Raw genomic sequence first — 57,671 nt, forward strand, 5'->3', positions numbered from 1 at the left:
GTCAAAATATTTATAACATGAACTGCAGCCGAACCGGCCTATCTTACTAAATTGTGCGTACGTCATACCACACTCTTCACATTGAAGAGCTTTTGCAGGTGGTGTTCCTGCCGATCCACTTTTGCCGGCTGGATCAAAATCAAGCAATCCGGACAACAAGTTGTGAATGGAAAACCCACCTGCTGTTCCAGGGATCATTTCCCCTTTTTCACGGGCACATGACTCACAAATATGGAATTCCGTCTTCTCTCCATTTACGATCTTCGTAAAATGAAGTGTCGCCGGACGTTTATTGCATTCTTGGCACAGCATATTGATGTACCTCCTTTGACCCCGATAGTTTTCATTTACCGAGCAAAGATATTAACATCGCCTTCAACATTCTGGCACGAATTTGATCCCGGTAAGGAAGTTTGACCAATATAACCTCTCTAGATACAGCAGCTCGCATCAACCCGGCTTCCCGCTTGCTCAAGAAGCGCGCTTCTTCCAATTGATAGATCAGACCTTCGGCAGCTGTCTGCCCGATCTCTTCACCAATACTATGGTGCAAATGATTATGCAGAGCTGATTGGGCCGGTAATTCAATGCGCTGTATGCGAACATAACCACCACCGCCGCGTTTACTCTCTACCAGGTATCCCTTCTCGAGTGTAAAACGTGTGCTGATGACATAATTGATCTGGGAAGGTACACATGAGAATTGATCTGCCAGATCATTACGCTGAATTTCAACCATTCCTTCGGGACTTTCATGCAAAATACTCTTCAGATATCGTTCGATAATATCAGAGATATTACGCATCCAATCATCCTCCACTGTCTGAAACGTTAAGTCAATAAGGACCCACACGCCCCCACAGAGTACACCTTCTCTACCCATTTAACCAATCAGGGAAACAGCGAATCTTGCTTCCACAGGTGTCAATAGGAGAGCGAAGGAAGCACGAAGGTCCTTTAATATTCCCTTGATCCTCCGATGAAGTGAATCCCGTATATTGGCGATCATGCATCAGATTGTAGAAAGAAAGCTACTTAAGTATTAAACCTTTAGTTGACTTTGACTTTCTTTGACTTTATAACCATTATAGCATATTTTGTGGTTTTGCCAAGTGGGGTCACTATTCATTTTTTACGATTTTACACGAAATATTCCCCGGACACAAAAAAACCTCTCCAAAATTGCTGGAGAAGTCCATTTGTCTTTCAATCACGCCGTATTTCTATATAAGCTAATCAGGTTAAATGGAGCAGTGGGAATAGTCATCAGAAGAAATCGAGCAAATAGGTTTCCCGTTCAGGAATCGCTTGTTCCAAAGCCTTGATTGCTGTGTTCGGTCCGTGAATTCTTCCGATTCGCGCCATTTCCGTTGGTCTGCGATATCCCATCAGGACCGCGGTAAGGGATTGAATATCCACCTTAATGATCTGATCATCAGTAATTGGCTCCGATGTTTTCCATATGGACGCTGTCCCGTTCATTGCCACGTTTAATTGCCATACCCCTTCATTCCATGGAGCGTGGGCATCTTCTACCTGAAGAACAATCTGCACCGGTGAGTCCTGGCTTGCAAATGGATACTGGGATATAAACTGCTCTACACTAACGATACGCGCCATAAAATAAGGTACAATCTCCTGCTGAATCCGTGGGTTATCCAATTGGAAGGCAAGCGTATCACTGGCAGGCGCCTGCAACGTTACTTCCTGGATCATGGAATCATGGTTGGCAATGAAGGTCCACAGCCCTTGCCTCGCCTCTTCATTCAGATAGATGATCTCTTTAATGGTAAATTTATTTTCCTTAACCTCATATAAAAGATAACCTTGTGCTGCATCAGCTTCATCGTAATATACAGCCTTCTGGCTGGTCCCATTAACAAGAACTGAATTCTCCCACCTTGCATCATCCCGAACCAGAGTTCCGTTATAACGCTCAGCATAAGCACTGTATACTTCCTTTAATATGCTTAGGCCCGGATCCCCACGCCGAATTGTTCCAGGTGTCGCTTTTTTCGAAGGCAAATGAGCTGTAGGTACTTTATAACGTTTAAATTCAACATAAGTCTCCCATCCATACTTTCGATAGAAACCAAAGGAGAATGGATGCAAGAATGATATACTTTGTTTGTTACGATTCATTTCTTCCAACGCATGCTTCAGCAGACCCGCTACCCAGCCTTTACGTCTATACTCTGGCCAGGTGGCTACACCCGCAATACCGCCCATCTCGAACGATCTGCCATGAATATAGGTTTGAAAAGGAATGATGTGAAGTTTGGCTCCTAGCTGCCCGCCCTCATATACACCCCATATATCCTGTGACGAAAATTGACTCCGCCGTTTTTCTTTCTGTTCTTCACTCATTACTACTTGAAAAGCATATTCGGAGAGTGCCATCGCTGGTTCAAAATCATCTACCGTCAATTTCTGAATTTCCATGTTCTCCTACACCCCATTCGCTAGAGTTGTTATCAATCCCAATCATAGCCTGATATCTGATATATGTACCCCTTAGAGTGTGTCAGAGGATTCTTACAAAGTCAAATAAGAGATACTTTCGCATCCCCTTAAATAAACAAATAAAAACCACCACCGAATAACATCGGCAGTGGTTCTTCGCTTGGCGGCGTCCTACTCTCCCAGGACCCTGCGGTCCAAGTACCATCGGCGCTAGAGGGCTTAACGGTCGTGTTCGGGATGGGTACGTGTGGAACCCCTCCGCCATCGCCACCAAACGCGAGTTATCGAAGCATAGCTTCTTAAAATCAGATATGGAACTGAAAATTATACACACATTCTGTGATGTACCAATTTTCATTTCAGAGGTCATTCTCTGAAAACTAGATTCGAAACGAAACACGCGAATTATCACTTGCTATTGGATAAGCCCTCGACCGATTAGTACTGGTCAGCTCCATGCATTGCTGCACTTCCACCCCCAGCCTATCTACCTCGTCGTCTTCAAGGGGTCTTACATACTGGGAAATCTCATCTTGAGGGGGGCTTCACGCTTAGATGCTTTCAGCGTTTATCCCGTCCGTACATAGCTACCCAGCGGTGCTCCTGGCGGAACAACTGGTACACCAGCGGTACGTCCATCCCGGTCCTCTCGTACTAAGGACAGCTCCTCTCAAATTTCCTACGCCCACGACAGATAGGGACCGAACTGTCTCACGACGTTCTGAACCCAGCTCGCGTACCGCTTTAATGGGCGAACAGCCCAACCCTTGGGACCTACTTCAGCCCCAGGATGCGATGAGCCGACATCGAGGTGCCAAACCTCCCCGTCGATGTGGACTCTTGGGGGAGATAAGCCTGTTATCCCCAGGGTAGCTTTTATCCGTTGAGCGATGGCCCTTCCATGCGGTACCACCGGATCACTAAGCCCGACTTTCGTCCCTGCTCGACTTGTAGGTCTCGCAGTCAAGCTCCCTTATGCCTTTGCACTCTTCGAATGATTTCCAACCATTCTGAGGGAACCTTTGGGCGCCTCCGTTACTCTTTAGGAGGCGACCGCCCCAGTCAAACTGCCCACCTGACACTGTCCCCGCACCGGATTACGGTACCAGGTTAGAACCTAGATACGATCAGGGTGGTATCCCAACGTTGCCTCCACACAAGCTGGCGCTCATGCTTCAAAGGCTCCCACCTATCCTGTACAGATCGTACCCAAATTCAATATCAAGCTGCAGTAAAGCTCCATGGGGTCTTTCCGTCTTGTCGCGGGTAACCTGCATCTTCACAGGTATTAAAATTTCACCGGATCTCTCGTTGAGACAGCGCCCAAGTCGTTACGCCATTCGTGCGGGTCAGAATTTACCTGACAAGGAATTTCGCTACCTTAGGACCGTTATAGTTACGGCCGCCGTTTACTGGGGCTTCGGTTCACAGCTTCGGGATTACTCCCTAACCACTCCCCTTAACCTTCCAGCACCGGGCAGGCGTCAGCCCGTATACTTCGCCTTACGGCTTCGCACAGACCTGTGTTTTTGCTAAACAGTCGCTTGGGCCTTTTCACTGCGGCCCCCTCGTGCTATTCACACTACCGGGGCACCCCTTCTCCCGAAGTTACGGGGTCATTTTGCCGAGTTCCTTAACGAGAGTTCTTCCGCGCGCCTTAGAATACTCTTCTCGCCTACCTGTGTCGGTTTGCGGTACGGGCACCATCACCTGGCTAGAGGCTTTTCTTGGCAGTGTGAGATCATGACCTTCGCTACTATAATTTTCGCTCCCCATCACAGCTCAGCCTTACAATGTGCGGATTTGCCTACACATCAGCCTTACTGCTTAGACGGACATCCATCAGTCCGCGTCACTACCCTACTGCGTCCCCCCATTGCTCATAACGGCTTACGGTGGTACAGGAATTTCGACCTGTTGTCCTTCGACTACGCCTTTCGGCCTCGCCTTAGGTCCCGACTTACCCTGAGCGGACGAGCCTTCCTCAGGAACCCTTAGGCTTTCGGCGGATCAGATTCTCACTGATCTTTTCGTTACTCATACCGGCATTCTCACTTGTATAATGTCCAGCGCTCCTTACGGTACACCTTCAACCCTTATACAACGCTCCCCTACCCCTGATGCAAAGCATCAAGCCATAGCTTCGGTGGTGTGTTTAGCCCCGTTACATTTTCGGCGCAGAGTCACTCGACCAGTGAGCTATTACGCACTCTTTCAATGGTGGCTGCTTCTAAGCCAACATCCTGGTTGTCTGTGCAACTCCACATCCTTTCCCACTTAACACACACTTGGGGACCTTAGCTGATGGTCTGGGCTGTTTCCCTTTTGACAATGGATCTTAGCACTCACTGTCTGACTCCCGGAAGTAAGTCTATGGCATTCGGAGTTTGACTGAGCTTGGTAACCCTTGCGGGCCCCGCACCCAATCAGTGCTCTACCTCCACGACTCTGTTTTCCGAGGCTAGCCCTAAAGCTATTTCGGGGAGAACCAGCTATCTCCGAGTTCGATTGGAATTTCTCCGCTACCCCCACCTCATCCCCGCATTTTTCAACATGCGTGGGTTCGGGCCTCCAGTGCGTGTTACCGCACCTTCACCCTGGACAGGGGTAGATCACCCGGTTTCGGGTCTACGTCCACGTACTACATCGCCCTATTCAGACTCGCTTTCGCTGCGGCTCCGGCTCTTCACCTTAACCTTGCACGGGAACGTAACTCGCCGGTTCATTCTACAAAAGGCACGCCATCACCCCTAAAACGGGCTCTGACTTTTTGTAAGCACACGGTTTCAGGTTCTATTTCACTCCCCTTCCGGGGTGCTTTTCACCTTTCCCTCACGGTACTGCTTCACTATCGGTCGCTAGGAAGTATTTAGCCTTGGCAGATGGTCCTGCCGGATTCATACGGGGTTTCACGTGCCCCGCACTACTCGGGATCCGTCTCGGAGGGAACAGACTTTCAACTACAGGGCTTTTACCTTCTTTGGCGGGCCTTTCCAGACCTCTTCGCTTAACCGGTTCCTTTGTAACTCCATGTGAGACGTCCCACAACCCCAAAGAGCAAGCTCTCTGGTTTGGGCTTCTCCGCGTTCGCTCGCCGCTACTGACGGAATCACTATTGTTTTCTCTTCCTCAGGGTACTTAGATGTTTCAGTTCCCCTGGTATGCCTCTACATAACCTATGTATTCAGTTATGAGTAACTGGAAATTACCCCAGCTGGGTTTCCCCATTCGGACACCCCCGGATCAAAGCTTGCTTACAGCTCCCCGAGGCAGTTTCGTTGTTCGCCACGTCCTTCATCGGCTCCTAGCGCCTAGGCATCCTCCGTGTGCTCTTAGTAGCTTAACCATTTTGTTCCGGTTTCGACGCTCGCTTCCCTTGTTTTGCTTGCGCAAAGCCAAAAGTCGCTCTCACCCGATACCATCACAAAAGCAATTTAACTACCTTTATACACTTCACTTGTTTGCACAAGTTTAGCTTAAAGGAATGTTCTAATTCGCGTTTGTTTCGTTTCGATATCTAGTTTTCAAAGAACAAGCCAAATAGATGAAATTGTTTGGTGGAGCCAAGCGGGATCGAACCGCTGACCTCCTGCTTGCAAGGCAGGCGCTCTCCCAGCTGAGCTATGGCCCCTCAAATTCCATCAAAACTGAACAAATGGATAAGTAACTGTGTTGCTTTTGCAGGTTCTATGAACCTGCATATTTGAATGTTTCCGTTGCAGGAAACGATTCTCCATAGAAAGGAGGTGATCCAGCCGCACCTTCCGATACGGCTACCTTGTTACGACTTCACCCCAATCATCTATCCCACCTTCGGCGGCTGGCTCCTTGCGGTTACCCCACCGACTTCGGGTGTTATAAACTCTCGTGGTGTGACGGGCGGTGTGTACAAGACCCGGGAACGTATTCACCGCGGCATGCTGATCCGCGATTACTAGCAATTCCGACTTCATGCAGGCGAGTTGCAGCCTGCAATCCGAACTGAGACCGGCTTTGTTGGGATTGGCTCCATCTCGCGATTTCGCAGCCCGTTGTACCGGCCATTGTAGTACGTGTGTAGCCCAGGTCATAAGGGGCATGATGATTTGACGTCATCCCCACCTTCCTCCGGTTTGTCACCGGCAGTCTATCTAGAGTGCCCACCCGAAGTGCTGGCAACTAAATATAAGGGTTGCGCTCGTTGCGGGACTTAACCCAACATCTCACGACACGAGCTGACGACAACCATGCACCACCTGTCTCCTCTGTCCCGAAGGAAAGGTACATCTCTGTACCGGTCAGAGGGATGTCAAGACCTGGTAAGGTTCTTCGCGTTGCTTCGAATTAAACCACATACTCCACTGCTTGTGCGGGTCCCCGTCAATTCCTTTGAGTTTCAGTCTTGCGACCGTACTCCCCAGGCGGAGTGCTTAATGTGTTAACTTCGGCACCAAGGGTATCGAAACCCCTAACACCTAGCACTCATCGTTTACGGCGTGGACTACCAGGGTATCTAATCCTGTTTGCTCCCCACGCTTTCGCGCCTCAGCGTCAGTTACAGCCCAGAGAGTCGCCTTCGCCACTGGTGTTCCTCCACATATCTACGCATTTCACCGCTACACGTGGAATTCCACTCTCCTCTTCTGCACTCAAGTCACCCAGTTTCCAGTGCGATCCGGGGTTGAGCCCCGGGATTAAACACCAGACTTAAATGACCGCCTGCGCGCGCTTTACGCCCAATAATTCCGGACAACGCTTGCCCCCTACGTATTACCGCGGCTGCTGGCACGTAGTTAGCCGGGGCTTTCTTCTCAGGTACCGTCACCTTGAGAGCAGTTACTCTCCCAAGCGTTCTTCCCTGGCAACAGAGCTTTACGATCCGAAAACCTTCATCACTCACGCGGCATTGCTCCGTCAGGCTTTCGCCCATTGCGGAAGATTCCCTACTGCTGCCTCCCGTAGGAGTCTGGGCCGTGTCTCAGTCCCAGTGTGGCCGATCACCCTCTCAGGTCGGCTACGCATCGTCGCCTTGGTGAGCCGTTACCTCACCAACTAGCTAATGCGCCGCAGGCCCATCCCCAAGTGACAGATTGCTCCGTCTTTCCAGTTTCCTTCAGGCGAAGAAAACAACTATTCGGTATTAGCTACCGTTTCCGGTAGTTGTCCCAAACTTGAGGGCAGGTTGCCTACGTGTTACTCACCCGTCCGCCGCTAAGTATCAAGGAAGCAAGCTTCCTATCAACTCCGCTCGACTTGCATGTATTAGGCATGCCGCCAGCGTTCGTCCTGAGCCAGGATCAAACTCTCCAATAAAGTATTGAAAAGAGCGATAAGCTCATTTTGAATCTGACGATTCATTGTGAATCAAAAGTTACTATCCATTTGTTCAGTTTTCAAGGAACTTGTATGTCCGTTTATGTTGATGTTTGTCAACCGGACAGGAATCTTATCATATCATGTTAACTAACTTACTGTCAATACTTTGTTTTCGTCATCTTTCAAATGATTATGACAATCATTCGTTTGAAGCGACAAGAAATAATATATCACGTAGTGATTTAATTAGCAAGCTTTTTTAATCGACCTTTTGATATCATGATATCTTCATCTACGGTGTCTTGCATCCAACCTGTATTCGACAGATTAGCACATTCTCTGAACCCAAGATGGGATAACGATCCCTGCCCTTCTGTTCGTTTGAAGAAAGTGATCCAAAAACTCTATAATAAGGTATATAGATATAGATATAGAGATAAGGCTAAGCAGTCAAGTGTACTACTTTCATAAGTAGCCTATGAACAATCGTATATCCATCTTGCATTGCACCTTTACACAGATCACGCACTCCATTCACAGCTAGCTATTACATATCAAAGTTCTGAATAAACTCATTACTAACCTATATGGGGTGATCGCACTTGAAACAATGGTTGAAGAACAGACGCAAAGGTTACGGCAAAAAGTTAGTTTCCATCCATGCTTGGAATGCCTGGATTGTTGTGATCCTTGCTGTAACAGGTCTTATGCTGGTAGGCGGCTTTTGGCGCGAGATACTCGGAATTGGACGTGTCTGGTTAAAATGGCTACATATCATCGTTGGGCTAGCTATGCTGGCACCCGTAGTATACTACTTGATTTTGGCCGGAAAGCACTGGAAACAGCTTCGAAATAGGCCATGGCAAAGGGTGAACACCATCTTTGTTCTTGCGCTGCTGGTAGGCTGGCTACTCTCGGGTATTGTATTATGGCAGTTCAAGCTGGCTGGACCTCGATGGTCGAATGCTGCACTTTTGATCCATGACCTGCTGACTTGGGTGGGCTTACCTTATATTATCTATCACTCCATCACTCGGACCAAATGGTTAAAGGATCCTGCACGTCGTGCGGTTAAAACCACTACAACTTCAACACGAACTCAACATACAGCTGATCCATCTGATTCAATATCGGATGAAAAAGAAACTCCGGCTGCTATATCTTCTTCCCAGTTTGATCGCAGTTCCGAGAGAGATCCCCTCAAATCAGAGGAGCGACCTCAACCGTTGTATACACGACGAGCTTTCATCCGTTCTGCTGTGGGGGTTGGTCTCGCCGTGACTCTTGGTCCTACTTTTATATCCTGGGTAGGACGAAATCTCAAGATCGATAATAGTATTGATAGCATGCTGGAGAACGATCCTAACCGTATGGTTCCTCTGCCACAACCGCTATCTGCTTCTTCACCTCCCATTGGAGGCGGAGCTGAAGGTCATTTCCGCGTATATACCGTTACGCCTATACCATCCTTCTCCAATGCTAACTGGTCTTTCCGAATCGATGGACTGGTTGAGCGAGCACAGGTATGGAACTGGGAACAATTCGTGAAGATGGCGCGTACCGTACAGGTTAGTGATTTCCACTGTGTAACGGGCTGGTCTGTATATAAAAATACCTGGGAAGGCATTTCTCTTGCACAGCTTTTGAAACAAGCCGGGGTCAAACCGGAAGCTCATAGTGTAAAGTTTTATTCCGGTGATGGTGTGTATACAGATGCGATTACGATGGATCAAGCACAAATGGAAGATATTATGGTCGCTGTCATGCATGATGGCAAACCTATCCCTGCTGATCTTGGCGGTCCGGTACGACTCGTCATTCCTCAGATGTATGCCTATAAATCAGTAAAATGGTTAAATCGCATTGAACTCATCGACAGCGAACATATCGGTTACTGGGAAGAGCGAGGATATGACAAGGATGCATGGCTTACAGGCGCATCTCAACGCATTCCTAACAATTTAAGCGGTTCATGATCAGATAAGATTGGTGAGCGTTCATCATAGTAGCAAATAATTCAATAAACAGCAAAAGCCCCCGATCACATATTCGTGTCTTCGGGGGCTTTCTTATATGAACTCTTTTGTTAATTCATCCTTTAACCCTGTGGGTTCAAAAGACGTACAAGTTCGTCCTCATCCTCAATCGTTGGAATACCGAGATCATGAGCTTTGGTTAGTTTACTACCTGCCTTCTCTCCGGCAATAACCAAATCTGTCTTTTTCGACACACTGCCGGTTACCTTCGCTCCGAGCGCTTCCAGTCTTTGCGTTGCCTCTTCCCGCGTCAATTGGTGCAGCGTTCCGGTCAAGACGACCGTTTTACCACTGAAGAAGGAATCTTCCACAACAGCAACGGCTGGTGCCTCAGGTGCCTGAGCTTTTACACCCAAGTTGAGCATTTTCTCAATCGCAGCCTGTGTAAAAGGATCTGCAAAAAAGTTTACGATGCTCTCAGCCACGATACCACCCACGTCGGGTAGTTCAACCAGTTCTTCCACGGTTGCATTCATAATGGCGTGCAGATCTCGATAATGATCAGCGAGCATGCGCGTTGTCGATTTACCTGTATTCGGAATACCCAGTGAGTATAAGAAGGAAGCCAAGTCTCTATCTTTACTAAGCTCAAGCGCAGCGATAAGGTTGTTCGCTTTCTTTTCCCCAAACCGCTCCAGCTTCACCAGATCATCAAACTGTAACGTATACAGGTCGGCAGGCTCACGCACGTTCAAATCATCATACAGCTGAATCGCCGTTTTCTCACTGAACGTCTCGATGTCCATGGCATCACGGGAAGCAAAATGGGAAATACGTGCTACCGTTTGCGGTTTACATGCCAGTCTGTTGTTACAGAACAGATGCGCTCCGCGTTGCTCCAGTGGGAATCCACATGCAGGACACTGCTCAGGGAAGACGATCTCCTCACCATCACTCTCCTCCGTCACTTTACCCAGAATCTCAGGAATGACGTCGTTGGAGCGGCGAATAAAGACCCTTGCGCCCAGAGCAAACTTCAGATTTTTGCGCTCAATATCGCCGACATTGTTCAAAGTACAGTTCTGTACCGTTACCCCGGCAAGTTCAACCGGTTCTACGCGTGCCAACGGAGTTACTTTGCCAGTACGACCCACATTCCATACCACAGCGTTAAGAACTGTCGTGGTCTCTTCTGCTTCGAATTTATATGCTACCGCCCAGCGAGGGAACTTATCGGTATAACCCAGTACCTCGCGGGTGCGCATGTCCGTAATTTTGATAACAGCTCCATCGATCAGATAGTCTAGCTGCCCTCGGTTCTCCTGAATCGCGGCTAGTTGCTCCATTACATCATCAAACTCATGGAAATAAGTAATCGATGGATTCACTTTGAAGCGGTTCTCACGCAGGAAGTCCATCATCTGCTGATGATTGGCAAACTGAATATCATCCGAATAACCTACATTATAAAAATAAGCATTCAGCCTACGCTCAGCCGTCGCCTTCGGATTCAGGTTGCGGAGCGCTCCCGCTGCTGCATTACGCGCATTCTTGAGTGGTTCTGCCGCTGTCTCATTGTATCGGTCCAAGACAGACAGATTCATGATACCTTCACCCTGTACTTCAATCGTACCGCTTGTGTAAGGAATTTTGAGCGGAACGGATCGGATCGTTCTTACCTGTGCCAAAATACCTTCACCTACGGTACCGTTCCCTCGTGTAGAGGCTTGCACCAACTCACCGTTGGTGTATGTCAGGTTCAACGTCAATCCGTCAAATTTCAACTCAATGACATAACCTGGTTCCGGTAAAGGCGTATCGGGATTTTTACCGTTATAGTCATTAATCAGTTTCAGTACACGGGTATTCCAGCTCCGAAGCTGCTCAATATTCTGTGCTTTGTCCAGACTCCATAAGGAGGATAAGTGGCGATGCGGGGTAAACCCCTTTAGCAGTTCGCCACCCACACGCTGTGTTGGAGAATCAGGCAGAACCATGCCGCTTTCCTGTTCCAGCGTAACCAGTTCATCGTACAGAAGGTCATACTCCTTATCGCTGATCTGTGGCTGATCCATCGTGTAGTACTGATAATTATGCTGATTCAGCTCGGTAACGAGTTGCTCCATCCGGTGCATTGGGTCCATACAGGGCCATCCCTCCGTTAATTTGATCATATATGTAGAACGAACACTCCTATTGCACCTGGACTCCAATGACAGGAAAACTTTCCGTTCGCTGGTCACTACATAAATTCAATGAATGAATATCCACACTGACACTCCGATAACAGAATAACTTTCCGATCGCTGTTATCCCCAGATTTCTTTTAATTCATTTTAAAAGGTAGAAATCCGGGGATAAAGGCGAACGCTTTGCTTCTTCAAGTTATTTCTGTTCTCTCCGTTACCGTGCCGATATTACATTGAACTTATATAAATTTCTAGTCATATCAATCAAGGTTAGAAATCCCGTGACAAAAACGAGGAAGATGCTTAAGAAGCAGTTTTCCTTAGGAAAGTTATTTCTGTTCTCTCTGTTATCGTGCAAAAGGAAGTTTCGTTCAAAAATTATTCTACTTTGGTAATTGGGGCAAAACCGGCAAGCAGACGTTTCACACCCACCGGAGCCGGGAAGGCAATCTGCAGTTCGGTATCATTACCTGTCCCTTTGACCGCAACAATGGTGCCTGTCCCCCATTTACCATGCTGCACTTTATCTCCTGCCTTGAACCCTGCTTCACCATTAGAAGCTACCGGCTTGGAAGCAGATGATGGCGTAGAGTATGTTGGGCGGGAAGTACTTGTGGTCACACGCGAAGTTGGCGTGGAAGAGGTAGCAGATGAACCGCTCTTGCTTTGGTGATCAAAGAGCTTGGTGCCACCACCGAAGTTACTTCCTCCACTAGAACCTAGTCCACGTCCACCATATGAGCCGCCTCCGCTACTTCCACGACGGTAACGATCACGAGCCATGGAGGTGTCTTCCTTCAGCTCATCCGGAATTTCATCCAAGAAGCGGGAAGGTGGGTTCGCTGTGGTACGTCCAAACAACGTCCGCATCTGTGCACAGGACAGGAACAGTTGCTCTTCCGCACGGGTGATCCCTACATAAGCAAGTCGGCGTTCTTCTTCCAGTTCTTCATTGTCCATAAAGGCACGGCTATGCGGGAAAACTCCTTCCTCCATACCCACGATAAAGACAACCGGGAACTCCAGACCTTTGGCGCTGTGCATGGTCATCAGGGTAACCGCGTCGCTCTGATCCTCTTCATCATCGTTCATGCTGTCGATGTCAGCAATCAATGCAAGATCGGTGAGGAACGACACGAGCGTTTTGTCTTCATTATTTTTCTCAAATTCCATCGTTACCGACAGGAACTCTTCAATGTTCTCCAGCCGTGCACGGGATTCGAGTGTGTTTTCATTTTGCATCTCAAGACGGTATTGGCTCATCTCAAGAATCTTCTCGGTCAGTTCAGTTACAGACAGATACTCTACCATCTGATGCAACGCAGCGATCATGTCATAGAACTCCACCAGCGCATTCCGCGTACGACCAGCAAAACCAAGATCATCTACGACCTGAAGTACACGGAAAATAGAAATTCCACGCTCTCCTGCCGCAGCCGCAAGCTTCGCTACCGTTGTATCACCAATGCTACGTTTCGGTACATTAATGATCCGGGTAAGACTGATATCATCGTCGGGGTTGGATAACAGGCGCAGATACGCCAGAATGTCCTTGATCTCTTTACGATCATAGAACTTGATGCCGCCGACAATCTGATACGGAATATCAGACTTGATCAGAATTTCCTCTATAACCCGGGACTGGGCATTGGTACGGTACAAAATAGCATGGTTCTGATAGGATTTGCCGTTCTTCACATTTTTACTAATCTCGGAGGTAACAAAATACCCCTCATCATGTTCGGAATCCGCACGGTACACCTTGATTTTCGAACCACCCTCTTTGTCCGTCCACAGTTTCTTCGGTTTACGCCCTGTATTCAGGCCGATCACTTCATTCGCTGCATTCAGGATATTGGAAGTTGAACGATAGTTCTGCTCCAGCAAAATCGTACTTGCTTCAGGGTAATCTTTCTCAAAGTTCAGGATATTGCTGATATCCGCCCCACGCCAGCGATAGATCGACTGGTCACTATCCCCTACAACGCAGATGTGATGGTGACTGTCAGCGAGCATGCGGCACAGCATGTACTGTGCACGGTTCGTATCCTGATACTCGTCCACGTGAATGTATTGGAATTTCTTTTGGTAAAAGTCGAGGACTTCCGGCACTTCTTTGAACAGTTGAATGGTCTGCATAATGAGATCGTCGAAATCAAGTGAGTTGTTGGCTCTTAACTTTTTCTGATACATCTTATATATCTTCGCTACAATACCCTCGAAATAATCTCCTGCCTGCTTCTCATATTGCTCCGGACTAATCAGTTCATTCTTCGCCGTGCTCATCATGGATTGAACTGCTTTGGGCTCGAATTTCTTGGTATCGATATTCTGATCTTTCATACAGCTACGAATTACAGATAATTGGTCCGATGAGTCCAAAATACTGAAGTTGGAGGTAAAGCCAATACGTTCAATATCACGGCGCAGAATACGCACACACATGGAGTGGAATGTGGATACCCAAATGTCGCGGCCCTGGGAGCCACCAACGAGTTGGGATACACGGTCTTGCATCTCACGAGCGGCTTTGTTCGTAAATGTAATCGCTAAAATGCCCCACGGGGGTGCCTTCCGTGTTGCAATAAGGTAGGCAATCCGGTGTGTCAGCACCCGGGTCTTGCCCGAGCCCGCTCCGGCCATAATCAGCAGCGGGCCATCCGTCGCCTCGACGGCTTGCCGTTGAGGGGTGTTAAGTCGTGCAACGGCATCATGTATATTTACAGGTTGCATGCATGCATGCTCCTTTCGTTGGTTGGTCTATAAAGCAAAATTAATAGGTTACACTCACCACTCCGATGACAGAATAATCCTTCGATCGCTGTTATTCCCGGATTTTTTTATCTATTTTTTCAAAGGTGAAAATCCGGTAATAAAGGCGAACGCTCCGCTTCTCCAGCTTATTTCTGTCCTCTACGTTCTCGTGTAAAATTTAGTTCAGCTTATATTTAAGGGTAGTGAAATCACAAGAGAGAACACTTCATTTCTGTGTAAACCTAACTCTTGTATACGAATCGCTTAATTAGTAAGGGCAAAGTTCTATTTTAACAGATCATAAGGGGAAAATGGGGGAATGGTAAACTAAACCGATTAAATGGTTCCTTTTACAGCCAACACCGTCTCAAGTGCCTTATTCAAATCGCTGTACACAATGTTACCTACCACGACAGTATCTGCCACCTGAGCAGCTCGCGTGGCTTTCTCCGGATCATCAATTCCACCGCCGTAGATGAGGTGTGCCCGCTCCAATTGTCTGTGTGTTTCACTAACAAGCTCCATATCTCCGAACGTTCCGCTGTACTCCATGTATACAATTGGAAGATTGAGCAGACGCTCCGCAGCCTGGGCGTATGCCACCGCAGCTCCTGTCGTCAGATCCGTATCTGCACCAGTCAACCGAGCTACCGTGGAGTTTGCATTCAGGACGATATAACCTTCGGCAATCAGTAGATCCCAAGGGATAAGATAACCGTAACGCTCTATGGCTTGCTGGTGGTGCCCAATCATCCATTTGCTGTCCGTTGCATTTAGGACCATCGGGATCAGATATCCATCAAAGCCGGGAACAACAGCCTCCAGGTCGGATACTTCAAGCACACATGGCAACTCATAACGACGCACACGGGACATCAGGTCTACCGTGTTATCATAGGTAATTCCGGAAGATCCGCCGACGATAATTGCATCGGTCCCCGACATGCAGACCAGATCAAGTTCTTCGTCCGTAATCTCCCGGTCCGGGTCAAGCTTAAATACATGTCTCCACTGCTTAATCATGTCTATCAACGAACATTCCTCCAGAGGTTCTTCTGCATCCTAGAAAGCTTGTAAACTAAGTCTAAGTCAGCAGACAGTGAGTGTCAATGTTCGTATAAAAAGGGGAACAGAAAAACATGAATTTTTACGGTTTCCAGGCAAAACGTGTATTCATCTCATCCAGTTCCTGCTCCGTCAGCACGTCCGAGTAGACCCCATACACGCCCCATTTCTCATAGTTAGCCACCTGTTCAGTGTCATTGATGGTATGCACGTAGGTGACTGAGCCTGCACTATTCAGCTTGGCCACGAAATTCTGGTTTACTTTATATTCCGGCATAGTCACGGCATCAATATCATTCTTTTGCACAAAATCAACAACCTGAGCTTCTGTATCCTGTGTGGCATATAACGTATAGATAATGGAAGGGAATGCATAGACTTCTTTTACCGTTTCAAGCATCGGTTCGTTATAGATCTGTACAACCACCCGATCCAGCACGGATGGATCATGTTCTTTGGCTGCATCCACCAGGGACTGTAACACCTGCTGAATGTCCTCGTCCTTTTGTTCCTTGGTGTCGGTTACGATATACATATCCGGGTACTCAGCCAGTACATCTATAATGCAGTCGGCATCCATAGGCTGGTACATACCCAAAATAGGCGTATTCATGAACTCATCATGTGTCAGCGCCCCGGCCTGTTTATCCTCCGAAAGTTCTTCGTCTTGTCCTAGCATTTTGCTCATATTCGCGGTCCATTCATGTCTGGCTACGGCTTTGCGATCCGATGTTAACATAAAGTCGATCTCAAATACACGTGTGCCTTTCTCGTAATTGGCAATCATCGCTTCATAGGCGTTGGTATATGGTTGATCACGAATGCTGCCCATCGCATGGGCGATTAATCTATAAGCGGTAAATCCGTCCCGTTGTTCCTCACTCTCGCTTTCATAGGCGAAAAAGAGTGTGCCCACGGTAACGATCAGTAGTATTAACACGGCGGCAATGCGTTTCATATAGCATTCACATCCTCAGTACCTTTTTGTTAGCTAACTACCCGAATTGATGAGGTGTAAAACAAAACAGCCGCCCGGAGGCGGCTGTTAAATGGTGGGTGCAGTTTGGGAATAAAGCACGGACCTCCACATACTCAGTCCTTTTGCTGTACACTCAACTCTTTCAAAAACGCAATCAGCGCCTCACGCCAAGGTCTCAGAGGTTCCAGACCGTTCGTTCGAATCGCCAGATGATCCATCACCGAGTATGCAGGACGGGGGGCTGGACGCGGAAACTGATCGCTTGTGCATGGCATAAGTTCGGCTGTCGGCTCGAACCCACTCTGCTTACCGGCCTCCTCTCTTATTGCCTGTGCAAACTCGTACCATGTGCAAGTTCCTGAATTGGAAGCATGATAGATACCATATTTTTCACTCGTAGAAAGAGTATGAATGAATCGGGCAAGATCCACGGTATAGGTAGGTGAACCTTGTTGGTCATGAACAACCTGCAGTTGAGGACGCTTCTCCATAAGTGCCAGCATGGTTTTGACAAAATTACTGCCATATATGCCAAACACCCATGATGTTCGAATGATAAACCATTGCGCACACAAACTTTGAACCAGTCGTTCCCCCGCAAGCTTGGACTTACCATACACACTCTGGGGATTGGTTACATCGTACTCTCGGTAAGGTGTACTCCCGCTCCCATCAAATACATAATCGGTACTGATATATACCAGTTTTGCTTTCACTATCTCGGCGGCAACCGCGATATTTCTAGTACCTGATGCATTGATTGCGTATGCTGTATCTTCATCTACCTCGGCCCGATCGACTGCCGTGTAAGCGGCGCAGTGAATAATGATGTGAGGTCGGAACGTTGTAATCATATCTGTGCACTGCTGTTGATCGGTAATATCCATCTGGTTTTTGTCACAGGCCAGTACTTGATGCCCCTCTGCTTGGAAGGTCTTCACCACATCATAACCCAGCTGTCCCGCCGAGCCAGTCACCATAACTCTATAGTTCATTGGGACGAATCACCCATCCGCTTACCGTACTGAAGCTGGACATAATCCTGATACGCGCCTGATTGAATTCTCGTCCACCAGTCTTGATGCTTCAGATACCACTGGATTGTCTCTCTGATCCCTGTCTCAAAGTTATATGCAGGTTGCCAACCGAGCTCTGTACGTATTTTGGTTGGATCTATACCGTATCGTCGATCATGTCCCAAGCGGTCCTGTACATGTTTGATCAAACTCGCTGGTTTGCCCAGTTGCTCCAAAACAGTCTGCACAATATACATATTAGTACGTTCGTTATTACCGCCAATGTTATATACCTCCCCCGATTGTCCATTGTGAATCACAAGATCAATCGCGCTACAGTGATCCTCGACATAAAGCCAGTCACGAATATTGAGCCCGTCACCATATACTGGAATGGCCTCATCATTCAATGCACGGGATATAATCAGCGGAATCAGTTTCTCCGGGAATTGAAAAGGTCCATAGTTATTAGAGCAGCGTGTAATATTTACAGGAAGTCCAAAGGTTTCATGATAGGCTCTTACGAGCAAATCCCCGCCAGCTTTACTAGCAGAGTAAGGACTGTTTGGCATCAAAGGTGTATCTTCAGTAAATAAACCTGTTGCACCTAGTGACCCATACACCTCATCCGTCGATACCTGAACAAATTTGGTAACTTGATACTTCTTTGCCGCATCCAGCAGTACCTGAGTACCCATCACATTGGTACGCACAAAGATATCCGGGGAAAGAATACTGCGATCCACATGAGATTCAGCAGCGAAATTCACAACCACATCGATGCCTTGGGAAAAAATAGCTTCCATCTGCTGTACATCTGCAATATCTGCTTTGATGAATGTATATTGAGGATTCGACTCTACCGTATGCAAATTCTCCAAATTCCCTGCATACGTTAATGCATCCACATTGATAATTTCATAACTCGGATGTTCACGAAGCATATATAGTACAAAGTTGCTGCCGATAAATCCGGCCCCACCCGTAACCAGTAGTTTCATGCTGTCTCTCTCCCTCTGCCTCCAGATATAAAGTATCTGAAAAGTCTGTTTAATTAGTCGAAGTTCAGTTCGGCATCTTTCAGTAAAGGATGCTTCTGGTCCTTCTCCGATAATATAGGTTTCGTCACAGGCCAATCAATGGCGAGCGCCGGATCGTTCCATAGAATTCCACGGTCATGTTCAGGCGAATAATAGGCGTCTACCTTATAAGTTACCTGGGAATGAGGCACCAAGGTGCAGAATCCATGAGCAAATCCCTGAGGAACAAGCAGTTGCCGCTGGTTGTACTCACTTAGAATGACACTTTTCCATTGTCCAAAGGTTGGGGAAGATTTCCGCACATCCACAATCACATCATATATAGCCCCAGATATAACCCTCACCAGTTTAGTCTGTGCTTTGGGATGAAGCTGATAATGAAGCCCACGCAGAACTCCTGCTTCAGCTGACAAGGATTGATTGTCCTGAATAAAGACGTGTTGTATTCCCTGTTCATGCAGAACCTGCTCATTATAACTCTCCATAAAATATCCACGGTGATCACCATATACCTTGGGTTCCAATATGGCTGCGCCATCCATAAACAGCGGAATTACCTTCAATGATATCCCTCCGTTTTGCTGTTGACATCATTTCTTCATATTGACTATGTATATGTAAAGTGGCGGGTATGTGTTTGTTCATTGGCCTGTATAACCCTCATATTTACTCTTCCATAAAATAAATTAAAGCCCAGCCGCGATATCATTCTTCGGCTGGACTTCAAGGGTATGCGGTAAACCATTTATTGATCTTTTACGACCTGTTCCAAATACTTTAAGAGATCTTTCCGTAGATCCGGGCGCTGCAATGCGTAGTGAATCGATGTCTCAATAAAGCCCAACTTCTCGCCAACATCATGACGCAGTCCGTCAAAATGATATGCGAGAATCTGCCGCTGTTCATTCAATCGGGACAAGGCATCCGTAAGTTGAATTTCTCCCCCTACACCAGCAGATTGTTGACCTAGTATCTCAAAGATATCCGGTGTAAGAATATAACGTCCCATAATAGCCAGGTTGGAGGGAGAGTCTTCGGTCTTTGGTTTCTCAATTAAGCGGCGGGCGCGAAAGACACGATCATCGGTAGGGGTCAGCAACTCTCCGTCCACTATCCCATAGCGGGATACCTCGGACCAATCAACAGGCTGTACACCAACAACCGGAGATTGCAGTTCATCGTAGACATCGATCATCTGCCTCAGGCAGGGATGTTCCGCTTCCACAATATCGTCCCCTAACAGGACAGCAAAAGGCTCGTTGCCGATAAACTTGCGGGCGCACCAGATCGCGTGACCAAGTCCCTTCGGTTCCTTTTGACGGATATAATGGATATCTGCCATCTCGGAGGGTTTGCGTACTTCGTTAAGCAAGTCCCACTTCTGTTTTTCCGCCAGATTCTGCTCCAGCTCAAAAGAATAATCGAAGTGATCTTCAATGGCCCGCTTCCCTTTACCTGTCACAATAATGATATCTTCAATGCCTGAAGCTACGGCTTCTTCAATAATGTACTGGATCGTTGGCTTGTCCACGATGGGCAGCATTTCCTTAGGCATCGCCTTGGTGGCAGGCAGAAACCGGGTACCCAGCCCTGCGGCTGGAATAATCGCTTTGCGAATACGCACACGAACCCACTCCTTTTGCTAGATACATATTTTCATATATTTAATGCTTCTGAGTGCTACGATGTTTGGACTCCATTATACCATCAACAATTCTCGAATATCCTGTTCGGATAAAGTCGTCGATCCCCCGTCTCCCGGTTCGATTACTTCGGCAATCAAGTCCTTCTTCCGCTGCTGGAGTTCCAAAATCTTCTCTTCGATTGTACCTTCGGTAACCAGACGGATGACTTGCACCACTTGTTTCTGTCCCATGCGATGGGCACGGCCAATTGCCTGTTCTTCCACGGCGGGATTCCACCATAGATCATATAATATAACGGTATCTGCCCCTGTTAAGTTTAGTCCGGTACCTCCAGCTTTAAGGGAGATTAAGAACAGTTCAGCTTCACCCTCATTAAATCTGTGACACATCTCGACACGGCTCTGTGCAGGGGTCTGACCATCGAGGTAGAAAAGATTCCTTCCCTGTGCCGCGAGGGTCTGACGAATCAGGTTCAACATGCTCGCAAATTGGGAGAAGATGAGAATTCGTTTTCCTGCAGCCAAACAATCCTCGACCGTTTCAAGCAACTGTTCCATTTTCCCGGAATCGCCTTGATATCCTTCAACAAAGAGGGCCGGATGACAACACAACTGACGCAAACGGGTAATGCCTGCCAGAATTTTGATGCGATTCTTCTGGAATCCGTTATCCTCCATGTCCTTCGATGCTTCATCCTGAAGTTGGGAAAGGTATGCAGCGTACAGTTTTTTCTGTTCAACCGTAAGCTCTGACCGCTGTACCGTTTCAATTCGATCAGGCAATTCTTCCAACACATCCTTCTTCAGGCGGCGCAGAATAAACGGACGCACCATCCGCGAGATCCGTTCCGGAGGAAGGTCGCGGAATCTTCTGTAACTTGGAAATAACCCAGGGAATACCGCTTCAAAAATGGACCACAATTCATCCAGCGAGTTCTCTACAGGCGTTCCTGTGAGTGCAAAACGACGCGGGGCCTGAATTTGTTTCACTGCCTGCGCGGTCTGGGAAGAAGCATTTTTGATTGCCTGAGCTTCATCCAGAATAAGCGTATGGAAGGTTCGGCCCAGGTAGGTGTCCAAATCCCGTCGCAACAGAGGATACGACGTCACAATTACATCTGCCTCGTCCATGCCAGAAAGCATATTGGCTCGCTCTTCTTTCTGACCTGCGGCAATCAGGACATTCAGATGCGGGGCGAACCGCGCAAACTCATTAGCCCAGTTGTAAGTCAGCGAGGCAGGCGCCACGACAAGTACCGGAGGATGAATGACCCTCGTTCGGATCGTCAGTCCATCCTGCTGCATCGTGGACCATAGGCCATCCGTATTCACTGAAGCCATCTTATCCAATGGGAGCCCATTTTTGGGATCGATGTTGAAAGTCGCCAACGTTTCACCGCCCCGTAATGATCCGCTCTCCCGGTATTTATCACCGCCCGTATGGTCAATGTTGTACTCAGGCTTCTCCTGAAGCACTGCTGTGATATAGGCGATGCTTTGCAACGTTTTGCCAAGTCCCATATCATCCGCCAGAATGCCGCCAAAACGATAATAAGCGAGGGTACGCAGCCACTGGTATCCGCTGTTCTGATAATCCCGCAGGATGGGGCTCAGCGCTTTTGGCAATGCAAAATCCATCCGTTCGGGATCTCGCAGATCATCAAGGAAACGTTTCAGGGAGCCTCCCCACTTCACATGACCGGAAACCTCATCCCTGCCTGGCAATTGTAACGCCCGAACAGCTGGCAGCCGGATATGGCTGCCTTTGATGTCATCTGCACCCAGCCCAAGTGAATCGGCCATGTGAGCGAAACTGTCTGCACCTTCATTTTCAAGTGAGAGAAAGACACCACTCTTGAGACGGAAATATGGTTTCTTTTCCACAATACGGCGCATGAGTTCCTGAAGTTCCTGCTCGTCCACACCTTCCATCTCAAATGAAATCTCCAGCCAGTCCAATCCTCTTCCTAGATCTGCTCGTACTTTCGGCGGTGTTGGATAGGATTGCACCATCGCTTTCACGGCGTTTGGCATATAGATATCTACCTGTTTCTCAAGCTCAGGCAGCAGATGATACATGACATCATAGATGGCATCTTCCCGTTCACTCGCCCAGACGCTACCATCACGTTCCAGGAAAGACCGATCAAGCCGTTCAATCAGATTCCGCTCTTTGTATCGATCACGCACCAAAATAACCTTTTTCTCTTCTTCATCTATCAGGTACTCTGCAAGTGGATTAATAACCATGACCTCATAGTCGAATTCCAGACGCGCTGTAATACGTTCACGATAGAAGTCGATGTACAGCTTCGGTGAAAGTTCCGGTTCCGCGATCTGTTCACGCACCTGTGAATCAATGGACAGATGTCCAAGCGTACGCAGTTCTGGTACGACATGCTGTACGAATTCATCCACCTGCTGGGTCGAAATATCAATGCTTTCCTTGATCCCATATGAGGTAAGTGCCGCGCTCAAGTCCTCCAGACTTCGCATCTGCATCGGCTCCAACATGTGCAACTGCCCTTCCACCACAGCGGCATCATAAGCAGGGAGAAGAATCAGCTCACGCAGTCCAGAAATTTCAAGCTGATATCCTTCATTCGCTCCCTGGGCGATCCGGTAAAATAAAGGAAGTACCCCCTCACCCAGTGTGAGTGGTCCATTGGCAAATCCCGTGCCCTCCATCCGGCTGTCAGCCTGTAGCAACAATTCCAGCAATGGCTTCCATACGAGAGGAGCAATCAATATATCCCGTCCGTCCGAAGCTCCCAGATAACCGGAGATGGATTGGCGATAGGCCTCCTCACTCTGTCTCATTCGAATAAGCATCGAGAGAATGGCCTGATCCTGCGGAGTGAAAACATGCATCAATGGATCATAGTGGAACAGCTTGGTAAATGACATGGGCTCGCCCTTCTCGATACAGTTCAGGAATTGCTTCACTTTCTGCACCACATACAGACGTTTGTTACCCACTTTCAACTCAAGAGCAAGTTTCCCACCACCCTTGTGAACCTGTGTCAGCTTACATATAAACTGAACCTGCAATTCTTCCCGCAGGGAGGAACGGCTGACAGGGGCCGTGTATTTACGATCATTTCCATGCAGCGGTCTCCGATCCTTGGCAAACATGGACAGAATCTGATCCGCCGTACGGTAAGAAGGTTTATCTGCCGAGCGGCCCCACCCCGAAGCTGAGCTTGGGCGACCTGCCTGGGTGAATGGAGACGCCGTGGGTTTCGAAGCAGTATTAAGCTGCTGGGCGGAATTGGCAGACGAATCAGGACGCTCCCAATGACTCTCTTCGACCAGTGTACCCACTCTGGAAAGAGTGCCTGGACCAGAGGTAGTGTCCCGCCTGGAATCGAATTGAGATGATTCTTTCCTTATCCCGTCATCAGCCTTTCCGGCTTTCTTTCCCTCCTCATTGTTCGCTGAGTGGTCTCCCAGTTCTTCCGCACGTTCGTGGATCGCCATCAGAACTGCAGCGACATGTTTGCAATAGTCATAATAATTTCCATAAGCGGGACAGTTGCAATAAGCTTCAATCTCGCCCGTTTCATCCAGATCCACCGTTACTTTATATCTTTTGGTGCCTCGGACTACAGCATTGTAATGACACTCATCCTCACTGACCACCAGATTGGTCACCCTGCCAGACAGGTTGTAATCTTCTCCCCGCTTAAATGCCGTGACTCCGCACAGCAATTTGATATCCATCATGGTGAATGGCGCCACGTGTTCCGCCTCCTTATGCACACTGACTGGTCGCTGACCGCTACAGTTCAGGCTCGTTTGATGCTTTCAATATTTCACGTTCCCTTTATAGAAAAAACCCCAAGAGCTCCTTGAAGCAGAGTTTGGGGTTCCTTCATGCTTGTAACTGTTGTTGTACCATACAATCGTTATTTCACCAATTGACCACGTGTAACGCCCAGTTGGTTTGTTGCTTTGAGTGTTTTCCAAACTTGTGTACCACTGATCTCGCCGCGCAGTGCACGGTTGTACAGATCGATAACTTCGCGTACCTGCTCCGGTGTCTCTTCCAGGAATTCCACACGGTAACGGGATACACCCAGATCCATAAAGTTGGTCAGATACTCGGCACCAGACTGTTCCACTGCATTGTACACCGTATTACGGCAACCTTCGTCCACACGTACCGGGTGGGACATGCCGATCCGGTCTTGCAGGGATGCACGCTGTTCCTCACAAGGACGGCCGCAGTTCGTGAAGTCCGTTCCTTCACTCATGAACGTACAATACACACAGTGCTCGGTATGGAACATCGGCAGATGCTGATGGATAACCACTTCGGTCTGACTTGTACGGGAGTGGCCCAGCAAATCAACCATTTGTTGAATGTTCAGGTCATAGGATGGCGTGATCCAGTCACATCCTGCTTCCAGGAACAATTCAACTGTCTTGTGATTAGCGATGTTTAATGAGAAGTCGCCGATCAGTTCCGGGTGCTTCGCATCCGGGTTTTCCATCCGGTGGCGCAGGTAGAAGTACAGTGCGCCTGTATTACGAACCAATACCGCATCCGGCTTCAGACGCAGGATGTTGTTATGATATCCGTTCTCCCCAGGCATATGAATACGCGGTGTTGCCAACGCGATCTTGCGACCAGCGGCATGCACAGCTTCCACGGCTGCCGGGAACTGCTTGATGAACTCGAAGTCGGCATAGATCATACCGATTCCCGCTTCAATCGCTGCCTCCACTTGTGGCAAGCTGCGGCAGAGCGCGGTCAGTTCTGCTTGACCGCGAGCGACTGGCGATGCCGGTTTAACCGAATCGCCGTACACATCTACCGCTCGTTTCACGTAGACAGGCGGTTTAGGACGTTCACCCGCGAGTTGTTCTACCGCCTGACGGCGAATGTTGTTCAACTCGCGCATTGGGATGATAACGTCACCGTGTAGATTGACGTCCATTCCTTCCAACTGGAACACGGTGCCTCCCAGACGTCCGAACTGCTCCTCGAGCAATTCATGCGTCATTGGACGCTTCTGGGCGATATCCAATTCCATCTCGGAATCAATACGGACGGTCGTGCCTTTCTGCACGTCTGTCCACCAGGTGCTAAGCGGCTGCCCCGGGCTGCCGATGACCTTCACCTTCACCGGGAATACACGGAACGGTTTCTCGGTCTCAAAGCTTTGACGCAGACGTTTGTCCAGCGCCGGGTCATTCGTTTTCCACACTTTGTCGCCAACTTTCACGCGGCGCAGATCCACGTCACTGCGGCCTGGCACAACGTCAACGATCCAGCCCTCTTCGGCTTCGCCTTCGAGTTTTACACCTTTGCGACGTACATCGTATACCCGTCCGCCTTCTTCCTTCTTCGTTGGGTCTCCAGCGTCAAATACGATCCCGTCTCCACGTTTCACGGGTGCATCCAGCTTCAGGACCACACCATCGCGCAACACTTGATCTACACGACCAAGGTAGACACCACGGCTTTTCGGGAACGTTCCATCCACCAGTTCTTTGTTGTTTGTACCGCTCAGGAAACCATGCGTGAATCCACGGGAGAAGCTTTGCTGCAATTCGCGTACTTCTTCCTTGCTTGGCGGTGTGTTATCTCCATCAAAATAACGGTCAATCGCTTTACGATATTTGCTTACTACGTTGGCTACGTATTCTGGCGTTTTGAGACGTCCTTCAATTTTGAAAGAAGTTACTCCTGCTTCGATCAGTTCCGGCATCAGGTCAATCGCTGCCAGATCTTTCGGAGACAACAGATAAGCTACATCACCCATCGGTTTGTGCACCCCATCCACCATCAGGTCATATGGAAGACGACAAGCTTGTGCGCACTCTCCACGGTTCGCCGAACGTCCTCCCCACATTTCGGAAGTCAGACACTGCCCCGAGTAGGATACACACAGCGCACCATGCACAAATACTTCCATTGGAAGCTTCGCTTGCTCACCGATCTTCTGGATCTGCTTCAGGTTGTTCTCCCGTCCCAGAACGACACGTTCCATATCAAAAGGCTTCGTAAACTCGACCGCTTCCGGGGACGTAATCGTCATCTGTGTTGAACCGTGAATCGGGAAATCCGGCGAGATTTCGCGGATCATCTTCACCAAACCCAAATCCTGAACAATTACAGCGTCCACACCTGCATCGACACAAGCGTCAATCAGTTCTTTTGCATCCGTCAATTCATTTTCAAAAATCAATATATTAAAGGTCAAAAAACCTTTTACGCCATAACTGTGCAAAAACGCCATTATCTCCGGCAGCTCGTCCATACGGAAATTGTTCGCCCGTGCCCGTGCATTAAACTTTTCGACTCCGAAGAAAATTGCATCTGCGCCATTGGCTACCGCCGAACGCATACAATCCCAGTCACCAGCAGGTGCCAGAAGTTCAACGTCTTCTCTTCGTATTGTTGCTGTTTTCATGTATATCCTCCCCATAACCGGCTATCCGCCGGATTTCATCCCTATATCCTTAAACGCCTGAACATACCAAGCCTAAGACTGCACCTTATCGGGTACACCTGCATTGTCACGGTATTACAATATCTATCTATTATGTCTGTATTGCCTGAACTCCAAGCTTACAGTCATTCATAATCATCAGATCAGCAGTCATAACTCCTGAACTAGTATAGTGTACCACTTCTGCACCGACTCTTCTACGTTTTCCTGAAAAAACCGTTTACCATTTTCATTTCCATTAAGATTTACACTAGACACTCCGATTGCAGTACCAGTGTAAATATTAAATTTATCTTATACAGTAAACAAATAAGCCGGAAGGTCTTTTGACCCTCCGGCTCCACTAATATTATTTAATAAAAGTAAATGAGTTCACTGCTTTTTCCAAGGCTGCCGCCTGAACTTCTGTTTTGTTGGCATCATTCAGCCCACTTGTGATCGTATAGGTTGTTCCGTCCTTCTCAAACACGATCTGGCGACCTGCATACGGCACGCCTTTGTCCAGCTCATGATACGTAAAGGAAAATGCAGGCACACCCGCAAAGATCAGCTCTTCACTGCGAAGCAGCTGGAAGTTCTTACGGGTTTTGGTGGCTTCGGCATAAGCTTCTCTCAATTGGCTGACCGTCATCTCGATCGACTTGTCTTCGCTCGCCGCAATGGAGAATTCACCGCCCGTAAAGGTGTACACCACAGGTGAATATTCGAATCGATCACTGTACGGTGCCCAGTAACGCGGAATATCTACACTGTAATGATAACGTTTGGACGTACGTGTAAGTGTCTTCGTTTTGTCTGTCAAATACGGATCTTCATCCAGCTGACCAAAATTATCGGCAACCGTATCAAAATCAATCTCCACACTCTTCATAATCCGTTCAAACCATGCCCGATCTGCAAGCTGCTCCTCAGGGAACGTATACTCTGCATAATATCGATACCCATTCTTCTGCAAAAGAACATCGAACTCGGTCTGCCAGCCCCCGCCAAAGTTATAACGGAACTCATTCACCTCGGCAGTCTCTCCTGAGATGTCCATCGTATACGAGCCAATTGGCTCATAACTCTCTGGTGTAAATGTCTCGCGCATCCACTTATCCAGTTGGCCGCTCCAGTCTTTTACCGTTGTACCTGCCTTCGCCGAAGTGACACGCCATTGCAGATACGCACCATCCTTGGCTTCATAGATCATCTGATTGTTGTCAATCGACCAGCCGGCAGGAATCTTCAACTCAATACCATAGTCATCGTTCCACGCGGAGCGCATGCCATTATCTACGGTGGACAGATCCTTGATCGTTCGATCCGATTCCGCATAGGTTGGCTGGAATGAATTGAGTAGCGCTGCACGTTTGCCCAGATCTTTATAATTCAGGGCTTCGTAATCCGCGAGGTACACATCATATTGACGGCCTTCGCTCAGATACTGACGCATCTCCCATAACATGCCGTCTACATCTTTCACGATAATCCGTGCATAAGGCGTTTTGCCTTTCGACACCGCTTCACGATCCAACACCGTATCTCCCGATTGTTTGGCCTCCTGGACGAGTTGCTGCAACAAATCATCCGCATCCAGAGCCACATCCTGATCGCTGACATACACTTCAAGATAATAACTGTTGTCCGCAGCGCCAAAAGTCATCATGCGCTCCTGCTCACCGGTCTGAAAAACCATAAGGTCTGCCGGGTAGTTAATAGACCAACCGTAAAAACTGTTGCCGATTCTGGTTTTGCCTTCATCCGGATGAATGCCATCCTCGTCATCCACCGAATCATCGGTTTGCAACAGACGAATGACCATTTCTCCGGAGCTGGTTGGAGCTAGCGTCGCTCCGATACCGGCAGCAACCGGACGAAGTGGAACCATAAGTACGCCATTCACCATCTTGGGAGCGGCACCCATCTCATGTTTCGCACCATCCACCCAGGCAATTGAACTGCCAATCGTTAGGGTAACCGTGTGCGGACCTTCCTTGATTTTGACGACATCATTTTTCTCCAGCCGGATTTCACTGCCAAATGCTTTCTTGAACACACCAACAGGCACCATCGTAACACCCTTGAACTTGTAAGGTTTGGCTATGGCCTGCTTATCGCCGTTAATGTAGGCGCTCGTGCTCCCCGCTTTGACACGTAGTTCACTTGTCGTCAGATCAGATGCCCATACAGGCAATGCCGCGCCAATGGTCAGCATCCCGGTTAATACACCTGTGCTTAGCACACGTATCCATGACTTTTTCATTCCGTTCTTTCGTCCTCTCTCCATCCGGGCTGATCGCCGGGCTTTATTGTTCTTCATCTGCAAGGAACTCTTCATCTTCCTCGTCTACGATGTCTGCGCGATCAGCAAGCACCAACGTGCGGGTAACGATATCGCCATCCGTTTGCATCAACAGCTTTACCTTTTGCCCAGGCGGATACTTTTTGAGCAACTCATTGATATCCACTACTGAAGAGACACGTGTGCCCGCGACACTGTAAAGGACATCGCCCTCTTTGATTTTGGCTTTCTTGGCTTCAGGAGACAGTACGCCTGTAATCGTTAAGGGATCATCTGTAGGCAGGCCCACAATCGCAGACCAGCTTTCTTCCAGCTGCAGTCCCAGACTTGCACGTTTTATTTTGCCATATTTAAAAAACTGATCGATGATATATTGAACGGTATCCACTGGAATCGAAAACCCCAAACTTTCTACGCCGACCGCAGAAAATTTCATGGAGTTGATACCAACCACTTCACCCTTCAGGTTGACCAGCGGTCCTCCGCTATTTCCTGGGTTAATGGCCGTGTCGGTCTGAATCAGCCGGTAGGTCGCCTCAACACCACGATTCAAGCCGCTAATTACCCCTACCGTTGCCGAGTTGCGCAAAGAAAAGGAAATCGGCGTACCCAAGGCAATCACCGTTTCTCCAACAGTAGTTTGTGAAGCTTTGGCAAAGCTCGCCGGTTTGAGTGATTTGGCATTGATTTTGATTAGAGCCAGATCACTTAGTGCATCACTGTATGTTTTCGTAATTTTGTATGTATTGCCATCCGTCGTTACGACCACGGGGTTCGTTAATCCGTCGACCACGTGAGCATTCGTTACAATCCATCCGTTCGACCGGATAATGACACCTGTACCATGTGCAAGATTATAACGGTCGTCTGATGTTGCACCGTCCTGCGCTTCGGTAGATTTCCCAATAATGCCTACGACCGAAGGAGATACCTTTTCGATCACTTTGGGAATGGCTTCACTTCCCTTGTACGTGTACGTTCCGGATTTGGCATCATATTGTCCACTTCCACCAACTGCCTTGAGCAGATCCTTGGTGTTCACATAGACTTGACCGTCTACCACTTTCGCTTGCATCGCCGCTTTGGATTCAGCTGCACCGGCCGTTGCCGCTACACTAATCGAGAGTACAGCAGCCATCAGTATGGCTATCCCCTTTTTACCCAACACGCTCATATTCTCACCTGACCCTCTCTATACATCCTTCTTGCGCGACTCGACATCGGATTCATCGCTGAATCTATTCTCTTTTTCTCTCATCTGCAATTCCGGTATCCCTCAATGTATCATACAGAATCTGGATATACAATTGTTTTAAGTCCTATTTTAGTAGAGAAGATAGAATCTTGTTCAATCGTTTCAGTATAAATGAAAAAAACACCCTCCATGTCTCTCTGGAAAGTGTTCGTCTGTACCTCTTTTAGAGGTTGTTCAAAAAGTCCGCTTTTGATTACCAAGGATGCCTAGTGGCATCATCAGCATCGAATATGGAATTCAGCCGAAATAAGCGGGAGGCTTACGAAGTATGTTTCTTTTCGAAACATTGTAGTTGCTCACGTAGTTTTCCCTACGCTCCGCTACTCCATTTCTAGCTTCATCCCATCTTCTCGGTACTGAAAACCGATCTTTTTGAACTTGCACTATTGGCTTAAATTACATTTAAATTCTGCGGCATTCCTACTGAGCAAACCAACCCGTTATCATCGCATAGTCTGTCATCAGAAATACCAGTAGGCTGACTACTGCAAATCCGATCGCAAACAGATTCTTCTTCGGTGCCCGAAGAAGCCGAACCACTCCGATGAAAATCAGGATCGTAAATAAGATGACAAAAATATCAAATGCATTAAAATTCGATGTACTCGCCGTGGCAGCTTCTGCAAACAGCATGGATAGACAGACCTCCTTACCATAGTTGAACAGCTAACGCATACCCTAATATCTTCCTCTATGTTATCTGTACCCTGCTTGTAATGCAAGCCCTATCATCCATAAAAATGAAAAAAATCCAATTTGGCTGAATATTCCTGTAATGCTCGTCATCATGCATATGTAAACACTTTCACGAAATAACCTTAGTCCGAGAAAAATACTGTGCATAACTCAAAATGAAAAACCCTTCTTCTCGGAAGCAGAGCACATCAGATCATAATCCAACGTCTCAACCTTTTCGAAAAGAAGGGCCAATACTGCCACTTCATATTGATATAACTACTGGTAGAGGACCTTAGTCCACCAATTGCAGTGCCTTGCTCCGCTCGGTATCCCGCTCCAGAACCGGCTTCAAGTACTTGCCTGTATAGGAAGCTTCCACTTTGATGATATCCTCAGGTGTTCCAGTTGCAACAATGGTACCTCCACCGCTACCGCCTTCTGGACCCAGATCAACAACATAGTCTGCCGTTTTGATCACATCCAGGTTATGCTCGATCACCAACACCGATTCCCCGGAATCAACCAGACGGTGTAGTACGTTCAGCAAACGGTCGATATCATCGACATGCAAACCCGTAGTCGGCTCATCGAGGATGTAGATGGTTTTCCCCGTACTGCGACGATACAGCTCGGAAGCAAGCTTCACACGCTGGGCTTCACCACCAGACAATGTGGTTGCAGGTTGCCCCAGATTGATATAACCCAGACCCACATCCATCAGTGTCTGCATTTTGCGATGGATCTTCGGAATGTTCTCGAAGAATTGGGTTGCATCTTCAACCGTCATTTCCAGTACATCGGAAATATTTCTGTTTTTATATTTCACTTCAAGCGTTTCCCGATTGTATCGTTTGCCTTTGCAGACTTCACAAGGAACATAAACGTCCGGCAAGAAGTGCATCTCAATCTTGATAATACCGTCTCCACGGCAGGCTTCACAACGTCCACCTTTGATATTAAAACTGAATCGGCCTTTCTTGTATCCACGTACTTTGGCTTCGTTCGTCTGAGCAAACAGATCCCGGATATCATCAAAGACACCTGTATACGTAGCCGGGTTGGAACGTGGTGTCCGCCCGATTGGCGACTGGTCAATATCGATAACTTTATCGATATGCTCCAAACCACGAATTTCTTTATGCTGACCCGGACGTACCCGAGCACGGTTCAGATCACGTGCCAGCGTTTTGTAGAGGATCTCATTAATCAATGTGGATTTACCTGAGCCAGACACACCCGTTACCGCAGTAAATACACCCACTGGAATCTTCACGTTCAGATTCTTGAGGTTATTTTCTTTGGCTCCACGTACTTCCAACCAACGGTCTCCTACACTTCTACGTTCTGCACGAATAGGAATGAATTTGCGACCACTCAGATATTGACCGGTTAATGAGTTCTCATCATTCATGATCTCTTGCGGTGTACCCTGAGACATAATGGTACCTCCGTGGATACCTGCACCCGGGCCAATATCAATAATATAGTCGGCAGCCATCATCGTGTCCTCATCATGTTCAACCACGATCAATGTGTTACCAATATCCCGCATATGCGCAAGGGTTGAGATCAGGCGGTCATTATCCCGTTGATGCAGACCGATACTTGGCTCATCCAGAATATACAGCACACCCATCAGGCTGGAACCAATCTGTGTAGCCAGTCTGATCCGCTGGGCTTCCCCACCGGACAATGTTCCGGCAGCACGACTCAGTGTAAGGTAATCCAGACCGACATTCACGAGGAAGCCTAGACGGCTGTTGATTTCTTTCAGAATAAGTTTGGCAATTGTCTGCTCTTTCTCACTCAATTCCAATGAATCGAAGAATCGGCCAGCTTCACCAATGGACAAACTAGTCACATACGCCATGTTGTGATCATTGATCGTAACCGCAAGACTCTCGCGTTTCAGACGCTGACCTTTACAGGTACCACAAGGCTTCGCACTCATATAACCTTCGATGAATTCACGGATACCTTCAGATGCTGTATCACGATAACGACGCTCCAGATTATTCACGATACCTTCGAAGGTAACCAGTGCTTCCTTGCGTTGTCCAAAATCATTCTCATACCGGAAACGAATTTTCTCCGTACCTGTACCCTGCAACAACTTGTTCATCTGCTCAGCTGGCAGATCTTCGACAGGTACATTTTGCGGAATGTTGAAGTGCTCACATACTGACTTCAGGAACTGCGGATAATAGGTGGATGTACCACCTGTCCAAGCATCAAAAGCTCCATCTTCGATGGTCTTAGTCCGATCCGGTACGAGCAGATCAGGGTCAACGATCATTTTGACACCTAACCCATCACAATCTGGGCAAGCGCCGAAGGGACTGTTGAATGAGAACATCCGTGGTGCAAGCTCTTCAATACTGAATCCGCACACCGGGCAGGCAAAGTTGGAACTAAAGCGCAGCTCTTCTTCGCCCATAATGTCCACTAGTAGTTGTCCACCGGACAAATTAAGTGCTGTTTCAATAGAGTCGGCCAGCCGCGCCTGTACATCATCTTTAACAACGATCCGGTCAACAACCACTTCAATCGTATGCTTTTTGTTTTTCTCCAATTGAATATCTTCTGACAGGTCACGCAATTCCCCGTTCACTCGTACACGGACAAAGCCCTGCTTGGATACATCGGCAAATACACTTTTGTGCTCGCCCTTACGGCCTGAGATAATCGGTGCCAATATTTGTAGCCGTGTACGCTCTGGATATTGCATAATGCGGTCAACCATTTGTTCTACGGTCTGGGAACTGATCTCCACGCCATGGTCCGGACAATGTGGATGGCCCACACGCGCAAATAACAGACGCAGATAATCATAAATTTCGGTCACAGTTCCAACTGTGGAACGTGGGTTACGGCTTGTTGTTTTCTGATCTATTGAAATGGCAGGAGATAATCCTTCGATGGAATCCACATCCGGTTTCTCCATCTGTCCCAGAAACTGCCTTGCGTAAGCTGACAATGATTCGACATAACGCCGCTGTCCTTCGGCATAGATCGTGTCAAAAGCCAGCGAGGACTTGCCTGAGCCACTCAGACCGGTCAATACAACAAAGCGGTCACGCGGGATGGTAATGTCGATATTTTTCAGGTTATGCGCTCGTGCGCCTTTAATGACAATATTATCGCTCGCCAATAGTATTCATCCTCTCAGTGTGTTAATCCAAACCTTTAAAGGCTTTTCGATCCCTCCCAAACCCTCCCTTCCAAGGGAGGGCCCCAGAGGGCGCAGCCCTCTGGACACCCGAAACAAGCAGTGCAACGGTGAGGGGTCGGGTCTTGCTATGTGAAGGGTGGTCGTGTGCCCGCGGCTCCACATAAGGTTCCGGCTCATTGCCGGGACCTTATGTGGCCGCTCTACTGCGAGGTGACGCTCTCGGCTTCGCCACGTTCGTGACAAGTCGCCATTGCCTTCGGCTCGGCTCCAAGGTCAACACCGGGACGCTCTCGGCTTCGCCACGTTCGCGACAAGTCGCCATTGCCTTCGGCTCGGCTCCAAGGTCAACACCGGGACGCTCTCGGCTTCGCCACGTTCGTGACAGGTCGCCATTGCCTTCGGCTCGGCTCCAAGGTCAACACCGGGACGCTCTCGGCTTCGCCACGTTCGCGACAAGGTCGCCATTGCCTTTGGCTCGGCTCCAAGGTCAACACCGGGGCGCTCTCGGCTTCGCCTTGGTCGCGATAGGTCGCCATTGCCTTCGGCTCGGCTCCAAGGTCAATACCGTGACGCTCTCGGCTCTCAGGGGGGACACGACTCCCAATTGCTTTCCTATAAACCTTTTAACCAATTTCAACATTTCTATCAGTATAGACCCGAATTCAAGATTTCAACATCTCTTATTATCGGTAGATATCAATGATTTCCTTACTCAACAAGAGAACGGCCAATTGGCCGTTCTCTTGTTACAGATCCATCTTTACGGGAGCATATGAATGAGCTGTATCTTATTCAGCGCGAAGTTCCAGCAACGCATCGCGAAGCTCGGCAGCACGCTCAAACTGCAGGTTTTTGGCTGCATCTTTCATCTCTACCTCTAAGCGCTGAATAAGCGCCTGGCGATCTTTCTTCGACATCTTCTCGGCTGCGCCTGTGAGATAGTCTTTCTTGGATTCGGCAACTTTGGTTGCCTCAATCACGTCACGCACTTTTTTGCGAATCGTCTGTGGTGTAATGCCATGTTTCTCGTTGTACGCCATCTGAATTTCACGACGGCGTTCGGTTTCCTTTATCGCTTTATCCATCGAATCCGTCACTTTGTCACCGTATAGAATAACCCGACCCTCGCTGTTCCGTGCGGCACGACCAATCGTTTGGATCAGTGAGCGTTCGGAACGTAGGAATCCTTCCTTATCGGCATCCAAAATAGCGACGAGGGAAACTTCGGGCAGATCGAGACCTTCCCGGAGCAAGTTGATTCCGATTAGCACATGGAAAACGCCCAACCTTAAATCACGTAAAATCGCCATCCGTTCCAACGTTTTGATCTCGGAGTGCAGATAACGAACCTTGATTCCAACTTCCTTCAGATAATCTGTCAGGTCCTCGGACATCTTCTTCGTTAATGTTGTAATCAACACACGCTCGTCTTTGGCAATCCGGTCATTAATCTCACCAATCAAGTCATCAATCTGTCCCTTCGTTGGACGCAGTTCAATGATTGGATCGAGCAGTCCGGTTGGACGAATAATCTGTTGCACCATCGTATCGGTGTGCTCGATCTCATACGGACCCGGTGTGGCCGATACATAGATAATCTGATCCATCTTGCCCTCGAACTCATCGAATTTGAGTGGACGATTATCCAATGCTGACGGCAGTCGGAAACCATGTTCAACCAATACCGTCTTCCGCGCCTGGTCACCATTGTACATCGCACGGATCTGTGGCAGAGTCACGTGAGACTCATCGACCACAATCAACATGTCATCCGGGAAGTAATCCATCAATGTGTATGGGGTATCGCCGCGTTCTCGGAAAGTCAGTGGACCGGAATAGTTCTCAATCCCCGAACAGAATCCAACTTCCTTCATCATCTCGATATCATACCGTGTGCGCTGCTCCAGTCGCTGAGCCTCCAGCAGTTTCCCCTGTTCACGCAACACTTCAAGACGCTCCTCCAGTTCACGCTCAATGTTCACCAGCGCAACCTTCATCGTCTCTTCTTGCGTTACGAAGTGAGACGCCGGGAAGATGGCAATATGTTCACGTTCACCAATCAGTTCTCCGGTTAACACATCAATCTCCGTAATTTTCTCGATCTCATCACCAAACAATTCAACCCGAATTGCATGTTCGCCCTTGGAGGCAGGGAAAATCTCAACAACATCCCCACGAACACGGAACGTACCCCGTACAAAGTTAATATCGTTCCGCTGATACTGGATCTCTACCAGACGAGACAAAATCTGATTGCGTGGTTTCTCCATGCCTACCCGAAGTGACAGCAACATGCTTGAATACGAGTGCGGTGAACCCAAACCATAAATGCAGGAAACACTCGCTACAATGATGACGTCCCTGCGCTCAAACAACGAACTTGTCGCTGCGTGCCGCAGTTTGTCGATCTCTTCATTAATACTTGAATCCTTCTCGATATACGTATCGGAGGACGGGATATATGCTTCTGGCTGAAAATAATCGTAATAACTAACGAAATACTCAACCATGTTATTAGGAAAAAAATCTTTAAACTCACTTGCAAGCTGCGCTGCCAACGTTTTGTTGTGTGCAATAATCAGCGTCGGACGTTGCAGTTGGGCTATCGTCTGGGCTATCGTAAACGTCTTACCCGTACCCGTTGCACCCAGCAGTGTCTGGTACCTCTTCCCCTCCTGAACACCCTTCACCAATTCTTTAATGGCTGCCGGCTGATCACCTTGGGGAGAAAACTCTGACTCGATTTCGAACGTTTTGTCGCTCATTATAATATCGCTCATTGCCGTATCTCACCCTATCGTCTAAAATAATAGTCACTATATATTGTCGAAGTTCCCCGAATTTTCATATGGGAAAACTTATAGTAATAGGAATATTTGTTCCCGTTTAATTATACCTCGTTCGTTTTAGTGATGCAAACGTGAAATGAAGATAGGAGTGGGTTAATTTATGGATATTGCGACACTTATCGGTATTATTGCCGGAATTGCCGCAGTCATTAGCGGTTTTTTGTGGGAAGGCGGCCAATTGTCTGGTCTCTTGCAAAAAACGGCTGCTTTAATTGTATTCGGTGGAACGATTGCTGCTGTGGTTGCCAGTTTCCCGGCGCATCGCCTGCGTACGATTCCAGCTGCCCTGCGTATGGCTTTTGGACGTAACAATAATGATTCAGGTTTGTGGGTTGAAGAACTGGTAGAGATGTCTTCAATCGCACGCCGCTCAGGTGTACTTGCATTGGAACGCAAGGTTATGAATCATCCGCATCCATTTTTGCAAGACGGTATTCAGATGGTTGTTGATGGTACCGATCAGGATGTGGTTCGCCAGATCCTGGAGATGGAGATTGACTCGATTGAACAAAAACATGAGGGTTATGCCAAAATATTTGAATCCGCTGGTGGGTACGCTCCAACCATGGGGATCATCGGAACCGTGATGGGACTTATTCAGGTACTTGGCAGTTTGACCGATCCCACAGGACTCGGACCTGCCATTGCTGTTGCCTTTACCGCAACCCTGTATGGGGTCGCCAGTGCCAATCTTATCTTTTTGCCCATTGCCTCCAAGATCAAATCAAGAGGTGCCGATGAAGTGCAGACCATGGAAATGCTTCTCGAAGGTGTACTTGCCATTCAGAACGGTGAGAATCCCCAGCTTGTTCGCAAAAGACTGGAGTCCTTCACCCTCACGCATCGTCAGCATATACGCCCCCTAGCAAAGGAGGGATTGGATGAGTCGGCGCAGTAAACGGCGCGGAAAACGAGAAACTATCGATCATCGGGATCGCTGGATGATTACTTATGCCGATCTCATAACTCTGCTTTTAATCTTTTTTGTCATCATGTATGCCATGAGCAATCTGGATTCCGGTAAATATGACGTCGTTACTCAATCGTTACAAAATACATTTAATGCGTCCGACTCTATCCTTGAGCTTGGTGAGGGAATCGGTGAGAAACCCGGTCAAACGATTACAGAGACTCCACCCTCCGAGGTGCAGGGTGAAGATCCTTCAAAAGGTGAAGGAACCCCTTCCGATTCCGGGACAGCAACACCAGAAGATGAAAACAAGCCGCTCACAGAACGGGAAGAACAGTTCAGATCACAAGAGCAGGAATTGCAAAATCTATTCAATGTGATTACCCAATATATCGAGGATAATAAACTGGAAAACCAGATTTTTGTTGCTGACAAGCCACAGGGCCTATCCATTACACTTAGTGACCGCTTCCTGTTTGACCAGGGACAGGCCGCTCTAAAGGACGGTGCAGCACCAACGCTCAGTAAACTTGCCAGCCTGTTCCGCGATCTGAATACCATTGTCAGCATTGAGGGTCACACCGATAATGTTCCTGTGGGAGCAAACTCCGCCTATACCGATAACTGGCAGCTTTCAGGAGAACGTGCACTGTCTGTATTGCGATTCTTTCTGGATACAGAGAAACTTAACCCGGACAGCTTCCAGTATGCCGGATATGCGGATACTCGCCCAACGGGTGACAACACCACAGCCGCCGGAAGACAAAAGAACCGTCGGGTTGAAATAACGGTCCTGCGTCAGCTCCAGCCTTAATCATCCATATCTCACATAATGCAACATACTCATGCAAAGAAAGCACGCTCTAACTGAATTCAATTCAGCAGAGCGTGCTTTCTTTTATGTCGTATAAACCTTATTTATGCCTCTACTCCTGGCTGGCTAGGGCGTAGAATCGCAGAGCCTACAGTCAGCAAGATGGCAGCCATGCCAAACAAAATCAATAACGGCAATGTGATATCCGATAATGTACCGCCAGCAGAGATCGTCTCCACTGCCTGAATCGCCCACTTCTGTGGAACAAAGTTAGCGAGCTTCTGCATATAGTCCGGCATCAACGAGATTGGCCAGAAACAACCACCTATCATGCAGGTTGGCATAATGACAAGCGAATTCAGCATGTTCGCATTTTTGGGATTACGAATTAATCCTGCCACGGTACTTGCGATCCCCATGGAGACCAGCATGAATGCGGCCAAGATGACGAAATGAATGCCAAAAGGAATACCGGCATCATAATGCAGCAGCCACCTACTGACTCCCAAAACCATAACAATCTGAATCATACCAATGACAAAGCTGCCGAGGAAATTACCAAGCGCAATCTCATACGCACGGACGGGTGCCGTGTATACTCTGGCCATCGTACGTTTCCTGCGATCTTCCATTATCACAGCCACTGCACTGGTCAACAGCCCCATCATAAACATGATTGTAAATCCAGTCACATTGTTCAGGCCTGGCTTGGGATAGATCTGCAGAGCGGTGACTTCACCAGCGACTTGATGTTTTCCTATCTCCTGTAAAAGCTGTTCAAATGGCTTCTGTATACTCGATAGTATATCTGTCTCACTTGAGACAGGACCTGCTGCCACCTTAACAGCTGAAGCAGATTGTAACAATCCGTTCGTCAAACCTTCAACTGCTGCTCGTAGGGTATAGGAACTTTCACTTATACGCAGTTCCACCAATTGAATTTCGGTTGGCTTTCCTTGTAACAGATCCTCCGTATAATGTGCCGGAATGATGATGCCAGAACTTCCTTTTTGCTGAGCGATGGCTTCCTTCACTTCTGCTTCGTTTGTCATCGGTTTGAGCAGATACTCCTCTTTGCCGGCAAGTTCATGAATCATCCATGTCCCTGCCACCCCTCCATCCTCATTCACATAGGGAATAACAGTACGTGTAATCTGCTCGCTTCCAAAAAGAGCAACCGCTCCTGTAACCACCAGGCAAGGCAGAAGCAGAAACGTAATGAAGCCCATTTTACGGCCAAGGGTACGTCTAATCATCAACCAGGCGATGTGTAGACTATTCATATCGGTATCCTGCCTTTCTATAGATCATTCCTGAGATGAACAGTAATACAGCGCATACCACGCCTAACATTAGAATGTTATACACAATCTCTGCTACAGGTGCATCCAACATCATTCTCAGAAAACTCTGGAGCGCCCAGTGGTTAACCGTAAATAGGCTAAGCCGTTGTACAAAATCAATCGGAATGGGCATGAACCCACCGCTGATGAATGTCATGGCAACGATGATACCTTGTAGCGTTGCACTGGCCGATGCCGTGCTTTTGCATACCAATGCCACGATCACGCCAAGAGTCATAGATGCCAATGTGATACATACACAAGTCAGCACAATATACCAAGGATGGGTTCCCCAATCCACACCGTAGAACCAATACGTCATAAGTATGATCGTTGTTGCTTGTAAGAAAGCGAGCAGACTATTGCCTGCAATTTTGCCAGCGAAAATAACTCCGTTACCTATCGGCGCAGCCTGAAGGCGAATTAACGTTTTGTTATCCCGTTCCCCAAAAAGGCTGGTACTGGTTGTCATGCCCGAGTACAACATGAACATTGCCAGCATGGAAGCTGCATAGTATTGGGAGGCACTATACGCCGTACCTGTCTTACCGGGATTAGTGACAGCAATGGAGGTGGAATTCGCCGTACCAGACTCCGAAGCAGAGGCCATGGCAGCAATTACTTCCGGACCGAGCACTTTGGTAATCGCCATCTGTCGGTTCCATTCATCCGTAAAACGCGTGAACAAAGTTTCACCCAAGGTATTAAGTGTGTTGTCCTTTCCTCGTATCCACTGTAACCTGGCCTCTTTCCCCATCATCACGTTTTGCTCAAAATCCAAAGGAATCATTACAGCAAAGTCCAGCTTGCCGGTACGCAGTGAATGAACGGCCTCTTCTTCTGTCGTAAAGTTCTGCACCTTGACCATCTCAGCCACTTCCGAGGATTTAACGAATGTATCCATCGCTTGATTAACCGTACTTGATCCTCCGCCAGATTCAGTGCTCAAATGGATGATTCCCACACGTACAGTATCCGGAATAACATCCTTCGCCGTACCCATCGTACTGGAAAGTGCCGTACCCAATATAAAAATCAGTAACAACGGCAGAATGAACAGGTTCAACACTACAGACCGAATCTTAAGAATACGCCTCAATTCAAAGATGCAAATATGCCATATATTCATCTCTTGTTCCCCCTAGTCCCGAAGCGTACGCCCGGTCAGATTGAGGAACAACGTTTCCAGATCCGGCTCTTCGACCTTGAGCGACTGAATGGCTACTTCATGTTTGCTGCAAATGAAGAGCAGATCCTGCAGATCCTGCTGTGCCGAAGGCAGCGTAATGGTCAGTGTATTCTCTGAAACGTCTACCATCCGTACGCGGGGGTGAAGTTTCAGTTCTTCCACGACGTCGGCACCGATACCGGAAGTGGAGAGCACTACTTTTTCCTCCGATGCTACCCGTTCTCTCAACTCTGCTTCAGTCCCACAGGCAATAATTCGCCCCTGATCCATAATCGCGACCCGGTGACTAATCGCCGCCACTTCCTCCATGTAATGGCTTGTATATATGATCGTTGAACCCATCTTGTTGAGTGTGCGTACCGATTCAAGGATATGATTCCGAGATTGCGGATCAATGCCCACTGTAGGTTCATCCATAATTATTAGATCCGGGCGATGTGTAATCGCACATGCGATGTTTAATCTGCGTTTCATACCACCAGAGAAGGTCGAGGGGGCATCCTTTGCTTTATCCTGTAACCCTACAAATTCAAGGGACTCCTGCACTCTTTCCTTAAGCAATTTTCCACGCAGTCCATACAGTCTGGCAAAAAAGGTCACATTCTCCGCAGCAGACATGGTTTCGTATAAAGCCAGATCCTGCGGAACGAGTCCGATCTTGCGCTTTACTTCTAGCGGTCGCTCCTTGACCGATATCCCATCTAATCTGATTTCACCCTGATCCATATTCAGGAGCCCTGCAATCATGCTGATGGTGGTACTTTTTCCTGCTCCATTGGGACCAAGCAATCCAAAAATCTCGCCTTTGCCAACACTAAGGTTCAAATGATCCACGGACAGCTTGCTGCCGTATCGTTTTACTACATGATCTACTTCAAGTATGCCCATCCCTTTTACGCCCCTTTTCCGTTTCGGCCTTCGCCGCTGGATTTCATAATTTTAGTGTAACGGATCGTAATCTGTAGCGAAGGTACAAAAGGTCATGAATCGAAGGTGACTTAAGTCATCTCCTGATTCGAATGCTGCTTATGGTATAATCAAGGGCGCATTACCAAGAGATTTTCTACTCCACTTTTATATAAAGGATGTCATTTACATATGCCGATGCGGCTTCTGCAATATGGATTAATTATCGTTCCAGCAGTACTGTACATGTTGATGCTGCCCTTGGAAAATGAAGCCGTCTACACCCTGTATATCATCATCGCGCTTGGACTCTCCGTGTGGAAAGATTTCAACCGTTCAAGTACACAGCAGTGGCTGTTGCTTCTGACCGAAATACTCTGGAGCTGCTGGCTGATTGCTTCGTATGGACCATTCCTGCTATTCCTCTCTCTATCCGTGCTCTACGTGTATATATACAGACTGGAGGGAAGTCGGAGATGGTTGATGTTTGCAATTCAGCTTATCGCTAACAATGTCGCTTTGCATTGGCATTATTCTGTCCCACAGGCACAGCAGCCAGGGTTAACCACACTAAATACAACCGCCACTACATTACTCTCCGCAGAGACAACTGCGATGGTTCTTGGCAACCTGCTTCTGCTCATCACAGCGGCTCTGTCCTGGCAGGGATCAAGAACGGCGAGCAGCCGCGGACAACTGGAACAAGTCTATGACGAACTTCGCAGCAAACATTACGAGCTACAGGAAGCGCGTGCGCAATTACTACTATTCGCAAAGCAACTTGAAGGAGCGGCTCAGGCAGAGGAACGCACCCGGATCTCAAGACAGCTTCATGACGATATCGGGCATCGACTGATTCGCACCAAAATGATGTCTGAAGCCGCCCTGCTGACCCTCCCCCGAGATAGGGAACAAGGAACGGAAATGGTGCGACAGATTCGCGATCAATTGGCCAATAGTATGGATGATATGCGCAGCACACTGCACAAACTGCAACCTAATTCCTATGCATCCAAAGCCTACGACCTGGATCGTCTCCTAGAGGAAGTCGGTAGAGATACCGGCGTGAAGATAAATTATGAAGTTCAAGGCCCATCTCATGTGCTGTATCCCAGCATACAGATTGTTTTATACAAAAATGCCAAAGAAGCCCTGACCAATGCACTGCGACACGGTAATGCTTCTTCGATCACAGTGGAGTTGGTATTCGGGGATCAGGAAGTCTGTATGAGCGTAAGTAATGATGGCAAAATCAATCCTCATTCTTCCAAGCGAAACGGCATAGGACAGGAAGGCATGCTTCTGCGCACACAAATGGTGGGAGGAGCCCTGGAGATCCAATCGGCTTATCCGTATACAGTGATTACACGCATTCCAATAACGAACAAAGTTGATATACTCTGAAAAAGGAAGTGAATGTTCTCATGTCCGAACGGAATGATGTAAACCAAGACAATGATTCAGCCCAACTCCCACTTATTCGGCTGATTCTCGCCGATGATGACTATTTCATTCGCGAGAGCCTTAAAGTGCTGCTCGGACTCGAGTCTGGCATTAGTGTTACAGGCACAGTCTCAAATGGACAGGAAGCGTTGGAATTGCTAGAAGCAGGAACGCCTGCGGACGTGGTGTTAATGGATATTCGGATGCCGGAATGTGACGGAGTTGAAGGTACCAAACGCATCAAGGCACGTTTTCCTGAAATCCAGGTGCTCATGCTGACTACGTTTGACGACGATGAGTATATTATTCAGGCATTACAGAATGGAGCTAGCGGTTATTTGCTCAAAAATGTCCCCCCCGAGCGGATCATCCAAGGCATCAAGACCGTACATAACGGCGATATGTTAATTCATCCGGATATTGCCCGCAAATTGGCAGGCCTTCTTCGTCCCGCTGCGATTCCCCTGACACAGAACCCAATCGAAGCCTATGGACTGACACGTATGGAGCTGGCGGTTGCCGAGGCCATTTCGGAGGGGTTGTCCAATAAGGAAATTGCCGCCAAATTGTTCCTCAGTGAAGGCACGGTCAAAAACTATGTCACGGATATTCTGGGTAAGTTGAGCTTGCGTGATCGGACCCAAATCGCCATCTTTATATTAAAACAATAACAAAAAAGGTATTTCCCTTGCCCGTGACGGCGTTCGGAAATACCTTTTTCATGGCTTGATTTATACAACATACTTCATCAAGTATGCTTAGTTGTTACATCTCCACGGACCCTTTATCACTAGCCACCGGGGCTGGCGGTAACGCCAAGGGAGCTTCGTCCCTGTGTGGTTTTTTCAGACGGGCAAACAATTTGAGGTTGATAACATGGAACAACGTCAGTGGACGTAACCGAATCGCCCAGACCTCGTGATTGTCCGGTGCCATAATGACCCCAAGTTGATGATGCTCCCCTTCATAGATCGCTCGTTGCATGAACTTACTTTCTCCTTGGTGATTTCGCACCTCAAGTTTGCAAAAAGCGGGGTTCATCCGCAGAGCACGATGCAACTCTTCCGGCGAATGAACCAACTTGCCATTCACCTTGTACAACGTCTCTCCGGCTTCAATCCCCAAATCTGCAGCAGGACTCTCCGGAATAACAGCCAATACTTTCAACCCATGCTGCGGATGGACAAATACCGGACTTCGGTTTTGCTCTTCAAACGCGCTGTACCATACCAGAAATTCATGTCCAATAAATGCAATCAGCGCAGCAACCACCATGAGTGGAGACCACCATGCCGCAAGCAAACTGAACACGAGCAAAGTTGCCCCATATATCATCAACCGTTTTGATGAGATCTGCACCTTTTGTGACGGAAGCATACTCTGCGTTATCTCACCGAATCCGAGCATAATCGGCAATGCAACCAGCATGTAACTATGTCCCGCATTCATCAGTGGATTCCAAGCCAGCTCCGCGCCACTACCTGTTACCGGGACAAGAATCAGTAGAGGAATGGCCCAGAACTGTTGCAGTTGATATCCACCAACCAGTTTCCCGCGTTTTCCCTCGAAGAGAAGTGGTGATGCCATCGATACCCCCTGCATGCGTACCAACAGGGCTTCACCCATATGTAGAAGCGCCGCCAGGACAAGCAGTGCTGGCATATCCAGGGCACGTAGCGTTTCCGTGATAGTGCCCATCCAACCCGATGGTTGCCAGCCTGAAGCCAGATTCAAACCAAATTGCAGCACACCCAGTAACCCGGCCGCATAAGCAAAGCACAGATACCGGATACGGAACAAGGATAGAATTAATGTTGCAGCCCATATGCATATCAGACTTCCCAGTGTAAGATGTGCACCGAGGAATAGGGACACAATTGAGACGATGGTACCAATGAGTATGCCTCCGAGCACGGCACGAATCGTCTGTGTTATTGAGCTTTGCAACCGAACATGGAACAATTTACGCTCCTGCAGTAACTGACGATGATAGATCAGCGCAATCAGGATCACCGCAATATAATAAAACGGCTGAATAAACAACTGCAACATAGCTTCCCCTAATGTAGTTAACCACGGCCATACCCATTCCATTGTGGTCAGTCACCCCTCTCTTTCAGCCGGTTCAGAAAAAAAGAAGGCTGAAAATCAGCCTTCTTTATGGCTTCGACACAGCGGACGAAATATCCTTCGAGACATTTTCGATCGCGCGTTTCAGCTGTGCATCATATTGAGGATTGGCAATACGTTCAATCAGAGCCGCTTCCAGTGATTCAGCGGTTTTCTCGTCAATCTGGCCTGTAGCCTGAATGCCCTTTTGCTTCTGGAATGCCTTGACCGCTTCTTCCGTCTTCTGGTCGTAGTATCCATCCACACGATCCGGTTTGAAATCGAGTCCTCTCAGCATCGTCTGCGCACTTTTCACATCCGTGCTATTGCTGTCATATTTCAGTGGTAACTTCTCTTTGTTAATCGGTGCCACCGAGAAATAATCCGGCTGGTCTACCGCAATATCCGGTTTGATACCTTTTTCATGAATCCAGTCTCCGTTCGGAGTGAGCCACTTGGCAATGGTTATCTTCAGCAAGCTGCCGTCACCCATCTGCTTGTCATAACTCGTCTGTACGGTTCCTTTACCAAAGGAGTTTTCACCAATCAACTTAGCACCTGCTGACTGTTGTAATGCACCGGCCAAAATCTCCGAAGCACTCGCACTACCTTTGTTCATCAAAACTGTGACTGGATAAGTTTTGGCTGATCCATTGGACTTACTTTGTTCCTTTTTGCCGTTCTTGTCTTCAACTTGCACAATAACCTTGCCTTTAGGAACAAACTGCTCAGCGATATCAATAACAACTTGCAACACACCGCCTGGGTCATTCCGTACGTCGATGACCAGACCTTTCATGTTCTGCTTCTCAAGCTTCGCCAATTCTTCCTTGAAGCGATCGCCTGTATTCAAAGAGAATTGAGTAATGGCAATAACGCCAATTCCGCCATCCTCCATGTGAGCATATACCGTCTCCAGATCAATGTCATCCCGTACAATCACAAATTCAATCAGCTCGGAAGATCCGGCACGTTTGACCTGTACCTTCGCTTCACTGCCCTTGGGACCTCTGATTTTGTTGACCGCCTTGTTCAGTTCCAAACCCTGCAGGGATTCGCCGTTGACCGACATAATCATGTCTTTTGCACGAATACCCGCTTTCTCGGCAGGGGATCCTTTGATCGGGGAAACAACAACAACGTTTCCATCCTGTGAGGATACCTCTGCGCCAATACCGGTAAATGAACCTTCGATCGACTCTTCAAACTGAGCAGCCGTTTCCTGCCCCATATAGTTGGAGTACGGATCACCAAGCGAGTCCATCATGCCGTTGATCGCACCGTCAATCAATTTGGTCTGATCCACGTCTTTATAATAGTTGCTTGAGATCAAATCCATCGCGGTTTCAATCTTCTTCAAATCGTTCTTCTGCTGTGTATTACCGGTTACACTGGCCAGCAAACCTTCGCCCGGTGTGGCCTGGCTCGCTATTCCTGGATACGTCATTAATACCAGGGTTAGTAAACTACCGCCAAGGAGACCCACAATGACAAGCAGTAGCGCCGATCTTTTCTTCATCATCCGTTTGTCACCGCCTTTAGTTTTGAAGCGTGTCAGATTCCATTGTTGCCAGAATCCATTCCCTGAACATGCCAGCTTAGTATATGTCTAGCTTGTACGGAATATGTTTTTTCCATTCGAACGATGGAGCAATAATTACAAATAGTTCATCGGATTTACAGCAGTACCGTTGTCTCTCACTTCAAAATGCAAGTGAGGTCCAGTAGAGTTCCCTGTATTTCCTGACTCCGCAATGGTATCCCCTTTGCTTACTGTGTCTCCCTTGCTGACTTTGAATCCACCTTCGCGCAAGTGACCATATAACGTCCAAAGTCCACCGCCGTGGTCCACAATAACCGTATAACCATAACCGCTATACCATTCAGCCATGATCACGATTCCGCCAGAAGCAGCGTGAACCGAAGTTCCCACAGGAACAGCAAAATCGACACCGGCATGCATCTTACCCACTACGCCCGTAATTGGATGGGTACGGGGACCGAATCCAGAAGAAATACGTCCTCCAGATACCGGTCTTGAGAAGATACCATTACCGGATGAATACGTGACCTCACTGCTGCTATCCGAACTCACTCTGGTTGGTGTCTTGGCTGCAGCTTTCGCCCGAGCGGCTGCTGCGGCTTTTGCTTTGGCTGCAGCTGCAGCCTGCTGTTCACGCAATTTATTTTTCTCTTGAAGAAGTGCCGAACGTTTGCTGGCAATCTGCATTAATACATCTTCCTGCTCTTGTGTCAGCTCTTCTGACTCTTCAATTTTAGCATCATATGAAGCGAGAAGCACTTGCTTTTCCGCTTCTTTTTCATTCAATTGGGACTTGCGCTGTTTCTTCTGTGCATACAGGCTCTTGGCTTCCGCATATTGCACATCCAATTCTGCCTTTTTGTCCACGACAAGTTGCTTGTCCGCCTTGTGCTCATCCAGCAGATGCTGATCCTGATCCACAATCGTTTTTAGTGAATCCGCACGGGTCAGGAAGTCAGTGAAGCTAGTGGAGGACAACAATACATCCAGATACGATACAGCACCGTCCGTGTACATCAGACGCACACGTGACTCCAAAAGTTTTTCCCTTGCAACGATGCGTTCTTCTGCCGCTTGCAGATCTTTTTTCGTTGTACGGAGATCTTCCTCCGTGTTCTCGATTTGCAAGGATACACTGGCCAGTTCATCACTAACGACATTGATCTGTTCCATGACAACCTTCAGATAAGCGTTGGTTTTGTTCTTGTAATGCTGTGCTTCCTTTTTGTTGGAAGCCGCTTTTTTTTGCTCCTGCTTGGCAGAAGCCGCCTTGCTCTCCAGTTGCTGAATCTGTTGGTCAATATCGCTGATGCTACTCTTGGCATATCCGTCAGAAGGTTGAAGCGTCAAACTGGCCAATAACGTAAAGGCCAGCAGCGAAGCGGTTTTTTTCAAAATGATGATCCCCCATCCTATGATTTCACAAGAAAGCAACCTGCACAGGTGGTGAACAGCATGTTCTTTGCTTTCTTCAATCTTAAAAGACTCCGTCTTTCCTACATATCGTCAAACAGCGTCCATTAATGAACCTGCTTTACCATTCTTTTCGACATATTCTGCAATTCGATCGTTGAAAACAAAATTAAACGTTGAGTGATTTCCGAATGGACAGTGTACTTCCCAAAATACCTACCAGCACGCCGAGTCCGATCAACAGGGTTCCAAACAGCAACCAGATTTCGCCGAGCGGAATCAAGTTAAGCATCTGCATGAAGACATCCTGACCAATCGTGTTCATCAACTGGCTGTATCCAACGAAGAGCACACCAACCGTAATCACCGAGCCAATAAATCCAATGAGTGCACCTTCAATAAAGAAAGGCCAGCGAATAAAGGTATTGGTTGCGCCAACCAGCTTCATAATGCCGATCTCCCGGCGACGAGCCAGAATCGTTACGCGAATCGTATTCGAGATCAGGAACATGGACATCAGACCCAGTCCCCCGACAAAAATAAATCCGATGTTACGAACAAGTTTCGTAAATTTGAACAACACTTCCACCGTTTCCTTGCCGTAGTTCACTTTCATGATCGGCTTCTCCGGGTGTTTTTCGTTCAAAGCTTCGATTTTTTGCGCCACAAAAGCGACGGTTTCCGGCTCAATGACCTCAACTTCAATGGTCTCCGGCAGTGGGTTGTTATCCACATCGAAACCGCTAAGCACGTTATCTGCACTCTCTCCAAGACGTTCACGGAACTCCTTGAGTCCTTCTTCCTTGGACACAAAACGAATCTCACTTACTTCAGGCATCGCGCTGATTTCTTGCTCCAGTGTGTTACGCAGGTTCTCGTCCACATTCAGTTCGAGGAATGTGCTGATCTCCACCTGGCTATCAACCTGATTCGCCATGGAGTTCACATTGAGCACCAGCAACATGAACACGCCAAGAATCAATAATGACACAATGATGGACATGATGGAGGCCACAGACATCCAGCCGTTGCGGAATACGTTTTTGAATCCCTCCCGCAGATGGCGCAAGAGAGTACTAAAATTCATAACCGTATTCCCCTCTCATCTGATCCCGTACAATCTGTCCACGTTCAATCGCGATTACCCGTTTACGCATCGTATTCACGATATCTTTGTTGTGGGTCGCCATAACAATGGTTGTCCCCCGGAAATTAATCTCATCCAGCAGTTGCATAATGCCCCACGACGTCTCCGGATCGAGGTTACCTGTAGGCTCATCCGCGATAATAACCGACGGGTTATTGACGATAGCCCGTGCAATGGCAATACGTTGCTGTTCTCCACCAGAGAGCTGTGAAGGTTCACGACCCGCCTTGCTGCGCAGTCCCACCAGATCAAGCACTTCCATCACTCGTTTCTTGATATGACGCTTCGGTGCTTCAATAACTTCCATCGCAAATGCCACATTCTCAAATGCTGTCATCCGTGGCAGCAGACGAAAATCCTGGAACACAACGCCGATGTTACGACGCACATAAGGAATCTTTCTTGGCTTCAACTTACCAATATTAAATCCGTTAATGGATATTTGTCCTTTGGTCGGAACTTCTTCTCTGTACATCAATTTCATAAATGTTGATTTACCTGCGCCGGACGGACCGACGATATAGACAAATTCATTGCGGTCGATCTTCACCGACACCCCTTGTAATGCGTGGGTCCCATTGGCGTAGGTCTTCCACACGTCCTGCATTTCTATCACATCATCACTTCCTGCTCGCATAGTTAGCCATTATCATTTCGACACAATCCCGGCATTTCCTTTAAAAAGACCTGAATTTCATCAGGAAAAAATCCACTTCGTTCCTGTTTCAATGGTGAAGCATGGATTCATATGAAGTTTATTGTAACAAATTTGTTACCTATTGAGTACCCGAAAGTTTTCCTGCATTGGATCATATATATAGAAAGTGTTACAAAGTCGGGAACAACCGAAGTATAAAGGAGCGTACGGTTATGAAAAAAATACATTTGACGGTCATTGTTCTATTCTCTATCCTCTTGATCGGCTCCGCGTCTTATGGATTGCTGTACATGTACGTGAATCAACCTGCCCTGCCCAAAGATGTTCATGTTGGCGGCATGCTGGTAGAAGGGAAGAATCGCAAGAACGTGTTGCATCAATTGGATGAAAAGATCCAAAAGCTGGAGGACTGGCCTGTCACCTTTGAAGTGACTGAACCCAACCCCCAGACGATGTCGTATACCGCAGCTCAGGTGGGGGTGAGTTACAACGTTAACAGCTTGGAATCCGCAATACAGCAGCTGGAGGAAGGTAACCTGTGGGAACGCGCTTATGCACGTTATCATTTTCCAAAAGAGTTCTCTCTCGATATGAGCTACGATTTACGGCCACTTCAAGAACATCTCAGCCCTGCCTGGGAAAAAGAAACCTTCGGTACACCTGCGGACGCTGTTCGCCGCATTACCACAAGTGACAAAGTCCAGTATATCCCGGAAAAGGGAGTCCGCCGGATTGATTGGGATACACTCACAAATCTCATACAGACGAAGCTGCACAGGGATTTCAGTGTACTGAACCCGGATGAGAAATCCGCCCCATTGCTGATTCAGGTACCACTGTATACGCTGAAGCCTGAAGTAACCCTTGATTCGCTGCGCCAGGAAGGCATTGACCGAAAGATCATCCAGTTCTCCACGGGTCTGGGCAATAGTAGTGAAGGCCGGATACATAATGTCAGCGCAGCGGCGGAAGCGATTAATGGCATGATTTTGCCACCAGATGCCACATTCGATTATGAGAAGGTCGTCCGTCAAGCTGAAAAGGAGTATGGGTTTCGTGAGGCACCGGTCATTGTTAATGGAAGACTCACCCCCGGAATTGGCGGGGGAATCTGCCAGGTATCCAGTACCGTGTATAATGCAGCGCTGTTGACGGGTCTTGATATTATTGAGCGTCGCAACCATTCCCTGCCGGTCAAATATTTGCCCAAAGGACTGGATGCCACCTTTGCCTCGGGAGCCATCAATTTTCGCTTCAAGAATAATACTGGAAAATCCTTACTCATTCATGCAGAGGTGAAGAATCACCAATTGATGGTGAAATTTTTCGGCACCTTCCCGGAGAATGTTAGCTATGCCCTTGAATCTCGTACCATTGAAACATTAAGTGTTCCGGTAAAGTATGTGTCCAGTACGGTACTGCCTGATGGTGCACAGCAGGTGCTGCAAGACGGACAGCCTGGATATATCGTGGAGACGGTAAGAACCAAGAGGCTGGACGGCAAAGTGGTCGAATCCAAAACGATTACACGGGACACGTACAAAGCTCAGAATCGCCTGATTGCCCGCTCCGGTCATAGCAGCCTGCCTGACCCGCAAGGGCCTTCTGTGGTCGAGGACGGGATTAGCGATACAAAACAGCCTTAATTTTTTTCAAAGCAACCGACAACTTACAGATCACGGAATGGTACAAACAAGGTCCTGCCGTAATTCATGGATAAACATAAGCTGATCCTACGAAAACAAAAAGACACACTTCCCGTCCCTTTTAAGGATACGCGAGAAGTGTGTCTATTTATGGTTTAAGATATGTTATTCGGGTTTTACCAAGCTACGATCAGCTGTACTACCTTAACTTATAGTTAGTTTACTGTATTACGGTTTAGTGACCGCCGGTGTATTCGCCTTGCTCTTCGCCTACAACCATCTTCTCTCTTCCCATGAAAAAGGAAGCGACCAACGCGAGTGCAGCCGGAATCACAGCCCAGGCAAATAACTGCACGATGGAAGAAGACAAGGCATGTGTGATGGTATCCAGCACCTGAGGCGGAATCGCCTGTCTGAGTTCTGGTGAGAGTAACGCATGTGGATCGGTCAGGTCCACTCCCTGCGGCACGCCACCCGCTGAAGCACCGCCTGCTTCCGCAGCTGAACCAGCGAGAGCATCATTCATTTTACGCGTAAATACCTGGCTCTGTACGATACCAAAGATCGTAATGCCCATCGTCATACCGAGGGACCGCAAAAAGTTAAGTGTGGAGCTTGCTGCTCCGCGTCTTTGCGGTTCAAACGCATTCATGGCTGCGTTGCTGAGTACCGAGAACGAAGCACCGACACCCAGACCAACCATCACCATGTAGATACGTATCGTCCAAAGGGATGAATTCTCATCCAGTGTAGTCAACAATCCAAGTCCAATGACAAGTAGGGCTAACGTAGGAATCATGATATTACGATACTTGATTTTGGTCATCAACACACCGCCCAAGGACGCCGTCACAACGGACCCAAGCATCATGGGTAGCAGCACAAGACCAGAGTTGGTCGCTTTACCACCGAGTACCCCCTGTATGAAGATCGGAATGTACACGGATGCTGTAATGAACGCCGCACCACTGAACATACCAATAACGTTACTGGACCAGTAGACCCGGTTGCGGAACATGCTGAAGGAGATGATTGGTTCTTTGGCTTTGGTTTCTGCAAAAAGGAAGAGCAGCGCTAATGCTACAAATCCGGCAAACAAGCCAAGAATCTGCCACGAACCCCAGGCAAATGTTTTGCCGCCCAGTTCCAGACCAAAGATCAGGCACACAACAGCACCGATCAGCGTTACAGCACCCAGCCAGTCGATCTGTTGAGATTGATGCTGATGAGACTCTTTGTAGAAGAACGCAATAAACACAAATGCAATCAAGCCTAGCGGCAGGTTGATATAAAATACCCATTCCCATGTCGCATACTGGGTAATGTAAGCACCGAGCAGAGGTCCGAATACACTGGAGAGGCCAAAGACGGCTCCAAACAATCCACCCAATTTACCACGAGATTCTGGTGCAACGACATCAAACATGATCGTAAAGGCAATCGGCACCAGGGCCCCCGCACCAATACCTTGAATCGCTCTGTACATCGTCAATTCCACAATAGACGTTGCCGTTCCGCACAGCGCTGAGCCAAGCATAAACACAATAATACCAAATACAAAAAACTTCTTCCGTCCATACATATCGGATAGCTTACCGAAGATCGGCATCCCTGCCATCTCAGCCACCATGTACGCGGAGGTAACCCAGACGAACTTGTCGAGCCCACCCAGCTTCCCGACAATATCCCCCATAGCTGTTGCCACGATGGTATTATCCATCGAAGCCATTAGTATGCTGAGCAGTAACCCTGCCAGCACCAATCCAATACTGTTTTTACGTGCAACCATTGTACTCAATCTCTCCATTCACGCTCTATTCATATGACTGCATTAGTATATCCGAAAAGAAGTTTTCGTTAATCAGTCCAAGGACCGATTGCTTTGCAGCAAAACTTCCGATTGCGGATGAATTTGCAGAGATGAACGGTATTCCACTGTACCAATCCGGCAGCCAGGACCGATTTTTACTTTATCGCCACGGACAATCTCGGCCTCCGTATTCTCTAATTCAATATCATCACCTTCGATAATCTGTGCCTTGAGAATTGATTTATTCCCCGTAAACAAATCATTCAACCGGCCACTCTTCACCGAGATGATGGCACCGCCCATTTCCTTGACCTCGGATGGACCCATGATTTTGAGTGTGATGTGTTCAGCGCTGAGCATCCCTGCTATCGTCAAACGCCCGTTCAGCTTGATATTTTCCGCCTGACAATCCCCTGACAGATGAAGTTCACCTACCACTTTTATATGCTCAGCTTTGGCGTGCAGGCCAGGTGTCTGGATTCCATCCTCACCATCGTTGCTGGTCTCTCGCTCTGTCAGAGTCAGGGTTCCGGTAATTTTAATATCTGTGGATTCAAGTGATCCGTATATGACCGATGTACCCGTACATTTGAATCGATCACAAGATAGATTGTCGTTAAAGGACGCGTCCCCTACAACCTTGATCTTGCCGTACACGCCACCAGAAGAACTGCCATCACCAACGATGCTGATATCCATTTTTTTGTCCAATGAACGTCCAGGATTGTTATTCATGTCGATCCCATCCCTTTCTCTCCATATCCAAACTTTAAATTCGCTGACTGCTGCCCACCTTGGCATCCTGATCTACCTCAAGTTCACCTGAATACTCGACCAGCCTGATGTTACAGCCGCGGCCGATAAAAATGTTACTCCCCCGAACAATGTCAGCTTCGGTATCTTCCAGCACAATCTCATCACCCTCAATTAAGGATGTCTTAAAAGAAGGGCTCCCGCCCAGACCAATACTTTTCCAAAATCCATTCTGTTGTTCCTTGCGACGAATATCGATACGCTCTCCGCCAATCTCTTTAGCCGAAGAAGATGTATGCAGCCTGATCTCCACTGTTCCCGCATTCAGTAAACCGCTGATCTTAATATTGCCCCGTACATTCATGGACTCACATTGGACATCCCCTTCAATATCGATCACACCGCCAATATCAATTCGTTCCCCATCCACTCTTCCACGTACGGTACACTTTCCGTTCACTTCAAGCTCAGGGCTATGGAGATCTCCGTTAATCGTCGTCATGCCATCCACCCGAACACGAAAACTGGTCAAAGGACCGTTCAACGTACACATGCCGTTAATGGTTGCACTCTCGGAGGTCAAAGCGCCGTGCATCTTCAATGTCCCATTCACTTCCATAGAGGTGCAGTCCAGGTTGCCGTTCACCTTAGCCATGCCATCAATAGATACACGGTGAAAATTCCCGCCTGCCGTTTGACTTATGCCCGCCACATTCAGATCATTCCGCTTATTCCGCTCTTCCATAGATGATCCTCTCCTTATCCCAATTTGAGTTTTAATTCTTCCATAAATGTTCCTATCGGCTGCCTAAGAACCACTTTCACACCATTGTCAAAATAAAACTCCGTTCCTGCTGTTACCAGCATGAATGAAGGAACACCCATCTTACGAATAAGCACGAGTTCGCTGGGTTTGCCTGTAAAACGGTAATAATGTTCGGACATCACTTCGATCAGCAACGCGCCCTCTTGCCGAGTAATATCTCCGCTCATTAACAGCTTATCAAGGACGTAGAGCATCATAATCTGCTCCAAAACATACAGCGGTTGTTCTCGACCTGCTTCTTTTAACAGATCCAGCGAGATCTGTGAAACAATGTTTCGCTCTAATAGTTGCTGTGCAGACATCTCTACTTCACCCAACGTAGGTGAGAATACGTCTGCCAGCTCATCCAGCGATAATCCGTCTTTCATATTGAGAATCTTGTCAATGCGCAGTAAAATCTGTTGTTTGGGAAAAAAAGTCTCTTGTCCGGTGTAGGACGACTTCCGAATGAACCATTCTTCCGGAATGAGATTTTTCCGCTTCCAGCGGTATAACTGGCCGTATGAGATTCCTGTCAGGTCCAACAATTCTTTCTTGGAGATCAAATCATCTGTCATATATGGTCCCCCTTTTTATTGAAACGAGTGTAACATAACATTGTTACGTTGTAAACCACATTGAAGAATCGATGATCAGATTACAGATTTCCACTTTAACCACTGGTGTGAAATTCTTTGTTTTCTACTGTAGATCTTGTTATTGCAATGGAAGCGTAATGCGTATAACCTGTTACATATAAACACTTTGGAGGCCTAGGCATCCGATTTCCATCCCATCGTCTCATGTCAGAACACGTGGTTAACGAACTTATGAAAGGGGTTTCTTATACTCATGGCACTTATTAAATGTGATTTTTACTCGGATACGCTCGGGCTTAGCACCAGCATGCATGTCATTCTGCCGCAACAAACTCACAATCAGATCGGTATGGAGAATGTGACTGGCAAAGGGTTGCACCCAACCCTGTACCTGTTGCACGGTCTGTCTGATGATGATTCCATCTGGCTGCGCCGGACATCGATCGAACGTTATGTGGCCAACCTCGGGATCGCCGTTGTTATGCCACAGGTACACCGCAGCTTCTATACAGATATGGTAGAAGGCGGACGTTATTGGAGCTTTATCAGCGAAGAACTGCCGGCACTTGCTCGTTCTTTCTTCCCGCTGTCAGATCAACGGGCGGACAACTTCGTTGCCGGATTATCCATGGGTGGCTATGGGGCGTTCAAGCTGGCCCTTCGTAAACCAGATCAATATGCGGCTGCTGCCAGTTTGTCTGGAGCACTCGATATGTCTGCACATATGGATAGAAATGCATCCTCAGCATTACAACAGACGGAGTTACAGCGGATTTTCGGACCCGAGGTGGCAGGTACAGAGAACGATCTGATCCATCTGTTAAAAGAAAATCAATCTAGCGAAAGTCCTCGACCTTTGCTCTACCAATGCTGCGGAACAGAAGATTTCCTGTATGAGGATAATCAAACCTTCCGGCAAGCCTGTGAACAGACGAACTTCGAACTGACGTACGAGGAAGGGCCTGGTGAACATGAGTGGGGCTACTGGGATGCCAAGATTCAGGATGTATTGAAATGGTTGCCTTTGCCTAAGCGCGATTAGTGGAGCATTCGGAGCTACTGAGGATACAGAAGACTGGTACTCCGATGACAGAACAACCTTCCTTCCGTTTGCGGTTGAGTTGAATATATCTAGAGCACACCACTGTAAAACACAAAAAGCAGGCCGTTGAGAACAAAGTTCTCTGGCCTGCTTCTTTGTTGTACAGTTGTATCTGTAAGGGTACCTTATTATATCCGTGGTATTATCCGCGGTTCGTAATCCATTGCTCGGTGATCTCCAGTACCTTCTCACTGCGTCCAATCGCTTCGGCAACTTGACCCGAAGCTGTTCCGCCGTAAACATTACGAGCGTTCACAACCGCTTCCGGTTGCAGCACATCGTAGATCCGGTCATCAAACAACGGTGAGAACTGACGGAATTCATCAATCGTCAGATCCAGCAAATACTTGCTGTTCTGGA

General features: G+C 47.9%; 38 protein-coding genes, 1 tRNA gene and 3 rRNA genes (2 of these 42 running past the window's edge). 7 read left to right on the forward strand and 35 right to left on the reverse strand.

The genetic code is table 11. The annotated features are described in order from the left end of the window. The 7 genes from MKY92_RS27130 to MKY92_RS27160 form a co-directional block, all read right to left on the reverse strand. Nucleotides 1-312 carry the 5' portion of a UvrB/UvrC motif-containing protein gene (locus MKY92_RS27130; RefSeq protein WP_036607138.1) on the reverse strand. Its footprint begins 213 nt before the window's first position, so the window shows 312 of its 525 coding nt (coding positions 1-312); the start codon lies at nt 310-312; its stop codon lies beyond the left edge, outside the window. A 31-nt stretch (nt 313-343) separates the two neighbouring features. Beyond that, a complete protein-coding gene (locus tag MKY92_RS27135; protein ID WP_036607135.1) occupies nt 344-805 on the reverse strand; it encodes a CtsR family transcriptional regulator in 462 nt (153 codons plus the stop codon). A gap of 461 nt (nt 806-1,266) precedes the next feature. After that, on the reverse strand, nt 1,267-2,442 hold the full coding sequence (locus MKY92_RS27140) for a GNAT family N-acetyltransferase (RefSeq protein ID WP_339298250.1): 1,176 nt from the start codon (nt 2,440-2,442) through the stop codon (nt 1,267-1,269). 179 nt (nt 2,443-2,621) lie between these two features. Then, nucleotides 2,622-2,738: ribosomal RNA gene (gene rrf, locus MKY92_RS27145) — 5S ribosomal RNA — on the reverse strand. 143 nt (nt 2,739-2,881) lie between these two features. Then, a 23S ribosomal RNA gene (locus tag MKY92_RS27150) occupies nt 2,882-5,809 on the reverse strand. Nucleotides 5,810-6,018: 209 nt separating this feature from the next. Next, nucleotides 6,019-6,094: transfer RNA gene (locus tag MKY92_RS27155), tRNA-Ala, on the reverse strand. 108 nt (nt 6,095-6,202) lie between these two features. Continuing rightward, a 16S ribosomal RNA gene (locus MKY92_RS27160) occupies nt 6,203-7,755 on the reverse strand. Together the 16S, 23S and 5S rRNA genes with 1 tRNA gene alongside form the textbook arrangement of a ribosomal RNA operon. A gap of 605 nt (nt 7,756-8,360) precedes the next feature. On the opposite strand from MKY92_RS27160, the gene MKY92_RS27165 reads away from it, so the two are divergent. Beyond that, nucleotides 8,361-9,734 carry a molybdopterin-dependent oxidoreductase gene (locus MKY92_RS27165; protein WP_339298251.1) on the forward strand — a complete coding sequence of 458 codons (1,374 nt, stop codon included), beginning with the start codon at nt 8,361-8,363 and terminating at the stop codon, nt 9,732-9,734. Nucleotides 9,735-9,856: 122 nt separating this feature from the next. On the opposite strand, the gene ligA is transcribed toward MKY92_RS27165, so the two are convergent. The 15 genes from ligA to uvrB form a co-directional block, all read right to left on the reverse strand. Beyond that, nucleotides 9,857-11,878, reverse strand: coding sequence for an NAD-dependent DNA ligase LigA (gene ligA / locus MKY92_RS27170; protein WP_339301922.1), 2,022 nt, complete (start codon nt 11,876-11,878; stop codon nt 9,857-9,859). Nucleotides 11,879-12,301: 423 nt separating this feature from the next. Then, a complete protein-coding gene (pcrA, locus tag MKY92_RS27175; RefSeq protein WP_339298252.1) occupies nt 12,302-14,656 on the reverse strand; it encodes a DNA helicase PcrA in 2,355 nt (784 codons plus the stop codon). A gap of 357 nt (nt 14,657-15,013) precedes the next feature. Next, nucleotides 15,014-15,709: a heptaprenylglyceryl phosphate synthase gene (locus tag MKY92_RS27180; protein WP_339298253.1), complete on the reverse strand. Its 696-nt coding sequence runs from the start codon at nt 15,707-15,709 to the stop codon at nt 15,014-15,016. Between the two features lie 115 nt (nt 15,710-15,824). After that, nucleotides 15,825-16,700: a phosphatidylinositol-specific phospholipase C/glycerophosphodiester phosphodiesterase family protein gene (locus MKY92_RS27185; RefSeq protein ID WP_339298254.1), complete on the reverse strand. Its 876-nt coding sequence runs from the start codon at nt 16,698-16,700 to the stop codon at nt 15,825-15,827. A gap of 134 nt (nt 16,701-16,834) precedes the next feature. After that, entirely contained in the window at nt 16,835-17,716 is an 882-nt protein-coding gene (rfbD, locus tag MKY92_RS27190) for a dTDP-4-dehydrorhamnose reductase (RefSeq protein WP_339298255.1), read from the reverse strand. Next, entirely contained in the window at nt 17,713-18,738 is a 1,026-nt protein-coding gene (gene rfbB / locus MKY92_RS27195; RefSeq protein ID WP_339298256.1) for a dTDP-glucose 4,6-dehydratase, read from the reverse strand. Before rfbB ends, rfbD begins: the two co-directional genes overlap by 4 nt. 53 nt (nt 18,739-18,791) lie before the next feature. Then, nucleotides 18,792-19,340, reverse strand: coding sequence for a dTDP-4-dehydrorhamnose 3,5-epimerase (rfbC, locus tag MKY92_RS27200; protein WP_339298257.1), 549 nt, complete (start codon nt 19,338-19,340; stop codon nt 18,792-18,794). Between the two features lie 182 nt (nt 19,341-19,522). Further along, the gene (gene galU, locus MKY92_RS27205) at nt 19,523-20,401 is read right to left on the reverse strand and encodes a UTP--glucose-1-phosphate uridylyltransferase GalU (protein WP_339298258.1); all 879 of its coding nucleotides are present in this window, start codon (nt 20,399-20,401) and stop codon (nt 19,523-19,525) included. A 75-nt stretch (nt 20,402-20,476) separates the two neighbouring features. Continuing rightward, a complete protein-coding gene (locus MKY92_RS27210; RefSeq protein WP_339298259.1) occupies nt 20,477-24,163 on the reverse strand; it encodes a DEAD/DEAH box helicase in 3,687 nt (1,228 codons plus the stop codon). 167 nt (nt 24,164-24,330) lie between these two features. Beyond that, nucleotides 24,331-26,844 (reverse strand): DUF3656 domain-containing protein, encoded by a 2,514-nt coding sequence (locus MKY92_RS27215; protein WP_339298260.1) that lies wholly within the window; start codon nt 26,842-26,844, stop codon nt 24,331-24,333. Between the two features lie 388 nt (nt 26,845-27,232). Continuing rightward, on the reverse strand, nt 27,233-29,185 hold the full coding sequence (locus MKY92_RS27220; protein WP_339298261.1) for a stalk domain-containing protein: 1,953 nt from the start codon (nt 29,183-29,185) through the stop codon (nt 27,233-27,235). Continuing rightward, a complete protein-coding gene (locus MKY92_RS27225; protein ID WP_339298262.1) occupies nt 29,172-30,341 on the reverse strand; it encodes a trypsin-like peptidase domain-containing protein in 1,170 nt (389 codons plus the stop codon). Before MKY92_RS27225 ends, MKY92_RS27220 begins: the two co-directional genes overlap by 14 nt. A 501-nt stretch (nt 30,342-30,842) precedes the next feature. Further along, nucleotides 30,843-31,055, reverse strand: a complete 213-nt coding sequence (locus MKY92_RS27230; protein ID WP_017692026.1) for a hypothetical protein — start codon at nt 31,053-31,055, stop codon at nt 30,843-30,845. A 337-nt stretch (nt 31,056-31,392) separates the two neighbouring features. Continuing rightward, a complete protein-coding gene (gene uvrA / locus MKY92_RS27235) occupies nt 31,393-34,251 on the reverse strand; it encodes an excinuclease ABC subunit UvrA (RefSeq protein WP_339298263.1) in 2,859 nt (952 codons plus the stop codon). An 809-nt stretch (nt 34,252-35,060) separates the two neighbouring features. Next, nucleotides 35,061-37,052: an excinuclease ABC subunit UvrB gene (gene uvrB / locus MKY92_RS27240; protein WP_339298264.1), complete on the reverse strand. Its 1,992-nt coding sequence runs from the start codon at nt 37,050-37,052 to the stop codon at nt 35,061-35,063. A 169-nt stretch (nt 37,053-37,221) separates the two neighbouring features. Between uvrB and MKY92_RS27245 the strand changes: the two genes are divergently transcribed. Beyond that, the gene (locus tag MKY92_RS27245; protein WP_339298265.1) at nt 37,222-38,019 is read left to right on the forward strand and encodes a flagellar motor protein; all 798 of its coding nucleotides are present in this window, start codon (nt 37,222-37,224) and stop codon (nt 38,017-38,019) included. Further along, nucleotides 38,003-38,845, forward strand: a complete 843-nt coding sequence (locus MKY92_RS27250; protein WP_339298266.1) for a flagellar motor protein MotB — start codon at nt 38,003-38,005, stop codon at nt 38,843-38,845. Before MKY92_RS27245 ends, MKY92_RS27250 begins: the two co-directional genes overlap by 17 nt. A gap of 104 nt (nt 38,846-38,949) precedes the next feature. Here MKY92_RS27250 and MKY92_RS27255 read toward each other — a convergent pair whose 3' ends face one another. From MKY92_RS27255 to MKY92_RS27265, 3 genes are read right to left on the reverse strand one after another with little or no spacing between them, the layout of a single operon-like run. Further along, complete coding sequence (locus MKY92_RS27255) at nt 38,950-40,128, reverse strand: ABC transporter permease (RefSeq protein WP_339298267.1); 1,179 nt, start codon at nt 40,126-40,128, stop codon at nt 38,950-38,952. Beyond that, nucleotides 40,121-41,317 carry an ABC transporter permease gene (locus tag MKY92_RS27260; RefSeq protein ID WP_339298268.1) on the reverse strand — a complete coding sequence of 399 codons (1,197 nt, stop codon included), beginning with the start codon at nt 41,315-41,317 and terminating at the stop codon, nt 40,121-40,123. The genes MKY92_RS27255 and MKY92_RS27260 overlap by 8 nt, the downstream gene beginning before the upstream one ends. Before the next feature lie 12 nt (nt 41,318-41,329). Further along, a complete protein-coding gene (locus tag MKY92_RS27265; protein WP_339298269.1) occupies nt 41,330-42,265 on the reverse strand; it encodes an ABC transporter ATP-binding protein in 936 nt (311 codons plus the stop codon). A 210-nt stretch (nt 42,266-42,475) separates the two neighbouring features. On the opposite strand from MKY92_RS27265, the gene MKY92_RS27270 reads away from it, so the two are divergent. Further along, on the forward strand, nt 42,476-43,687 hold the full coding sequence (locus MKY92_RS27270) for a sensor histidine kinase (protein WP_339298270.1): 1,212 nt from the start codon (nt 42,476-42,478) through the stop codon (nt 43,685-43,687). Between the two features lie 20 nt (nt 43,688-43,707). Beyond that, nucleotides 43,708-44,397 (forward strand): response regulator transcription factor, encoded by a 690-nt coding sequence (locus MKY92_RS27275; protein ID WP_339298271.1) that lies wholly within the window; start codon nt 43,708-43,710, stop codon nt 44,395-44,397. A gap of 94 nt (nt 44,398-44,491) precedes the next feature. Here the strand turns inward: MKY92_RS27275 and MKY92_RS27280 are convergent, their stop codons facing one another. From MKY92_RS27280 to ftsE, 5 genes are all read right to left on the reverse strand, one after another. Then, nucleotides 44,492-45,820, reverse strand: a complete 1,329-nt coding sequence (locus MKY92_RS27280; RefSeq protein WP_339298272.1) for a PDZ domain-containing protein — start codon at nt 45,818-45,820, stop codon at nt 44,492-44,494. Nucleotides 45,821-45,884: 64 nt separating this feature from the next. Then, entirely contained in the window at nt 45,885-47,357 is a 1,473-nt protein-coding gene (locus MKY92_RS27285) for a S41 family peptidase (RefSeq protein ID WP_339298273.1), read from the reverse strand. A 135-nt stretch (nt 47,358-47,492) separates the two neighbouring features. Then, a complete protein-coding gene (locus tag MKY92_RS27290; protein WP_339298274.1) occupies nt 47,493-48,773 on the reverse strand; it encodes a peptidoglycan DD-metalloendopeptidase family protein in 1,281 nt (426 codons plus the stop codon). 187 nt (nt 48,774-48,960) lie between these two features. Continuing rightward, nucleotides 48,961-49,878 carry a permease-like cell division protein FtsX gene (ftsX, locus tag MKY92_RS27295; protein ID WP_221824017.1) on the reverse strand — a complete coding sequence of 306 codons (918 nt, stop codon included), beginning with the start codon at nt 49,876-49,878 and terminating at the stop codon, nt 48,961-48,963. Next, on the reverse strand, nt 49,868-50,554 hold the full coding sequence (ftsE, locus tag MKY92_RS27300; protein ID WP_076209894.1) for a cell division ATP-binding protein FtsE: 687 nt from the start codon (nt 50,552-50,554) through the stop codon (nt 49,868-49,870). Before ftsE ends, ftsX begins: the two co-directional genes overlap by 11 nt. Nucleotides 50,555-50,808: 254 nt before the next feature. Here ftsE and MKY92_RS27305 point away from each other — a divergent pair, with 254 nt between their 5' ends. Continuing rightward, nucleotides 50,809-52,242 (forward strand): VanW family protein, encoded by a 1,434-nt coding sequence (locus tag MKY92_RS27305; protein WP_339298275.1) that lies wholly within the window; start codon nt 50,809-50,811, stop codon nt 52,240-52,242. Between the two features lie 235 nt (nt 52,243-52,477). Here the strand turns inward: MKY92_RS27305 and MKY92_RS27310 are convergent, their stop codons facing one another. The 4 genes from MKY92_RS27310 to MKY92_RS27325 form a co-directional block, all read right to left on the reverse strand. Next, a complete protein-coding gene (locus tag MKY92_RS27310) occupies nt 52,478-54,031 on the reverse strand; it encodes an MDR family MFS transporter (RefSeq protein ID WP_100528448.1) in 1,554 nt (517 codons plus the stop codon). A gap of 72 nt (nt 54,032-54,103) precedes the next feature. After that, complete coding sequence (locus tag MKY92_RS27315; protein ID WP_339298276.1) at nt 54,104-54,787, reverse strand: hypothetical protein; 684 nt, start codon at nt 54,785-54,787, stop codon at nt 54,104-54,106. Nucleotides 54,788-54,821: 34 nt separating this feature from the next. Beyond that, nucleotides 54,822-55,550: a polymer-forming cytoskeletal protein gene (locus MKY92_RS27320; protein ID WP_339298277.1), complete on the reverse strand. Its 729-nt coding sequence runs from the start codon at nt 55,548-55,550 to the stop codon at nt 54,822-54,824. Nucleotides 55,551-55,564: 14 nt separating this feature from the next. Then, the gene (locus tag MKY92_RS27325; RefSeq protein ID WP_339298278.1) at nt 55,565-56,188 is read right to left on the reverse strand and encodes a YhbD family protein; all 624 of its coding nucleotides are present in this window, start codon (nt 56,186-56,188) and stop codon (nt 55,565-55,567) included. A gap of 274 nt (nt 56,189-56,462) precedes the next feature. On the opposite strand from MKY92_RS27325, the gene MKY92_RS27330 reads away from it, so the two are divergent. Then, entirely contained in the window at nt 56,463-57,251 is a 789-nt protein-coding gene (locus MKY92_RS27330; protein ID WP_339298279.1) for an alpha/beta hydrolase family protein, read from the forward strand. A 202-nt stretch (nt 57,252-57,453) separates the two neighbouring features. On the opposite strand, the gene argH is transcribed toward MKY92_RS27330, so the two are convergent. Next, a protein-coding gene (gene argH / locus MKY92_RS27335; protein ID WP_036612430.1) for an argininosuccinate lyase crosses the window boundary here: on the reverse strand, nt 57,454-57,671 show its 3' portion. Its footprint extends 1,186 nt past the window's final position; the window shows 218 of its 1,404 coding nt (coding positions 1,187-1,404); its start codon lies beyond the right edge, outside the window; its stop codon occupies nt 57,454-57,456.

It is taken from the genome of Paenibacillus sp. FSL R5-0623 (assembly GCF_037974265.1).
Classification (GTDB): domain Bacteria; phylum Bacillota; class Bacilli; order Paenibacillales; family Paenibacillaceae; genus Paenibacillus.

Bases quoted from the DNA above. Each gene is read 5' to 3' on its own strand.
- MKY92_RS27230 (WP_017692026.1), bottom strand. From the start codon at position 31,055: ATGCTGTTTGCAGAAGCTGCCACGGCGAGTACATCGAATTTTAATGCA.
- rfbB (WP_339298256.1), bottom strand. From the start codon at position 18,738: ATGAAACTACTGGTTACGGGTGGGGCCGGATTTATCGGCAGCAACTTT.
- MKY92_RS27245 (WP_339298265.1), top strand. From the start codon at position 37,222: ATGGATATTGCGACACTTATCGGTATTATTGCCGGAATTGCCGCAGTC.
- MKY92_RS27140 (WP_339298250.1), bottom strand. From the start codon at position 2,442: ATGGAAATTCAGAAATTGACGGTAGATGATTTTGAACCAGCGATGGCA.
- MKY92_RS27320 (WP_339298277.1), bottom strand. From the start codon at position 55,550: ATGGAAGAGCGGAATAAGCGGAATGATCTGAATGTGGCGGGCATAAGT.
- uvrB (WP_339298264.1), bottom strand. From the start codon at position 37,052: ATGAGCGATATTATAATGAGCGACAAAACGTTCGAAATCGAGTCAGAG.
- MKY92_RS27280 (WP_339298272.1), bottom strand. From the start codon at position 45,820: ATGGAATGGGTATGGCCGTGGTTAACTACATTAGGGGAAGCTATGTTG.
- MKY92_RS27185 (WP_339298254.1), bottom strand. From the start codon at position 16,700: ATGAAACGCATTGCCGCCGTGTTAATACTACTGATCGTTACCGTGGGC.
- MKY92_RS27270 (WP_339298270.1), top strand. From the start codon at position 42,476: ATGCCGATGCGGCTTCTGCAATATGGATTAATTATCGTTCCAGCAGTA.
- rfbD (WP_339298255.1), bottom strand. From the start codon at position 17,716: ATGAACTATAGAGTTATGGTGACTGGCTCGGCGGGACAGCTGGGTTAT.
- MKY92_RS27255 (WP_339298267.1), bottom strand. From the start codon at position 40,128: ATGAATAGTCTACACATCGCCTGGTTGATGATTAGACGTACCCTTGGC.
- MKY92_RS27285 (WP_339298273.1), bottom strand. From the start codon at position 47,357: ATGATGAAGAAAAGATCGGCGCTACTGCTTGTCATTGTGGGTCTCCTT.
- MKY92_RS27220 (WP_339298261.1), bottom strand. From the start codon at position 29,185: ATGAAGAACAATAAAGCCCGGCGATCAGCCCGGATGGAGAGAGGACGA.
- MKY92_RS27325 (WP_339298278.1), bottom strand. From the start codon at position 56,188: ATGACAGATGATTTGATCTCCAAGAAAGAATTGTTGGACCTGACAGGA.
- MKY92_RS27330 (WP_339298279.1), top strand. From the start codon at position 56,463: ATGGCACTTATTAAATGTGATTTTTACTCGGATACGCTCGGGCTTAGC.
- MKY92_RS27260 (WP_339298268.1), bottom strand. From the start codon at position 41,317: ATGAATATATGGCATATTTGCATCTTTGAATTGAGGCGTATTCTTAAG.
- MKY92_RS27265 (WP_339298269.1), bottom strand. From the start codon at position 42,265: ATGGGCATACTTGAAGTAGATCATGTAGTAAAACGATACGGCAGCAAG.
- MKY92_RS27315 (WP_339298276.1), bottom strand. From the start codon at position 54,787: ATGAATAACAATCCTGGACGTTCATTGGACAAAAAAATGGATATCAGC.
- MKY92_RS27135 (WP_036607135.1), bottom strand. From the start codon at position 805: ATGCGTAATATCTCTGATATTATCGAACGATATCTGAAGAGTATTTTG.
- MKY92_RS27225 (WP_339298262.1), bottom strand. From the start codon at position 30,341: ATGAGCGTGTTGGGTAAAAAGGGGATAGCCATACTGATGGCTGCTGTA.
- MKY92_RS27250 (WP_339298266.1), top strand. From the start codon at position 38,003: ATGAGTCGGCGCAGTAAACGGCGCGGAAAACGAGAAACTATCGATCAT.
- MKY92_RS27215 (WP_339298260.1), bottom strand. From the start codon at position 26,844: ATGAAAACAGCAACAATACGAAGAGAAGACGTTGAACTTCTGGCACCT.
- MKY92_RS27275 (WP_339298271.1), top strand. From the start codon at position 43,708: ATGTCCGAACGGAATGATGTAAACCAAGACAATGATTCAGCCCAACTC.
- ftsX (WP_221824017.1), bottom strand. From the start codon at position 49,878: ATGAATTTTAGTACTCTCTTGCGCCATCTGCGGGAGGGATTCAAAAAC.
- pcrA (WP_339298252.1), bottom strand. From the start codon at position 14,656: ATGCAACCTGTAAATATACATGATGCCGTTGCACGACTTAACACCCCT.
- MKY92_RS27305 (WP_339298275.1), top strand. From the start codon at position 50,809: ATGAAAAAAATACATTTGACGGTCATTGTTCTATTCTCTATCCTCTTG.
- ligA (WP_339301922.1), bottom strand. From the start codon at position 11,878: ATGGACCCAATGCACCGGATGGAGCAACTCGTTACCGAGCTGAATCAG.
- MKY92_RS27310 (WP_100528448.1), bottom strand. From the start codon at position 54,031: ATGGTTGCACGTAAAAACAGTATTGGATTGGTGCTGGCAGGGTTACTG.